This is a genomic window from Leptolyngbya sp. CCY15150 (genome assembly GCF_016888135.1).
Taxonomy (GTDB): Bacteria; Cyanobacteriota; Cyanobacteriia; order RECH01; family RECH01; genus RECH01.
This window is the reverse complement of the sequence record NZ_JACSWB010000289.1, coordinates 1-57,671: the sequence shown is the minus strand read 5'-3', so window position 1 is coordinate 57,671 and position 57,671 is coordinate 1. Positions and strand designations below refer to the sequence as shown.

Annotated in this window: 46 protein-coding genes; 14 read left to right on the top strand and 32 right to left on the bottom strand. The window is 55.2% G+C overall.

The features are described 5' to 3' along the window. Positions 1-95 precede the first annotated feature (95 nt). From JUJ53_RS22565 to JUJ53_RS22550, 5 genes are all read left to right on the top strand, one after another. Positions 96-1,097: an aspartate carbamoyltransferase catalytic subunit gene (locus JUJ53_RS22565; protein WP_204154307.1), complete on the top strand. Its 1,002-nt coding sequence runs from the start codon at positions 96-98 to the stop codon at positions 1,095-1,097. 3 nt (positions 1,098-1,100) lie between these two features. Next, on the top strand, positions 1,101-1,466 hold the full coding sequence (locus JUJ53_RS22560; protein ID WP_204154306.1) for a hypothetical protein: 366 nt from the start codon (positions 1,101-1,103) through the stop codon (positions 1,464-1,466). Positions 1,467-1,690: 224 nt separating this feature from the next. After that, positions 1,691-1,825, top strand: a complete 135-nt coding sequence (locus JUJ53_RS25270; RefSeq protein WP_275415831.1) for a hypothetical protein — start codon at positions 1,691-1,693, stop codon at positions 1,823-1,825. A 76-nt stretch (positions 1,826-1,901) separates the two neighbouring features. After that, positions 1,902-2,390 carry a molybdenum cofactor biosynthesis protein MoaE gene (locus tag JUJ53_RS22555; protein WP_204154305.1) on the top strand — a complete coding sequence of 163 codons (489 nt, stop codon included), beginning with the start codon at positions 1,902-1,904 and terminating at the stop codon, positions 2,388-2,390. Positions 2,391-2,568: 178 nt separating this feature from the next. Continuing rightward, entirely contained in the window at positions 2,569-2,910 is a 342-nt protein-coding gene (locus tag JUJ53_RS22550) for a hypothetical protein (RefSeq protein ID WP_204154304.1), read from the top strand. Positions 2,911-3,009: 99 nt separating this feature from the next. Here JUJ53_RS22550 and JUJ53_RS22545 read toward each other — a convergent pair whose 3' ends face one another. The 15 genes from JUJ53_RS22545 to JUJ53_RS22475 all read right to left on the bottom strand — a co-directional run bounded on the left by JUJ53_RS22545 (position 3,010) and on the right by JUJ53_RS22475 (position 21,085). Continuing rightward, the gene (locus tag JUJ53_RS22545) at positions 3,010-3,441 is read right to left on the bottom strand and encodes a hypothetical protein (protein WP_204154303.1); all 432 of its coding nucleotides are present in this window, start codon (positions 3,439-3,441) and stop codon (positions 3,010-3,012) included. A gap of 690 nt (positions 3,442-4,131) precedes the next feature. Continuing rightward, complete coding sequence (gene mscL, locus JUJ53_RS22540; RefSeq protein WP_204154302.1) at positions 4,132-4,575, bottom strand: large conductance mechanosensitive channel protein MscL; 444 nt, start codon at positions 4,573-4,575, stop codon at positions 4,132-4,134. Positions 4,576-4,778: 203 nt separating this feature from the next. Then, the gene (locus JUJ53_RS22535) at positions 4,779-6,140 is read right to left on the bottom strand and encodes a Ycf66 family protein (RefSeq protein WP_275415830.1); all 1,362 of its coding nucleotides are present in this window, start codon (positions 6,138-6,140) and stop codon (positions 4,779-4,781) included. Between the two features lie 529 nt (positions 6,141-6,669). After that, on the bottom strand, positions 6,670-7,902 hold the full coding sequence (locus JUJ53_RS22530; RefSeq protein ID WP_204154300.1) for a DUF445 family protein: 1,233 nt from the start codon (positions 7,900-7,902) through the stop codon (positions 6,670-6,672). A gap of 127 nt (positions 7,903-8,029) precedes the next feature. After that, the gene (gene ubiE, locus JUJ53_RS22525) at positions 8,030-8,734 is read right to left on the bottom strand and encodes a bifunctional demethylmenaquinone methyltransferase/2-methoxy-6-polyprenyl-1,4-benzoquinol methylase UbiE (RefSeq protein ID WP_204154299.1); all 705 of its coding nucleotides are present in this window, start codon (positions 8,732-8,734) and stop codon (positions 8,030-8,032) included. A 58-nt stretch (positions 8,735-8,792) separates the two neighbouring features. Further along, a complete protein-coding gene (locus JUJ53_RS22520) occupies positions 8,793-9,728 on the bottom strand; it encodes a response regulator (protein ID WP_204154298.1) in 936 nt (311 codons plus the stop codon). A 710-nt stretch (positions 9,729-10,438) separates the two neighbouring features. Beyond that, on the bottom strand, positions 10,439-11,164 hold the full coding sequence (gene folE / locus JUJ53_RS22515) for a GTP cyclohydrolase I FolE (protein ID WP_204154297.1): 726 nt from the start codon (positions 11,162-11,164) through the stop codon (positions 10,439-10,441). 131 nt (positions 11,165-11,295) lie between these two features. Then, positions 11,296-12,021, bottom strand: a complete 726-nt coding sequence (locus JUJ53_RS22510; RefSeq protein WP_204154296.1) for an SDR family oxidoreductase — start codon at positions 12,019-12,021, stop codon at positions 11,296-11,298. Between the two features lie 460 nt (positions 12,022-12,481). Then, positions 12,482-13,465 carry an acetyl-CoA carboxylase carboxyltransferase subunit alpha gene (locus tag JUJ53_RS22505; RefSeq protein ID WP_204154295.1) on the bottom strand — a complete coding sequence of 328 codons (984 nt, stop codon included), beginning with the start codon at positions 13,463-13,465 and terminating at the stop codon, positions 12,482-12,484. A gap of 97 nt (positions 13,466-13,562) precedes the next feature. Then, entirely contained in the window at positions 13,563-14,600 is a 1,038-nt protein-coding gene (locus tag JUJ53_RS22500; protein WP_204154294.1) for a long-chain acyl-[acyl-carrier-protein] reductase, read from the bottom strand. 386 nt (positions 14,601-14,986) lie between these two features. After that, complete coding sequence (locus JUJ53_RS22495) at positions 14,987-16,648, bottom strand: ABC transporter ATP-binding protein (protein ID WP_204154293.1); 1,662 nt, start codon at positions 16,646-16,648, stop codon at positions 14,987-14,989. A 105-nt stretch (positions 16,649-16,753) separates the two neighbouring features. After that, positions 16,754-18,082, bottom strand: a complete 1,329-nt coding sequence (locus tag JUJ53_RS22490) for a DUF58 domain-containing protein (RefSeq protein WP_204154292.1) — start codon at positions 18,080-18,082, stop codon at positions 16,754-16,756. Next, positions 18,079-19,029 carry a MoxR family ATPase gene (locus JUJ53_RS22485; RefSeq protein WP_343328020.1) on the bottom strand — a complete coding sequence of 317 codons (951 nt, stop codon included), beginning with the start codon at positions 19,027-19,029 and terminating at the stop codon, positions 18,079-18,081. The genes JUJ53_RS22490 and JUJ53_RS22485 overlap by 4 nt, the downstream gene beginning before the upstream one ends. Before the next feature lie 152 nt (positions 19,030-19,181). After that, entirely contained in the window at positions 19,182-20,432 is a 1,251-nt protein-coding gene (locus JUJ53_RS22480) for a DUF4350 domain-containing protein (RefSeq protein ID WP_204154290.1), read from the bottom strand. Then, complete coding sequence (locus JUJ53_RS22475) at positions 20,429-21,085, bottom strand: DUF4129 domain-containing protein (RefSeq protein WP_204154289.1); 657 nt, start codon at positions 21,083-21,085, stop codon at positions 20,429-20,431. The genes JUJ53_RS22480 and JUJ53_RS22475 overlap by 4 nt, the downstream gene beginning before the upstream one ends. Before the next feature lie 384 nt (positions 21,086-21,469). Here JUJ53_RS22475 and truB point away from each other — a divergent pair, with 384 nt between their 5' ends. Further along, positions 21,470-22,372 carry a tRNA pseudouridine(55) synthase TruB gene (gene truB / locus JUJ53_RS22470; protein WP_204154288.1) on the top strand — a complete coding sequence of 301 codons (903 nt, stop codon included), beginning with the start codon at positions 21,470-21,472 and terminating at the stop codon, positions 22,370-22,372. Between the two features lie 121 nt (positions 22,373-22,493). On the opposite strand, the gene JUJ53_RS22465 is transcribed toward truB, so the two are convergent. Then, positions 22,494-23,390: an MBL fold metallo-hydrolase gene (locus tag JUJ53_RS22465; protein WP_204154287.1), complete on the bottom strand. Its 897-nt coding sequence runs from the start codon at positions 23,388-23,390 to the stop codon at positions 22,494-22,496. A 312-nt stretch (positions 23,391-23,702) separates the two neighbouring features. Next, positions 23,703-24,548, bottom strand: coding sequence for a 5'/3'-nucleotidase SurE (gene surE, locus JUJ53_RS22460; RefSeq protein ID WP_204154286.1), 846 nt, complete (start codon positions 24,546-24,548; stop codon positions 23,703-23,705). Positions 24,549-24,877: 329 nt separating this feature from the next. Here surE and pheS point away from each other — a divergent pair, with 329 nt between their 5' ends. After that, the gene (gene pheS, locus JUJ53_RS22455) at positions 24,878-25,882 is read left to right on the top strand and encodes a phenylalanine--tRNA ligase subunit alpha (RefSeq protein ID WP_204154285.1); all 1,005 of its coding nucleotides are present in this window, start codon (positions 24,878-24,880) and stop codon (positions 25,880-25,882) included. A gap of 90 nt (positions 25,883-25,972) precedes the next feature. Here the strand turns inward: pheS and JUJ53_RS22450 are convergent, their stop codons facing one another. Together JUJ53_RS22450 and JUJ53_RS22445 are read right to left on the bottom strand one after the other, a co-directional pair. Beyond that, entirely contained in the window at positions 25,973-30,025 is a 4,053-nt protein-coding gene (locus tag JUJ53_RS22450) for an EAL domain-containing protein (RefSeq protein ID WP_204154284.1), read from the bottom strand. Between the two features lie 552 nt (positions 30,026-30,577). Then, a complete protein-coding gene (locus JUJ53_RS22445; protein WP_204154283.1) occupies positions 30,578-30,769 on the bottom strand; it encodes a hypothetical protein in 192 nt (63 codons plus the stop codon). A gap of 202 nt (positions 30,770-30,971) precedes the next feature. On the opposite strand from JUJ53_RS22445, the gene JUJ53_RS22440 reads away from it, so the two are divergent. Then, positions 30,972-32,444 carry a leucyl aminopeptidase gene (locus JUJ53_RS22440; protein WP_204154282.1) on the top strand — a complete coding sequence of 491 codons (1,473 nt, stop codon included), beginning with the start codon at positions 30,972-30,974 and terminating at the stop codon, positions 32,442-32,444. A gap of 41 nt (positions 32,445-32,485) precedes the next feature. On the opposite strand, the gene JUJ53_RS22435 is transcribed toward JUJ53_RS22440, so the two are convergent. Then, positions 32,486-32,971 carry a GNAT family N-acetyltransferase gene (locus tag JUJ53_RS22435; RefSeq protein WP_204154281.1) on the bottom strand — a complete coding sequence of 162 codons (486 nt, stop codon included), beginning with the start codon at positions 32,969-32,971 and terminating at the stop codon, positions 32,486-32,488. Positions 32,972-33,300: 329 nt separating this feature from the next. Here JUJ53_RS22435 and JUJ53_RS22430 point away from each other — a divergent pair, with 329 nt between their 5' ends. From JUJ53_RS22430 to JUJ53_RS22420, 3 genes are all read left to right on the top strand, one after another. Then, positions 33,301-33,885, top strand: coding sequence for a diheme cytochrome c (locus JUJ53_RS22430; protein WP_239125297.1), 585 nt, complete (start codon positions 33,301-33,303; stop codon positions 33,883-33,885). Between the two features lie 218 nt (positions 33,886-34,103). Further along, complete coding sequence (secA, locus tag JUJ53_RS22425; protein ID WP_204154280.1) at positions 34,104-37,016, top strand: preprotein translocase subunit SecA; 2,913 nt, start codon at positions 34,104-34,106, stop codon at positions 37,014-37,016. Between the two features lie 3 nt (positions 37,017-37,019). Continuing rightward, positions 37,020-37,715: a RibD family protein gene (locus tag JUJ53_RS22420; RefSeq protein ID WP_239125296.1), complete on the top strand. Its 696-nt coding sequence runs from the start codon at positions 37,020-37,022 to the stop codon at positions 37,713-37,715. An 8-nt stretch (positions 37,716-37,723) separates the two neighbouring features. Here the strand turns inward: JUJ53_RS22420 and JUJ53_RS22415 are convergent, their stop codons facing one another. The 10 genes from JUJ53_RS22415 to glnA all read right to left on the bottom strand — a co-directional run bounded on the left by JUJ53_RS22415 (position 37,724) and on the right by glnA (position 50,781). Then, positions 37,724-38,452 carry an HpsJ family protein gene (locus JUJ53_RS22415; protein ID WP_204154279.1) on the bottom strand — a complete coding sequence of 243 codons (729 nt, stop codon included), beginning with the start codon at positions 38,450-38,452 and terminating at the stop codon, positions 37,724-37,726. A gap of 69 nt (positions 38,453-38,521) precedes the next feature. Next, entirely contained in the window at positions 38,522-39,208 is a 687-nt protein-coding gene (locus JUJ53_RS22410) for a cyanoexosortase A system-associated protein (RefSeq protein WP_204154278.1), read from the bottom strand. Further along, positions 39,208-40,068: a cyanoexosortase A gene (gene crtA / locus JUJ53_RS22405; protein WP_204154277.1), complete on the bottom strand. Its 861-nt coding sequence runs from the start codon at positions 40,066-40,068 to the stop codon at positions 39,208-39,210. The genes JUJ53_RS22410 and crtA overlap by 1 nt, the downstream gene beginning before the upstream one ends. Before the next feature lie 59 nt (positions 40,069-40,127). Then, positions 40,128-41,210, bottom strand: a complete 1,083-nt coding sequence (locus tag JUJ53_RS22400) for a PEP-CTERM sorting domain-containing protein (protein ID WP_204154276.1) — start codon at positions 41,208-41,210, stop codon at positions 40,128-40,130. Between the two features lie 418 nt (positions 41,211-41,628). Continuing rightward, positions 41,629-41,922 (bottom strand): hypothetical protein, encoded by a 294-nt coding sequence (locus JUJ53_RS22395; protein WP_204154275.1) that lies wholly within the window; start codon positions 41,920-41,922, stop codon positions 41,629-41,631. A gap of 193 nt (positions 41,923-42,115) precedes the next feature. Beyond that, positions 42,116-43,741: a 2-isopropylmalate synthase gene (locus JUJ53_RS22390; RefSeq protein ID WP_204154274.1), complete on the bottom strand. Its 1,626-nt coding sequence runs from the start codon at positions 43,739-43,741 to the stop codon at positions 42,116-42,118. A gap of 356 nt (positions 43,742-44,097) precedes the next feature. After that, complete coding sequence (locus tag JUJ53_RS22385) at positions 44,098-44,616, bottom strand: NYN domain-containing protein (RefSeq protein ID WP_204154273.1); 519 nt, start codon at positions 44,614-44,616, stop codon at positions 44,098-44,100. 655 nt (positions 44,617-45,271) lie between these two features. Then, the gene (locus tag JUJ53_RS22380) at positions 45,272-46,276 is read right to left on the bottom strand and encodes a M20/M25/M40 family metallo-hydrolase (RefSeq protein ID WP_204154272.1); all 1,005 of its coding nucleotides are present in this window, start codon (positions 46,274-46,276) and stop codon (positions 45,272-45,274) included. Positions 46,277-46,284: 8 nt separating this feature from the next. Next, positions 46,285-48,990: a DUF3536 domain-containing protein gene (locus JUJ53_RS22375; protein WP_204154271.1), complete on the bottom strand. Its 2,706-nt coding sequence runs from the start codon at positions 48,988-48,990 to the stop codon at positions 46,285-46,287. Positions 48,991-49,359: 369 nt separating this feature from the next. Further along, positions 49,360-50,781, bottom strand: coding sequence for a type I glutamate--ammonia ligase (gene glnA / locus JUJ53_RS22370; protein ID WP_204154270.1), 1,422 nt, complete (start codon positions 50,779-50,781; stop codon positions 49,360-49,362). A 762-nt stretch (positions 50,782-51,543) separates the two neighbouring features. Here glnA and apcB point away from each other — a divergent pair. Together apcB and JUJ53_RS22360 are read left to right on the top strand one after the other, a co-directional pair. After that, a complete protein-coding gene (apcB, locus tag JUJ53_RS22365) occupies positions 51,544-52,053 on the top strand; it encodes an allophycocyanin subunit beta (RefSeq protein ID WP_204154269.1) in 510 nt (169 codons plus the stop codon). A 395-nt stretch (positions 52,054-52,448) separates the two neighbouring features. Further along, positions 52,449-53,945: a DEAD/DEAH box helicase family protein gene (locus JUJ53_RS22360; protein WP_204154268.1), complete on the top strand. Its 1,497-nt coding sequence runs from the start codon at positions 52,449-52,451 to the stop codon at positions 53,943-53,945. Between the two features lie 126 nt (positions 53,946-54,071). Here JUJ53_RS22360 and JUJ53_RS22355 read toward each other — a convergent pair whose 3' ends face one another. Beyond that, positions 54,072-54,536, bottom strand: coding sequence for an SRPBCC family protein (locus tag JUJ53_RS22355; protein WP_204154267.1), 465 nt, complete (start codon positions 54,534-54,536; stop codon positions 54,072-54,074). 458 nt (positions 54,537-54,994) lie between these two features. Here JUJ53_RS22355 and JUJ53_RS22350 point away from each other — a divergent pair, with 458 nt between their 5' ends. Continuing rightward, positions 54,995-56,572 carry a mechanosensitive ion channel gene (locus JUJ53_RS22350; protein WP_204154266.1) on the top strand — a complete coding sequence of 526 codons (1,578 nt, stop codon included), beginning with the start codon at positions 54,995-54,997 and terminating at the stop codon, positions 56,570-56,572. 143 nt (positions 56,573-56,715) lie between these two features. On the opposite strand, the gene JUJ53_RS22345 is transcribed toward JUJ53_RS22350, so the two are convergent. Next, positions 56,716-57,671, bottom strand: a 956-nt coding sequence (locus JUJ53_RS22345) for a M10 family metallopeptidase C-terminal domain-containing protein (protein ID WP_204154265.1), incomplete at its 5' end; no start/stop codon positions are given.

Genomic DNA, 57,671 nt, shown 5'->3' with positions numbered 1-57,671 from the left:
GGGTAGAGGGAGAGGGTGGAGCGATCGCACCTTGCGTGACATAATCTCTAGGGGATAAATCTTCCTCCTGCTGATGGCCCCATTGATTAAGATACATGCCTCCTTCACCAGATTGGACTCGTCGTCACATTCTTTCGCTAGCGGACTTCACCCCAGCGGAATACAACACCATCTTGCAAACGGCAGTCAGCTTCCGTGAGGTTTTGTCGCGCCGCACCAAAAAGGTACCCGCCCTGCAAGGCAAAGTGGTCGCCAATCTATTTTTTGAATCCTCCACCCGCACCCGCAGCAGCTTTGAGCTAGCCGCCAAACGCCTCTCCGCCGATAGTCTCAACTTTGCCCCCGGTACGTCATCTCTGACCAAGGGTGAAACCATCCTCGATACCGCCAAGACCTATCTAGCCATGGGCACCGATTTGATGGTGATTCGCCATCGGGATGCCGGTGTGCCAACGGCGATCGCCCAGGAGATGGAGCGCCTCGGCACCCAGGTGGGCGTTCTCAATGCCGGCGATGGCCAGCACGAGCATCCTTCCCAAGCGCTGCTGGATTTATTTACCATGTGCTGCTGCTTAGATGCCGATGAGCCTCGGCTAGAACAGTTGCAGGGCAAGAAAATTGCCATCATCGGCGATATTCTGCACTCGCGGGTGGCGCGATCGAACCTTTGGAGCCTGACCGCTAGCGGTGCCGAGGTTCACCTAGCTGCCCCACCCACCCTCCTACCCGCCTACTTTGCCGAAATGATCGCCGCTGCCACCGATCTGCCCCGCAGCATCACCCTGCACTGGGACTTAGAACCTGCCTTAGAGCAAGCCGACTTTGTGATGACCCTGCGGCTGCAAAAAGAGCGCATGACCCAGCACCTCTTGCCCAGCCTGCGAGAATATCACCAGCAGTTTGGCATCACCCGCGATCGCCTCCGATTATGCCAACCCAGCGTGCGCCTGCTCCATCCCGGCCCCGTCAACCGTGGTGTGGAAATTAGCTCCGACCTGATGGATGATCCTGTCCTAAGCTTAGTGTCTCAGCAGGTGACCAGCGGCGTTGCCATTCGCATGGCGCTACTCTACTTAATGGCAAGTGGACAGGACTGAACCATGCTAAGAAACTTATGGAACAGCGGCTTGGTAGGACTGGGGTATATGCTATCGCCCCTGTCATGGTGGAATGACTTGTTTTTTAATCTGCCGATCGCTTACGCCGTGGGCTATGCCGCCAGTTGGCTCAACCCCGCCTGGTTTCTCCCCGCCACTGCCCTTGGCTACTGGCTATCGAATGTCTTAGGCATTGTGATGATGCAATGGGGCGCAACCGGCTTCGTGGGGCAACCAGAAACCTCCAATCCTAAACGTGCTCTGTTGATCAGTTTGGGGCTTTCCACCGCCTACACCGTCCTCATTATCGGATTAGCCTACTTTCATATCCTCGATATTCCCGACGCGATCCTGGCTCAACATCCCTGACTAGGCTCCATACCCAACCTCCATATATTTACGGGGGTTGTGAGTCGTGTTTCATAACCGGGTATTGTAAGACTGAACAGTGGATAGCTACTCGACATGGGATCCGAGTTGGATCTGAAAACTACGTTCTTACCATCCAGGTATTTCGTAGGCGACAGATTTTCTCGCCGGATAGAGCGATGATGCTATCTGTTGGCAGGGATCAACTCTAGGGGAGACAAGGCATGAAAGACGGTGGCCTCATTGTGTTTGTGATTATAGTAGTTGTAATTGCTGGATTGGTGGTTCATGCGCAAGGGCGGATGGAAACCTGCAAACGCCAAGGGCAAAAAACGATCGCCTGTGTCCTAGGATTCTAGCCAGTACCTTGCGTGATCCATCGCCCAGGGTAAATAGCGCACAATAATAGTTGTATTGCGCTCTAGGCTATTGTCGATGGATGTATCTCGATCTCAACTCCTGCAAGCTCCTATCCTGGAAGCTGATCACGTCGCGATCACCTTCGCACCGCTGTCCCTAGACGAGGTCTATGGCTTAGCCGATGATGCAGCCAATGGAGCGATCGTGGTGATGAGCGGCATGGTGCGCAATCAAACTGAGGGGCGTCCGGTGGTGGCGCTGGAATATCAGGCCTACGAGCCGATGGCTATTCGCGTTTTTCAGCAAATCGCCGCCGATATTCGCCAGCGATGGCCGATTACCCATACCGTGATTCGCCATCGCACCGGACGCTTGGCGGTGGGCGATATTAGTGTCTTGGTAGCCGTCGGCAGTCCCCATCGTTCTGAGGCGTTCGCTGCCTGCCAATATGCGATCGATACGCTCAAACATAATGCTCCTATCTGGAAAAAGGAACATTGGGCTGATGGATCCAGTAGTTGGGTGAGTATTGGTGCCTGTGAGCAAGAGGATGGGGTCTGTTAATGAATTCCCTATCTTTGATCATATCCGGTATCCTAACCTAGCGTTTATCAAGTAGGAAAGCGATCGCTCTCCGCTAGCCCAGCCTGTAGAATATATATCGGGACGCAAACACTAAGCGCCTCACTTACCTTGCTTGAGGATCACCATGTTTATACGTTGTTAACTGCGAGACACCGCCATGAGATTTTTAATTCAACTGATAGGCTTTGCGCTGCTGTTGCTGGGAATTTACTTCTTGGGAAGAAATATCTTTTTCACCACGAACGTCTCGCCCTATTTTTGGAGAGGTATTGCAGCCGATTTATCTATCCTGCTTCTTGTCGTAGGCGTTCTGGCTCTGGTGATCTTACCTTTGGGTGCTAAAAGCATCGGCTGGATCTTTGTTGCGGCTGGTATTATTTGTGTCTTTGCTAGCAGCCGAGCCGTTCTGAACCCAACCAGTCTCTGGCAGTTTTTTGTGGCGCTAGTGGCGATGACTGGGGGCTATAAAATGCTGTCTTCAGGCAGAATGCCTTTCTAACCTGTGAGCTGCTCTCTTGGCGTACCGTTGCGATCGCCACCCCTTGCGCGCAGTGTGGCGATCCCTTCCAACCCAGCTCCGTTGAGCATGCATAGATTCTTAGGTAGGGTCAGCAGATCGTTTGTCCATCAGCAAGCCAACGCCCACCAGTGCTGGGATGATCATGACTATTCGCAAGCCTCTAAAAGCTATGAGCGCACTTGAGCCAAGAGCCATCGTCAGAGCAGAGTCTGCCAGCAAAGAATTTACGAATCCCTCAATCAGCACAAAGATGAAGCAGCCATAGGTGGCGATCGCTGCCCATCTTGACCAGGTTTTATCTAAGCTAATGCCAACGATCGCGGCAATTCCCACCACTGCCATGGCACCAGAACGAATGACTTCTACACCAGAGACGTCTGTGTCTTCATAGGTGCCCAAAACAGTTGTGATCACCAGCGTGCTCGATGTAAAAGCAATGAATGCCAGATAAGCTAGGTTGTACCATTTCGTCGTGCGAGTATAGAGCTTTGGCTGAGAAGAATTTGTCATAGATGAGCTTAGAATTAGATGAACTATCTTCGCAACATACCATGAGCGATCGCCCTCTAGATAGTCAAGTCAAGAGCTATCGCCTCCCTTATCAACCCAGTCCCGCTGAGCATTCACAGCTCCTCAGACCGGGGCAGCAGGTCGTTTCTTCATGAGTGAACCCATGCCTAGAAGCGTGACAGCGAGGATGAGAAGCATCATGATTCTAGAAGCTCTGAGCCCATCGTCGCCAACGGTACTGGCTAGACTAGGTTGTAGGAAGGAAGACACAAATCCTGCAATGAGGATGAAACTCAAGAAGCCATAGGCGGCGATCGCTGCCCACTTTGCCCAGGCTTTATCTAAGATGATTCCAACGATGGCTGCGACTCCCGTCACGGGTATGATGCTGCCTAAAACAACTCCTATGACAGAGGGACTTGGCGTGATGACCACCGTGCTCCATATGAGAGTAATTAATACTAGGTAAGCTAAGTTATACCATTTGGTTCTTCGAGTATAGAGTCTTGGTCGAGACGAATTCGTCATAATTGTTGATCCAGCAAGATAAGTAGAAGCTACGCTTTGTGGTGTCTGTTCTATGAATAGCTTACTATCATGATCCGAGGAGTAAATGCAACACTTCGCAACATGCCATGAGCGATCGCCCTCTAGATGTTGAATAAAGAGCGATCGCTTCTCGGTTCTAACCTACTGGGGCCGTTCCATGACGCTGGTTAATCGTTCAATTGCCTGGGTTAGACGTTCTTGGGCTACGATGGCAGGATCCGGTGGGGCTTCTGCTGCTTCAACCTCCTCCGCTCGCTTCACGCGATTTTTCATTGCCGTAAACGATCGCACCACCAAGAACATACAGAAGGCAATGACGATAAAGTTAATAATGGCTGCTAAGAACAAACCATACTGAATACCCGCTGCACTCAGGTCTGCTAGCTTATCTACGCCCGCTGCCTGCATGGCTGGATTGAGAATAGCAGGCGTCAGAATGTCTGCTACGAGGGAATTAATCACATTGCCGAACGCACCGCCAATGATCACCGCAACGGCGAGATCGATGACGTTGCCCCGCATGATAAAATCACGAAAATCTGAGAAAAAGCCAGTGGTGGCCTGTCGTCCGCGCCGAATGCTCATAAGAGTTGTATCTCCTTAGGTTGCCAGGGTTTGATATCGAGACAATAGTAGGCGAGATCAGAACAAATGTCAGGGAATTCTAGGGTTTGGATGCAGGAAGAGGCTGGAGACGATAAAAGTATGGTGGACTAGATGAAATCTGGGATGGCTGGGATAATCTATCTAACATCTGTTTCTTTCCAGATATCAGAGGGCGATCGCTCTCAAATACTGGACTCTTCCTCGTAGGGTGAAGGTAAGGAAGCTTCATCTTTCTGGGAAATCAGTTCAGCTTTTAAGACCTGAGGCGGGCGATCGCCTGTGGGCGTACGGGATGGATCACGGCGATCGCTGGTGGGTGAGGGCGGTGCTTCTTCATTCCAATCATCCCAACCTTCTTCCAGTTCTTCAATCTCCCCAACGGGGGTAGACGGTTTGGCAGATGGTTTTGCTGGTGCGGAACGCTGAAATAAGTTTCTCAGACGACCCATGGGGCCTGTCGCTTTTTTGGGCTGGGGTGCAGGTGTTTTGGGCTGAGGAGTTGCTTGAGGCGTTGGCTGAGGAGTTTTGACCGTCTTGGTAGGGGACGGGTCGGGTTGGGTGGTGGCGGCTTGAGGTGGTGCTGGCTGAGGTTGTCTGGCTGGACTAGGGGGACGAGAGGATGGAGGAGGTGAGCTGGATCGCTGAGGTGGGCGTTGGTTGGGCTGGGGCGATCGCGGCTGGGACGCTGCTGCTGGAGATGCCGTTGGTCGGGACTCGGTCTGAGCCGCCCTTGCAGGTTGTTCAGATCTGGGGGATGGCTGGTTGGATGTTTCTGGTCTGGGAGCCTGGATAGGTTTTGATGAAGTCGGTTCTGATGGGGTAGCGGCTGCTTGGATAGGGTTTGATGGAGTTGCTTCTGATGGGGTTGCTTCTGATGGAGTTGCTTCTAACGGAGAAGATGGGGTGGTTGCCGTTGGGGAAGATGGGCTAGCTGCTGATGGTGTGGGGCTGCTTGCTTCTGTTTGAGTTGGAGGTGGAGGAGCGATCGCTTCTGTGGCCGTGGGTACCGCAGCAGACTCGACGGCGGCGGGGGTAACCGAGTCAACCTGGGGAAATGCAGGGGCAGGAGTATCGGTGGCAGACGGGGCGGCAATCGGCGCGGCTGGACTGGCTGGGGCTGCTTGAGCCGGTGGTGCCGCCTTTGGAGTGGACTGCTTACTCGACTGTTTGCTGGATTGGTTACTTGACTGTTTGCTGGTCTGGCGAGTCGGCTGACCAGCAGATACCGCAGGTTGGCGCTCCAAGCCTGGAATCACGGTAGCGCCTTCTGGCAAGTCGGTTTGTTGCTCAAGGGGGGTGGTTTGTCGGCGCAGGATCAGCAGTTGCCATCCCAACCAGAGCAGCAGCACCACACTGGCCGTTTGTCCCACCAAGAGGCCACCCTGGAGGCGATCGCCATAAATCCACAGCGCCAAGGCATAGAACATGCCGACGCCGCTCCAAGCTATATCTTGACGGCGATGCACTTCTGGGATGAAAAATGCTGCCATGTAAAATGTCAGGCTTCCCAAACCCACCAGTATCGCTAAACCATACGCAAACATATCGGCATCCTCGATGCAGCAACGGACGACTCAAGCCCTAAGGGCAACGCCCCAGTCTATCTCTTATCAAAAGCCGACCAGTACACCAGCCATAATCTTTGACTAGGCTGGTGGTGTAGGACGCGTAGATTGAGGTGCATCCCTGAACCATGGGATCGTGAGAGAAGGAATAGCGCCGAAATCTACAACTGACTGATACCATTACTTTAGCGGTAAAGCGCAGAAACAATACGGATGGCTCATCCAGTAGGCGGCTCAGAGAACGGTTAAGACACTGACAACCTGTATAGAGCAAAGCCAAACACAACTCTTTAGATCCGTCCTGCTTGGGGGCACCAAGTGGACGTAAAACAAACAGCCTGTGGAGGCGTTCTGACCAGGGGGATCCAGGCTTGCTTGGGTATCTAGGCATGAGCCAGAGAAGCAGGAAGTTTTTGGAGTAATCCAAGAAATCTCCACTCCTATCGTCTAGCGATTGAGTAGAGAGGATGTCAATTTGCCTGGCCCTTGCACGAATCACGAGGATTAACTATCCGCGGAAATAGAGGATCACCGCTTGGAAGAGACCGATGGTGAAACCGAGGATGCCGCCTAGGTTGACGATCGCTTGCAGTTCATTGCGGACAATCCCTTGAATGGCCAGTTCCAAGTCTCGGGGAGATGTGGCCCGCACCCGGTCGATGATCACTTGGTCGATGTCGAGAATGGGAATAGCCTGGGCCACAATGTTTTCTAAATCGCGTTCTAGATATTGCTCTAGCACCAGCGCCAGTTCTTTACTGACGGGTTCTAGGGATGTATAGACGGCATCTGAGCTTTGCAGGCGATTGAGCAAGAGGTCGGCGGTGCTGTCCCAATCCACCGATTCGCCCAATCCTTCCAAAAGATCGGCACCTCGGTTGCTCACATAGTCGCGCACGGTCTCGCGCATGGTGCTGCGCAGTCGGCGGACGGTGGAAACCGGCAGGTTTTGCATGGAGAGGTTTTGCAGCCACTCGGTCAACCGCCCTTTGATGCCCAAGGCCTGAATGAGCTCGGTGATCCGGGTATTGGTGGCCTCTTTTTCATCAAGGCAGTAGGTGCGTAGGCGGGTGAGGGTGTTGCGTAGACCAAAGAGGTTGGCGACCACCCAGTAGGTGCCGCTGGTTTTTTCGCGAAAGCCTTCGTCGATCACCTGAATGTTGCGATCGGTGAGAAAGTCGATCAGGGTCACTCGCAAGACATCCGGGGGCAGCACCACGTTCAGCAACCAGTCGGACAGTTGCTCTGCCTGCACCTCGGAGAGCTGAAACTCTAGCAAGACTTGGTCAAAAATCTGGTTGAGCTGCGGGGCTAAAAAGTCTTCCTGCCTAGCCCAGACCCGCACCAAGCGCAGGAGCGATCGCCCCAATAAATCCCGCAGGATATTGGCGACAATTTTGCTAGTACCCCGATCATCTCGGGCCTGGAGTTGTTCTAGGGCCAGCCGCAGCAGCCAGAGAATGGCCGACTGCATCCGCTCGGTTTGCAATAAGCGCCGCGCTAGGTTTTGCAGCTCGGCGGGGGTCAGCAGCGACCCCATAATCGTGTCGGCGATTCGCTTGGCCAGCCGTTCCTGGTTGCTGGGAATCAAGCCTGGGGTAAAGGGCAATCGTCGTCCGGCGATGTAGAGGGGACGATAGGGACGAAATAGCATTTTGATGGCTAGATCATTGGTGAAATAGCCAATGATGCCGCCCACAATGGGAGGTGCAGCAATCAGCAGTAGGGTGGAAGCGTCCAAGGGCAAAAGAGGCGATCGGGATAAATGGGTGCCCTATGACCAGGGCTAATCTATGCTTACCCTATCATTTTTGAATAGATGCCTGTCTTCTACCTAAATAGCGATTTTTGCTCAGCTTCGGCGGGATTCACCGAGTCGCGACCAAAACGCCCATTAATCCGCCCGCGATCGCGTAATGGATTGCCTGACGAAAGCCAACCTGGTGAGCGATCGCCCGCTGTTCTGCGCCGATGGGAAAGCGATCGATACTGGGGGCTAAGTAAGCATACTCATCTTCCATACCTAAATCTTTGGCCATGGGGACGACCACGGTGGCCAAGTACCAGCGCTGGAACTGCCGCACTAGGTCACTGCTAGGACGATGAAAATCAAGGATGGCCACCGTTGCGCCGGGCTTCAGAACACGGTGCAGTTCCCGCAAGCTATCGGGAATAGAAGCGACGTTGCGCAACCCGTAGCTCATGGTGGCTGCATCAAAGGTGCTGTCGTCAAAGGGGAGATGGAGCGCATCGCCTTCCACCCAGGTAATCGGTAAGGGCGATCGCCGCTGATCGTTGCGCTGTTGAGCGATCGCTAATTGAGAGGCCGCAAAATCAACCCCAACTACCCGACCGTTGGGGCCCACCTGCTGGGCCAAAAGTTGGGTAACATCGCCACTGCCGCAGCAGACATCAAGACAGGTTGCGCCTGGCATCGCCCCGCTCCACTGCACAGTCATCAGCTTCCAGACCCGATGCAGGCCTAGACTGAGACCGTCATTTAACTGATCGTAGACGGGCGCAATTCGGTTAAATAATGCCTGGACGCCGTCGGGAGCCACCGGAGACCTCATAGACCAACCCTGGTATATATCTCTGCCATCCTACCGCGTCGATGGAACCATCCTAGATCTAGCGGCAGGTGCAGGAAATTGCTAGACCAATTTGCTGAGCTGAGAGGTATAGCAACTGCAGTTCTTCAGGACGGAGCGGGCAAAGATTGACCCACTGCAGCGAAATCACCGCCATCACCGCTTCTTGGAAAATAATGGGAATCACCACATGGGACTGAATCCCTTCCTGAGCATAGGAATCAAGCTGGGATAGATCTGGATCTTGGCTGACTTGAATGACGCCACGAATCACCTGCTGAGCGATCGCTTGTTGAGCTAGGGGATCCTGCTGCAGCCAATCGGCGGCTCCCGGTTGATTGCTGCTATACACCTCCGTCAAAGCAGCATCGCACACCATCTGTAAGATGCAGCGATCGGCAGAAAAACTGCTGCACAGCGCCTCCACAATGGTATCCAGACGCGCTTGATGATCCACCGATCGCTGGGTCACCCGCACAATGGCGCTGAGGAGATGGGTTTGGGCCTGGGCGCGCTTCAGGTCGTCCGATCGCTGCTTTTGCAATTCGTAGCTTTCCACCGCCCGCTGCACCACCGTTTTCAGCTCCGATGGATCCCAGGGCTTGGTGATATATTTGTAGACCTGCCCAGAGTTAATCGCCTCCACCAAATCCTCCACATCCGTAAACCCGGTGAGGATAATCCGCATGGTGTTGGGAAACTGCACCACGGTTTTGCTGAGGAACTCCGTCCCTTTCATTTCCGGCATCCGCTGGTCAGAAATAATCACCGCCACCTCGCCCTCTTGGGCCAAAATATCTAGGGCAGCGCCGCCACTTTCCGCCTTGAGCACATTGAAATGACGGCGAAAGGTGCGGTAGAGCAAGTCTAAGTTGTCCGGCTCATCATCCACCACCAGCATTTTTGGCTTTTTGGCTTGTTCAACCTGTTGCAGTTGTTGGCTAATGTCGTCAATTCCAGGGATCACAATGTCCATCCAGTGGTCTCCTTCAGCAAGTTGGGTGGGGCGAACACATCGGTCTGTACCCACGTCTGTGCTCACATAAGCTCTGTGCTTGACATGATATATCCATAGGAATTCAAGCCAAGCTATGATGCAACCGGATTGATTCGTATACGATCCTGAACAATCATTTCAATGGACTCAATGGACTCAACGGACTGAATAGTTCAGGTGCCCCTGCCGCCTTATAGTATCAAGTTTGGGTGAGCTACTCCTATAATCTGGAGCGATCGCTGTTGGCGGCTCGTTGCTCCAAAGGCGATCGCCCTCGATCCTGGTCTAATCCCTGATCTAGGCTATTCCGGTTGGGGGAAATCGTTTTTCAGTGTAGCAGCGCCCATCGCTCCTGCCATCTCTCTCGGGTAGTGCTCATGCTCTGTTTAGGATCCAGCGCCGTCTTAATGTCTCTCACCCCTCACCCTGGCTGGGAAAGGGATTGGGGGTGCGGGTCTTGGTTCAGGCAAGGGATCTATAGACCTTGGGGTGGGGGAGCGATCGCCAGCAAAAAGCCCCCAGTCTTTGCAGAACAGGGGCGGCACGTGAGCAAGAGGAACAGCATGCCTAGGACATGCTAGTGCTTATTCCTTAAGCTAACGGTTCAACATTAAGAACGGTTTTTGCCTAGGCTAAACCTCAGGGATCTCCTCAGGGGCGATCGCTCCTGGCATAATCCTAAGGGTCATCTAGAAAAAGGCAGGCTGGTGGCGAATGAGGCTGAGGAACTCCTCGCGAGTTTTGTGATCCTCTTGAAACACACCCACCATGGCGCTGGTCACCGTCCAAGAGCCCGGCTTTTGCACACCGCGCATCACCATACACATGTGGCTCGCTTCCATGACCACAGCCACCCCACGCGGATCGAGAATGGTCTGCACCGCTTCTGCCACCTGACGGGTGAGCCGCTCTTGCACCTGCAGGCGACGGGAATACATTTCCACAATCCGCGCTAACTTACTTAGCCCAACCACCTTTTCGTTAGGAATGTAAGCGACATGCACCTTACCCATAAAGGGCAGCATATGGTGTTCGCAGAGGCTAAATACATTGATGTCGCGGACGAGCACCATTTCATTGTGGCCCTCATCAAAAATGGCTCCATTCACCAGCTCCTCTAGGGATTGCTGATAGCCACTGGTGAGAAAGTGCATAGCCTCGGCAACCCGCTTAGGGGTCTTGAGGAGACCTTCCCGTTCTGGGTCTTCTCCAACGCCCAGAAGAATAGTCCGCACCGCATCCATCATCTGCTCTTTAGCTTCTTCGGTTGTGGGGTGGGGAGTGGAAGCTTGACCGTTGATGGTATTGCGATCGGGGCGGGTTTCAGGCGCTGGCTTGGCTTCGCTGGGGGTCAGGGAATTGGCAAGCCCTTTGCTATTGAGGCCGTTCGAGTTATTGGAAGAGGCGATAGTCATGAGCAAATGTGCAATAAAGAACCTGTTAAGCGGGAAACGATGGGGGCGTTACTCCACAGCGGTTGCCCTAGAGACGATGTCCTAGGTTGAGGCAGCAACGCCTACGCAATATTTCAGAGTGGACTGAAATGCTAAAGTGCGCCGGCACTGGGCATCACCACGAGTTCATCGATGACGGCCTGAGCGGGCAGCAGGGCAGCCTGAACAATCGTCTGGGCTACAATCTCGGGGGTTAGCATACTGGTACGGTTAAAGTCAGCTTGCACCGTATCGGTATCCCAAATGGGCGTATTCACGGCTCCGGGGGTAATCAGCGTGACTCGAATGCCATGACTGCGCTCTTCGGCGGCCAGGGTCTTCGATAGGGCAATCAGCCCAGCTTTACTGACGTTGTAGGCACCCCAGCCGGGAAAGGCCTGATGGCCAGCAATAGAGCCGACGTTGATGATGGTGCCCTGTTGGCGATCGCGCATGGACGGTAGAATGCCCTGAATACACTGGAAAACGCTGGTGAGGTTAAGGGTTAAAACGGCCTGCCAGTCCTTCAATGACGTATCCACTAGCGTGCCGGTGTAGCCCATGCCGGCATTGTTCACCAAGATGGTAATCGGCTCACCCTGTTGGGCGATCGCCGCAATGGCGGGCTGAATCTGCTCTAGGTTGGTTAGGTCAAGAGGATGGATCTGTACATCAACTTGATGCGATCGCGCCTCATCGGCAACCTTGAGCAGGTTATCTTTAGAACGGCTTAGTAAGACTAGATCCACACCGGCTTGGGCAAAGGCAAGAGCCGTGGCTTTGCCAATGCCACTACTAGCTCCAGTAATTAGAGCCCGGTGGCGCTGTTGAATATCCATGAACAAGTCCGAATGAACATCAGTGGTGTCATAGAGAAAGTTGCTCTCAACGGTGAAGAGACTCGGTCTAAATAAGGTGTAAACCGCTAACCCTTGAGTGCAGACGTCACCACGATTGACTCAGATAATTGTGAGCCGGGGTTAATTGCGAGGGTTCGCTCATGTGGGATGTAATCTTGAATCACGAGGACGGGAACGATTTGCTTCTCCGTAACGATGGCGCTCTAGAAAACCATGGAAGACGCTCTGCGTCTGCGGCTAGCATCGTTATCTTGTCCCTGTCTATATCCTAGGGAGAGCGTGAACTAGGATGCAGACAACTCAATTGTAAACAATTATTGCTAACCACCTTTGGGATTATAACACTGGCATCGAACCCTGCGGCCGGTCACTCCTGGTCTACTGATTGAGATTCATCAATGATGAGTATAGCGATCGCCCCCGCTGGCTGAACGAGCATCTAGGCGGCCGGCACCTGAAAAACGCCAATCTGCCGGAATTTTTGGTAGCGTCGCTCGCGCCGCTCGGCGTTGCTCATGCGGTTTAGTTCTGCCAGATGTCGAAGCAGAGCTGCCTTGAGGCTGCTCGTGGCGGCCACTGGATCGGAATGGGCTCCCCCAATGGGTTCTGGCACAATCTCATCCAAAATACTCAGATTTTTGAGATCCTTGGCGGTAATCCGCAGGGCTTCGGCGGCCTGGGGAGATTTGCCCGCATCTTTCCAAAGAATGGCGGCACAGGCTTCTGGGCTGGCTACGGTGTAGACCGAATGCTCGAACATCAACAGGCGATCGCCTACGCCCACGCCCAGGGCACCGCCGGAGCCACCTTCCCCAATCACGGTGCAGAGGATGGGTACGTCGAGGCGAAACATTTCCCGGAGGTTATAGGCGATCGCTTCCCCCTGCCCCAACCGTTCTCCTTCCACGCCTGGATAGGCTCCGGGGGTGTCGATAAAGGTGAGGATGGGCATACCAAAGCGGTTAGCATGGTTCATCAACCGCATGGCTTTACGGTAGCCACCGGGGGAGGCCATGCCAAAGTTGCGGGCGACGTTATCCTTGGTATCGCGTCCTTTTTGGTGTCCTAGCATCATAATCGGCCGACCATCAAGCCGACCAATGCCGCCCACCAAGGCCTTGTCATCCACGCCCGTGCAGCGATCGCCATGCAGCTCAATCCATTCATCGGTCATGGACTGAATGTAGTCGAGGGTGCTTGGACGCCGCGGATGCCGTGCCACCTGCAGCCGCTGGGAGGGCGTCAGACTGCTGAAGATTTCCTGGCGGAGCTGGCTGGCCCGCGTCTCTAGCTGCCGGAGCTGCTCCGAAACATCGACATCGTTCTCTTCGGCAAGGCTGCGGATTTGATCGATGCGAGACTCTAACTCAACGAGGGGCTTCTCGAAGTCAAGAAGAATGGGCTTGCGTTCAGGAGTAACCATGGTGGGTGGGGGAAAAACCTGGGAAACAAATAACCATGAGACAAGGTTGCGGGATGGGGGAAGCGATCGCCGGAGCAGCCGTTTCCCCTCTGCAGGCCTAAGCTGTACCGCTAGGCTGGGCTAGCAAGGGACGGAACCCATGCTTGATGGAGGCTTGGCCAATCAAATCCATCTTGTCGAGGGTGATTTGATTGCGTCCCCAGGAAAAGTTGGTGTACAGCTTTTCAAATTCCAGCAGCATCGACTCGGCAAAACAGGCAAATAGCTGCCGCGATGGCACGTCCATATTGACGATTTGCATGATCTTCCAGTCAATATCCAAGGAATGTTCCACAATGCCGCCATTGAGCACGTGGATCTCGGGATGCTGAAGCTGGGTAGCCAAGTTTTTGGGATAGCCTCCGTCAATCAGCAAGCAGGGATGCTTGAGGGTTTCAGGATTAATCTCCACCCCCTTGGGCATACTCGCCACCCAAACCACCACATCCGCCTGGGGTAGCGCCTCTTCTAGGCTCAAAATTTTGCCGCGACCCAGCTCATCCTGTAGCGCTTGAAGTCGCTCCGTATTCCGGGCCACCAGCAGCAATTCTTTGACATCGGTGCGGGCATCCAACCAGCGACAAACCGCGCTGCCAATATCGCCCGTCGCGCCGCAGACCGCTACGGTAGCTTGGGATAAATCAATGCCCAGCTTGGGAGCAGACTGCTCCACCTGCCGGCAGATAATGTAGGCGGTGTGGGTGTTGCCGGTGGTAAACCGCTCAAACTCTAGCTTGACGTTGCGCACCTGCTTAATCTGCTGGAGATTAAAATTCTCGAAGATGATCGATGAGAAGCCGCCCAAGGCCGTAATGTCAATGTTGTGCTTTTGGGCGTGGGCCATGGCATTGATAATCTTGCGGGTGGCCGCCTTAATGCGCCGAGCGGCTAGCATTTCTGGCAAAAAGCAAGATTCAACGTAGTACCCTTCGATCTGTTGACCGGTGAGACTTGTAACTTTGATGGTGTCTACGATTTGTGGCGGAGCGCTACACCAGAAATCTAAGTCCTGGTCGGCGTATTCGGGATAGCCCAAATCATGAGCGACAGATTGAGCGTGTTGAAGACTGGTAAGGTGACCGATGAGACCAAACATGAAGGATCCTGTGCAGACCTATAACTAGGTTGGATGGCGAATGACGTCGTGAATCAGAGGCGATGGAGCCGGATTTCTCAATCGATCAATCCCACACACCATCGTAGACAGACCGAGCCAATGTAGATCGGTACTGAGTGATCAGTATAACGGGCGAAGCAGGGGAACTGGCGGGGCACCGGCAGACTTTGGAGATGGAGCGATAACCGCAGCCCACATGAGAGCTGAGTGACAGCCTGGGGTTGCTGGACTCACCGAGTCCAAAGGTTTTTTGATCATACCAGTCTGGTGCTCCATGGGGGCGATCGCTCTTGGAGAATCCCGCAATTCTCAGAGGAACGGATCGCGGGATGACTAGGGTGACTCGATCCCAAAAGCTAGGGATGCTACCCGTCACCGCGAGCCAGCAGGGGTGCGGCACTCAGGAGAGTTTGGGTGTAGGGATGTTGGGGATGGGCAAAGAGGTCGGCCGTTGCCCCTAGTTCTACGATCTTGCCAGCATTCATCACGGCAATGCGATCGCAGAGGAAACGAGCCACCCAAAGATCATGGGTGATAAATAGGTAGGTGAGGTCAAAGTCGCGCTTCAGGTCAAGCATCAGATCCAGCACCTGGGCCTGGACACTGGCATCCAGCATACTCACCGGCTCGTCGCAGATCAGCAGCTTGGGCTGGGTGATCAGGGCGCGGGCGATCGCCACCCGCTGCTGCTGTCCGCCGGAGAGATCGCTGGGATAGCGCGGGTAATATTCCTTGGGATCTAAACCCACCCGCTCCAGCATGGCATAGACCCGGCGCTTGGCTTCCGTCGCGTCGGCCAACCGATGTACCAGCAGCGGATCGGTAATGCTCTGCCCAATGGTCATCATGGGATTGAGGCAGGCATGGGGGTCTTGGAAGATCATCTGCATCTGGCGACGCTGCTGGCGCAGATGCTGCCGATCCATCTGGGTGAGGTCCTGCCCGAGGAATTCGACGGTGCCGCTGGTGGGACGCAGCAGGTGCAGGATGGTGCGGGAGAGGGTGCTTTTGCCGCAGCCCGACTCACCCACCAGCCCCAGGATTTCTCCTGGATACAGATCTAGATCCACTCCATCTACGGCCTTAATGGTGCGGCGGGGCGATCGCGTCAGCAGGCGAGCAATGGGATTATCTTCTAGGGTGAAGTGCTGCTTGAGATGGCGTAACTTGAGAATCGGTTCCTTCGCTGGCTCCTGGGAAGCGATCGCCCCTTCGCTGGCCTGGAGCAACCGAGCGGCCTGGAGCAGCGATCGCGTATAGGGATGCTGAGGACTCGTCAACACCGTGTCTACCTCGCCCATCTCCACCAGCTTGCCCTCATACATCACCGCCAAGCGATCGCAATATTCTCCCACCAGAGCCAAGTCATGGGAAATCAGCAGCAGCCCCATCTGGCGTTGGTCGCAAAGGCGGGTCAGTTCGGTGAGAATTTGGGCAGAAACGGTAACGTCCAGACTCGTGGTGGGTTCATCGGCCACAATCATTTTCGGTTCGAGCAGCAGGGCCAAGGCAATGGCTACCCGCTGCCGCATACCGCCGCTAAACTCATGGGGATACTGCATCCAGCGGTTGGCGGGAATATTGACCGTTTCCAGCGCTTCCACCGTTTTTTCCCGCAGTTGCCGTGGGCTGAGGTGGGGGTGATGGGCGCGCAGGGTTTCCATACAGTGCCACCCCACGGTCATCAGCGGATTCAGCCGGGTCATGGGGTCTTGGAAAATCAGGGCGATCGCTTCTCCCCGAAACTTGCGCAGGGCCGGGGGCGATAGGTCAAACACCGATTGCCCCTGAAACAGCACCTGGCCATCCACTTGGCTCCGGGGGGGCAGCAGTTGCAGCACCGCCCGCCCCAGGGTAGATTTTCCGCAGCCGGATTCTCCCACCAGCCCCAGCCGTTGTCCAGCCGCGATGGACAACGATACGTCATTGACGGCCCAGTCCTCGGTCGAGGCCTGGCGGTGCTGGGCGCGGGAGGAAGGCGGATAGGCAACCCGCAGGTTTTGAATCTGGAGAAAATCCTGGCTCATACAAGACAATGGCGGAACTAACCGGGATGAACCCAGGGGCGATCGCCCACTGGTTTGAACGCAGCTAGACGCAACTAGCTTGGACTTATTATGTCGGAAAGTCGGTCAAAGTTGGCTACGGGCTTTGAGTTGCAGGTAGCGATCCACGAGTTGATCGGTGATCTGATGGGCGGGGGCATCCAGAATCAGTGCGCCGCGCCGCTGTAGGAGGGCCAGGGCCAGGTGGCGCTGCTGCAGTAAATCGAGGGCCACGGCGCGGGCATAGCCTGCCTCTACCGTTGGACTGGGCGCTTGGGCCTGGCGATCAATGTAGGGATCGCGCAGGGCGACGCAAAAGGGCAGGTAGCGCGGCGTCAACCGCCCCATGGCCGACAGCACGTCACTGGACGCCGTTTGGTCAATAATGTCGGTGAGCAGCACCACCAAGGCGCGCCGGGTTTGTTGACGGGTCACCTGGCTCACGGCATCGAGGTAGTCGGGCTCCAGTAAGACCGGTTGAATGGGCGTCAGGCAACGGAGCAGTTTGGGCAACTGCTGGGAGCCGCGATCGGGGGGAATCCACCTATGCATCTGCCGATCAAACACGCCTACCCCGACGCGATCGCCCCGTTGCAGTGCCGCAAGGGACAGGGAAAGAGTGGCATTGAGAGCCCAGTCAAATCGCTTCAATCCCTCCACTTGAGCGGTCATCAAGCGACCCCGATCCAGCAAAATCATCAGGGTTTGTTCCTGTTCGGGTTCAAGCACACGAATCAGGGGACGGTTGCGGCGGGCGGTGGCCTTCCAGTCAATCAACCTTGGATCATCACCAGTGCCGTAGTCTCGCAGTTCGGCAAATTCAGTCCCCATCCCCTGGCGGCGGGCTCGACGGATGCTGCCGCTGGTTTGCAAGGTGAGGCGAATGGACAGCGATCGCAGCCCAATCAGATCAGGAAAAACCGCCACGCTCCGGGCTTGATCCACCGTCCAGCTATCCCAGCCCAGCCCCCAAGCCCCCCGCTGCCGCAGATAGATCTTGCCCCAGGCATAGTCTCCCCGCGCGGTGGGGAAAATCGTGTAGGTCAAGGTTTCTTGATGATGGGCGGGCAGAGTTAGGAAAAACTGTGGCGGGGTAGCGGTAAAAACGGCGGGGTACGTGTCACGAAGTTGCACCACAGCAGGGCGATCGCCTGTGGTCACCGTCACCTGCACCAAATTCTCACGCCCAATGGAGAGGCGATCGTCCAAGCTGCGCTCAACCGTGACCCGGTGGGGACGAACTCGCCAGCTATCCAAGATCATGGCAACCACGATGCCGATATCCACCCCCAAAAGCAGCAAGGCAATGGGCTGCACGGTCGCGGTCGGCATGGCGGACTGGGTGAGGGTAGCCAAGCCAACCCCCAAGGCCGTAACCAGCAGCAAAATCAGGTAGGTCTGGCGGGAGGGAATCATCGCGGTACGGGCACTTGGCTGAGGATGGCAGCAATGATCGGCTCGGCTTGCAGCCCATCTAGCTGAGCTTCTGGGCGCAGAATCAGTCGGTGGCGCAACAGGGGAGGGGCGATCGCTTTTAGGTCATCGGGGGTGACAAAACTGCGTCCTTCCAGCCAAGCATGGGCCTTGCTGGCCTGGAGCCAAGCAACCGCAGACCGGGGGGAAGCTCCTAAGGACAGGTCAGGATGCTGGCGAGTGCGCTGCACTAAGGTCATCAGGTAATCGAGCAGGGGATCTGCCACCTCCACCTGCTGCACCAGTCGGCGAGCGGTGAGAATGTGCTCCACGGTAGCGATGGGCTTCAGTTGCTCTAGATTCACCCGCTTGGTTTGCAGTCCCGATTGGGCATTGGCCAGCATCTGGCGTTCGGCACTAGGGCTGGGATAGTCCACCACGAGTTTGAACAAGAAGCGATCGAGCTGCGCCTCTGGCAAGGGATAGGTACCTTCAAACTCCAGGGAATTTTGGGTGGCAATCACCCAGAATAAATCTGGCAACAGCAAGCGATCGCCATCCAGGGTGACCTGCTGCTCCTCCATGGCTTCTAGCAGTGCCGATTGGGTTTTGGGCGGCGTGCGGTTAATTTCGTCGGCCAGCAGGATCTCGGTAAACACCGGCCCGCGCTTTAGGCTAAAGCTGCGGGTATTCAGGTCAAAAATGTTAGTCCCGAGAATATCCGAGGGCAAGACATCGGGGGTGAGCTGAATGCGGCGAAAATCGGCTTTGATCAACTGGGACAAGGCTTTCACCGTTAGGGTTTTACCTGTCCCCGGCACGCCTTCTAGAATCACATGTCCCCCCGACAGCAGCGCCACCATGAGGTGGTGGACAACGGTGGTTTGTCCCACCACAATGCGGCTGATGGTGGTGTTGAGGCGTTCGAAGAGCGAGGAAGGATGGTTCACAGGGGAAGAACTCATGGGGCAGAGAGGGGCAGCAAATGAGAGGGGCAGCCGTCAGAGACGGGGTAGAGCTCTGGATTAATGAGGAGTCGATAGGAATCAGAAATCGATAGAAGTCAACAGAAATCGATAGGAACTAGGGGCAGAGAGATGGGTTAGTTGGTAGCCTGGCGAACGCGCTGAATCGTTCTCAACCAGAGTAGCAAGTCTTGCTGGCTCATGGACTGCCTAGGGGTGAGGAGCGCCAACACATCGCCGGGGGGCTGACGGGTTTGCTGGCTCCAAGCTTGGGCGATCGCCTCTGGGGAGAGATCTTGACCGTGGAGCCCCAGGAATTGCTGCAGTCGCCGTCGCTCTGCTTGGAGGATGAGGTTCACCATAAACGGCTGACAGCCAGCTTTGATCAGCACCCCAGCCAAGGCGTTGATATAGGCCTGACTGTTGTCTACGGTGACTGAGGGAATCCTCTGGGGTGGGCCAAACCGCCGATTTTGATCCCATATCAGCAGCAGCAGTATGGCGATCGCTTGGGTTGCCACAATCACTAGGGGCGTCTTGGCTAGGTAGCCCCAGAGGGTGGGCGGCGGCGGCAGGGGCGGCAGCTCTTCCGCCGAAAAACCCTGGAGCTCGGGGCGGGGTGGACAGGCTGCCTCTGGCTCAGCGATCGCCTCCTGCTCAACATCCCCAGAATAGCCGTGCAGAAATTCATCCACCAGAATCGGTAGGCCCGGTTCGGTGACCAACTGAGTGAGATAGTCGAAGTTCTGGAGGGTCGTTTGGTAGGCATTGGCGGCGAGAAACGGCGGCACCACATAGATCACCCGTCCTGCTCCCACAGCCTCCTGCCAGACTAAGGTGCCATACTCATCGGCGATCGCCGCGTCATCGGCTGCGGTCGGCAAGGTCATCGACACCTGTTCAACAGTGCCCAAGTCCTCCTGGGGTTCATCTAGATCATCTAGATTGGCCCGGCGGCGAGTCTCAACCTGCACCGGACCCACCGATGTGTCTACCTGGCTGCGAAAGGGAGCACGGGTGGCAGGCGATCGCACCCCCACATGGATGATCACATTACCCCGACTCACCCAATCTTCGGGAGTTCTGCTCTGTAAGACCCATGGCTGCATAAACTCACCGTAGAACCGCAGGAGCGTGATGGCTTGGGGTGGCGGTTCCTGTTCCTCACGATAAAAACCTGGCAAGTCGTCGAGCGATCGCTGCCAGCGGCGAATATCAAGACTGCAATCTTGGCGCATTTGGGCATACCAGGCCCCATAGCCAAAGGGCGTACGGCTGTAGGTAGACCCCTGCAAGTTAGAGCCGCCCGGAGCTAGCCCGAGGGTCAGCAGCAGCAGAGCAGCGATCGCCAGCGCCCCGAGTATCCATGGTCGTTTGCGATGGCTCATGGGGACGGCAGCTCCTGATAGGCGGCCCAACAGCGCTCCCATTCTGCAGCAGAAATCCCTTGACTGCTAAAGCAAAGCTGTTCATGGATCGCCAGCAGCAGGTAGTAGGGGGCCGGATCCGCCACCGTCAAAAGCAGGGCTCGATATTCGCCATCGGTGCGGCTGGCCTCCAGCCGAATAACCTCTTGATCGCTGAGCTGGCTGAGCATGGCCATATACAGGCAGCGGCAGGCCTCACGATAGTTACCAGCTTGCTGAGCTTGGCGCGCTTGCTGTACCCAGATCTCGGGGGCGCGATGGGGTGGGGTGCTGGGTTGGCTAGGACGGCGATCGCCGATACCCCGCCCTAGCCACGCTTGGATCTGGGGCGCAAATTCTCGATAAAACTGCCAGCCTAACCAGCCCAGCAATCCGCCGATGATGATGATGAATAGAGTCCGCAGCAGCCAGTCTGGCGGTGTCACCTGGGGCATGGGTACATCGGGCTGCACCGTGCTCCATTGTGCTTCGAGCCACTCACTGACCTGCTGGGTAGCTTGCTGCACCTGCCAGCCTACACTAGTGTCTTGATAGTCACGAGGGGAAAAGATCTCGTCCATGGCTAGAACATCATAGGGTTCAGGGGGCGATCGCCTGTAACAACGGCTCTTCAAGGTGAGTTCAAGACCGTTATAGCAGCAGCCCCTACTCGTTGGGCGATGACCGATACCGTTCAGCCTGAGTCTGGTTCAGCCTTGGTTAACTGGCGAAAGTGTATGGCCCTTGGGAGAGGGGCTGGAGGTGAGGGCTTTCGAGCGTCTGGTTAACACGTTTCGTTCATCAACCAGAGTTTAGCCTGAGTCTGTCGAACTCTATCTGTCATCTTCATCTAGCTCAGAATGAACGACGAGGCTGAGGATCGGTAGCGAACTTGGGCCTAACGTACCCCGCAACGGTAGCATAGACGAGGCAGATTTGCTCGGGGCAGGCTTGCACCCCAGCGCTTAGCGGACAAGATCTAAGGATGGCGATCGATTAATACTGTGACTCCTCAAGCTGTGACTTCTCAAGGCTTTCTAAACCTGTATAAACTAGCGGGCTGGACGTCCCACGATTGCGTGGCCAAGGTGCGCCGGATTCTATCCCAGAAGCGGGTTGGCCATGGCGGCACCCTAGATCCCGCTGCTGTAGGGGTCTTGCCGATCGCTGTGGGACGGGCAACGCGCCTGATTAACTACCTCAGCTCGGATAAGGCCTACCGCGCCACCATCCGCTTTGGCGTGACCACCACCACCGATGACCTAGACGGTGAGGTGATCGCTGAAGCTCCAGTACCCCATCTCACCCTGGATGACGTGACGGCCATCCTCCCCAGCTTTGAGGGACAAATTGACCAAATTCCACCGCAGTACAGCGCGATTTCGGTGGATGGAAAACGCGCCTACGACTTGGCTCGGGCTGGGCAGGTGGTAGACATTCCCATCCGCACCGTGACGGTCTACAGCATCGAGGTGCTGGCCTGGCGATCGCTGCCCTATCCCGAACTGGAGGTGGCGATCGCCTGTAGTGCCGGCACCTATATTCGAGCGATCGCCCGCGATCTTGGTGCCCAGCTCCAGACCGGAGCAGCCCTGGCCCACCTGATCCGCACGCGCAGTAGCGGCTTTGTCCTAGAAGAGAGCATCACCCTAGATGACCTCCTGTCAAGCTGGACGGCTGGCAAAAACCTGTTGATTCCCCCTGAGCAAGCTCTCCAGCACCTGCCGCCCCTAGTCCTTGATGGGGAAACTGCCCGGCGCTGGCAGCAAGGACAAAAGGTGGCGATCGCTCCCGCGACCACCCACCTACACTATCGAGTGCATGGAGAGGATCATTGTTTCCTGGGTATCGGTGAATGGATTGACCCCAGTGAAGCCGATGAGCCTCCCCGCTTGCGCCCCCGAGTTGTCTATGATCCTTAGCCGCCCAAACCCTAGTTAGAGGCTAAGGCCGCAGTGATCGCTGACTGGACACAGACTTCCAGCACCAATGAGCTCCCGCTCTAACAAGATAGGGCGGCTCCTGAGCTTTTGGGGGACAGGCTTAAGTCGGTAGCGCTTCCTGGGTCGATCCGCCAGCAGCTTGGCGATCATGAACCACATCAATGGTCAAGCCTTCCCAGGCCACCACGCTGTTTGCAAATTGCTTAGACGTAACGTCTTTGATGCCATCCATGAACTGATCACAGTGCAGGGGGTCATGGTGGAAAATGACTAACTTTTTGACATTGGCAGCCTTTGCCACCTTCACCGCCTCTTGCCAGGTGGAATGCCCCCAGCCAACCTTGCTCGACTTTTCTGAATAATATTCGTCATCCGTGTAGGTCGAGTCGTAGATCATCACATCGGCATCACGGGCCAGCCACATGACGTTTTCATCGAGGCGATCGGTGTAATGCTCTGTATCAGTGATGTAGGCGGCAGCATAGCCATTCCAGTTCACCCGGTAGCCCACGGCTTCACCCGGATGATTGAGCAGAGCATTCTCCACCAGCACATCGCCAATTTGCACCGGTTCCCCTACCTCTAAATCACAAAACGCCATTTGTGATCCCATAATCTGTAGCGGCACGGGGAAGTTGGGGTGGAGCATTTGGTCATTCAAACGCTGCTCAATGGTTGAACCATTGGGAGCCACTGCGCCATAAATATTAAAGTGATTCCCTTTCACAAAAGCTGGAGTGAAAAACGGAAAGCCTTGAATGTGATCCCAGTGAGAGTGAGTGAAAAAGAGGTGTCCTTCCACCGGAATTTGGGACATCAGCTCTTGCCCTAGAACGCGCAACCCTGTTCCACCATCAAACACGATGCGATGTCCTGCGACCTGCATCTCAACACAGGAGGTGTTTCCACCGTAGCGCACAGTCTCGGGTCCTGGACATGCAATACTGCCCCTCACTCCCCAGAAACGAACAATGAATTGATCTTGTGCGTTAGACATGAATATCCCTTGCCAAGGTTCTATCGAATCATAGACAGTGAGCCGAGATAGGTGGCTAAAACCATTTCGAATATAGCCAGTTTTACCCCAGAACTCTAGCGGATGCGGAAACCAAGTAGAAATTTTTACAATACATGGCTTAGAACCCTTGTCCCTAAGCTTGCTCTGTAAATGTGCAGCCTAGCTCCTAGACTACACTGAGTATGATGGATGGATTGGTTTCGGCGCTACCCTGAAAATATTGAATGATCACCCTACAACGTAAACTTTGGTAGATACAGGGTGGTTAACCTCTACCCGCCCTAGTTTAACTTAGCAGGTCAGCCAGTCTGTATGCCAACCTTGCAAGGTCTGCAACCCTGAAGGACTCGTCAGGTTAAATTGAAGGGGGGTCACTGTAATGTAGCGATGTTGAATAGCTCGAACATCCGTCTCTACAATCTCCAATGGCACCTCTAAGCCCTCAGGATGCTTACCCTCTAGTTTAACAGTAGGATTAAAGGACGGATCATCAACCTCTTCCAACACTTCTCCTGCCAACCAATAATAAATCTTGCCGCGCGGATCGATGCGTTGTTCAAACAAATCTGTATAGCGGCGAATGCCTTGCTGGGTAATCTTCACCCCGGCAATATCGGCGGCGCGCACCGCTGGAATGTTGACGTTTAAGAGCATGAGATGGGGCAAAGGATGCTGGCTGAGGTGATGCAGTAGGGTTTTGGCAAAGTTGGCGGCGGGCTGAAAGTCTTGGGAGGAAAAGCTGGCGAGGCTGAAGGCTACGCTGGGAATCCCTTCCATCACGCCTTCCATGGCAGCGGAGACGGTGCCCGAGTAGAGAATATCGGTACCTAGATTGGAGCCATGGTTGATGCCTGAACATACGATATCGGGCGGCTGATCCAGGAGGGTGCCCAGGGCCAGCTTCACGCAGTCGGATGGCGTGCCCGAACAGGCCCAGGCCTGAATGGGGTCATGGAACACAGACTCGACACGCTCCACGCGGATGGGTTTGTGTAGAGTGAGACCATGGCCGGTGGCCGATCGCTCGCGGTCGGGGCAGACCACCGTCACGGTATGACCAGCCGCCACGAGGGTGTTGGCTAAGGTGCGAATGCCTTGGGCAAAAATACCGTCGTCGTTGCTAATCAGAATATTCATGGGGAAAGGTCGATGGGCAGGGAGTGGAACGGGGCACAGGCCTTATTGTAGGGGTATTGTTGAGATTGAAACGGCGGCGGATGGGGATGGGGCGATCGCCATTGCTCAGTCCTGCTGTTAGAGTTGAGTAGGGGCAATTTTCTAAGGGCGTTCAATCCCTGACGTGGCGGGCATCTTAGCATGTAAGATCAGCATGTCAGATGACAGGGTTTCGATCCAGAGCCATGGCCAGAACGATGGACAGAACCATGGGATGATTCTCTAGGCAACTGCCTTCAGGGTTCCCTTAGAACCTAGCTCTACACCACCGGTCTTAGCAGTTTTAATCCATGACTAGCACAACCACCCGCGATCTAGAATCTCAGTTGAATACATTGCAACAGGAGGCCCAGCAGGCGATCGCCCAGTCCGAGAATCTGGAGCAGTTGGAGCCGCTGCGCATTCAGTATTTGGGCAAAAAGGGGCAGCTCTCCAAGGTATTGGGAGGGATGGGGAAGCTTGATCCTAGCGATCGCCCTCAGATTGGAGCCCTGGCTAATGAGGTGAAACAGGTCGTGCAAACGGCGCTGGATGAAAAGCGCGGGGCGCTGGCTGCCGCTGCCATTGAGGCGCGTTTAGCCGCCGAGACTCTAGATGTAACCATGCCGGGGGTCTATCGTCCCCAAGGGCACAGCCATCCCTTGTCGAGCACCATTGAGCGATCGCTGGATGTGTTGGTGGGGCTAGGCTATACCGTGGCCCAAGGGCCCGAAATGGAAACCGACTACTATAACTTCGAGGCGCTCAATACCCCAGCGGATCACCCTGCCCGCGATATGCAGGACACCTTCTACCTGCCCGATGGCAACCTACTGCGCACCCACACCTCATCGGTGCAGATCCGCTATATGGAGGAGCATGATCCTCCGATTCGGGTGGCGGCTCCGGGGCGCGTATATCGTCGAGACACCGTTGATGCAACCCACGCAGCGGTGTTCCATCAAATTGAGCTTTTGGCCATTGATGAAGGCCTAACGTTCACCGATCTGAAGGGCACCATCAAGGTATTTTTGGAAGCCATGTTTGGCGATCTGCCCATTCGCTTCCGTCCCAGCTTCTTCCCCTTCACCGAACCATCGGCGGAGGTGGATGTGCAATGGAAAGGGCAATGGCTTGAAGTCTTGGGCTGCGGCATGGTGGATCCCAATGTGCTTAAATCGGTGGGCTATGACCCAGAGGTCTACACGGGATTTGCGGCGGGCTTTGGCGTCGAGCGGTTTGCCATGGTGCAGCATCGGATTGACGATATTCGCCGTCTTTACACGAGCGATCTGCGCTTCCTGCGGCAGTTTTAGCAAGACGGTGTGTCACACGATGCGTTACAAGACGGTGCGTTACGGCTGCGCCTAACTGCACCCTACTGGTACAGCAGGCGATCGCCCGTTTCAACCCTGATTGCTCGATGATGGTTCATTTGATGACGGGGATTGCTGCGCGAGCAGGTTGGTGGTCTCGTCGGCCGAGAGGGGTGGGCTAAACCAATAGCCTTGCATGATGTCACAGTGAAGCGATCGCAGCTTTTCCATTTGATCGCTGGTTTCCACACCTTCCGCTACCACCGTCAAGTTCAGACCCTTACCCAGGGTGACAATGGCGGCAATGATCGCCTCATCGCTGGAATTGGTGGCAATATCCTTCACAAAGGCGCGATCGATTTTGAGGCTTTGCAGAGGGAAATGTCGCAGATAGTTGAGGGACGAGTGACCGCTGCCAAAGTCATCTAGGGCAATGCGTACCCCCATCCGCCGCAGGTGGTGCAGGGTTTGCGACGTGTAGTCTAGATTGTCCATCACGGCCGTTTCCGTGATTTCTAGCTCCAGCAAATCGGGGTCTACGCCCGTTTCATGGAGAATGGTGGCGATCGCTTGCGGTAGCCCTGGGGCCTGAAACTGTCGGGCCGATAGGTTGACGGCGATCGGGATGGGCGGCAGCCCTTGCTCAGACCAGCGCTGGCTTTGTTGGCAAGCGGTGCGCAGCACCCATTCCCCAATTGGCACAATCAGTCCATTGTCTTCTGCCAAGCTAATGAAGGTTTGAGGAGCAATTAACCCCAAGGACGAATGCTGCCAGCGCAACAGTGCTTCCACTTGGGTAATTCGCCCCGTGTGGGCTTCCACTTGGGGTTGATAATGCACCACAAATTCCTGGCGCTCTAGGGCATGGTAGAGGTGATTATTGAGAATCAGCCGCTCGGAGGCCTGGGAGTGGATGGTGGCGGTGTAAAACTGGTAGTGATCCCGTCCTTGGTCTTTGACTCGATAGAGGGCAGCGTCAGCATTTTTCAGCAGGGTTTCTAGATCCTGACCATCCTGGGGATACATGGCAATGCCAATGCTGATGCTGATGTGTAATTCCTGACCGTTAATGTAAAACGCGGGTCTGAGGCCCGCCGTAATCCGTCCAGCCGTATCGGCAGCAGTCTGGGCAGATTGCAGATGGGGCAAGAGCAGGGTAAACTCGTCGCCCCCCCAGCGAGCCATCACCTGATCATCACTGAGGCAGGTCTGCATGCGCTGGGTCACCTGCTGTAAAAGCTGGTCGCCGGTGGCATGGCCGAGGGTATCGTTGATGATTTTGAAGCGATCGAGGTCAAGAAAGGCTACTGCCACCATGGTGTTGCTCTCCTGAGCGGCGGCGATCGCCTCTGGTAAACATTGCTCAAAGCGGTTTCGGTTAGGCAAACCGGTGAGGGCGTCGTGGAACGCCTGGTAGCGCATTTGCGCTTCGGTCTGCTGGCGCTTGAACGCTCCGCTGAGGCTGGCGGCAATGGTAGACAGGATCGAGGCTTCGCTGGGTGTCCATTGGCGATCGCGGTGGCAATCATCAAAGCCGATATAGCCCCAGAGGTGATCGTCGATCACAATCGGGAACATAATCAAGGCCCGAATGCGATCGCGATTGAGTAAGGCCTGTTCTGATTCGGGAAAGTCTGTGACGGCACCATGAATGGGCTGCCCTTGGCAAAAGGTGGTGTACCAGCGCTCTAGCCCGAAGTTGTTGTAGCGCTGATTTTGCCAATGATCTTGATGAATACTGGGTTTGGCCCCAGGGCTGACCCATTCAAACCGCATACTCATACAGAGTTCTCCGGTTTCGGGATGGGGATGATTTTCGTAAATATAGGTGCGATCGGCTTCCACGGCCTGTCCCAAAATTTTCAGCACGATTTGCAGGGTGCTGTTGAAATCAGAGCTGGTGAGCAGGTGGTGGCTGGCGGTGGCGACGCCCTCCATGAGGCGATCGTGCTTGAGGAGTTCTGCTTCTTGCAGCTTGCGCTGGGTGATGTCTTCCACCGTGCCTTCATAACGGATGACGGTTCCGGCTTCGTCGTAGATTGCCCGAGCGCATTCCGAGATCCAAATAATGCTGCCATCTTTGCGGTATACCTGGGACTCGAAGCCCCACACCGTACCCTCCACCTGCATCAAGTGCTCAAACTCATCCCGGCGCACCATGTTGACGTAGAGCTGCTGGCGAATATTGGTGAGTTCTGCCATTAATTCCTCCGGCGACTCATAGCCATAGATGCGAGCCAGCATGGGGTTGACGGTCACATAATGCCCATCGGCGGTGGTTTGGAAAATGCCTTCCACAGCGTTTTCAAAAATACTGCGATACTTGGTTTCCGTTTGTCGTAGCCGTTCGTCCATCTGCTTGCGGACAATGGCAATCCCAGCCAGCTGACTAGCGGTATCAATGCGATGCCAGTCCTCATCCTGGGGCGATCGCATCTCGTGGGCATAGAGGGCAAAGGTTCCCAACACCTGGCCTTGGGACGACAAAATTGGACTCGACCAACAGGATCGCAGCCGATACTGCCGGGCCAGGTCGCGGAAGTTTTGCCACAGAGGATCAGTATAGGTATCCTGCACCACCACCCGCTGGCGACGATAGGCCGCAGTGCCACAGCCGCCCATGTTGGGAGCGATCGCTAGGCCATCAATGCGATCGCAGTAGGCCGCTGGCAAGTTGGGAGCTGCCCCCGTATAGAGCGCCTGCTGTTCAAGATCCGCGAGCAAAATGGAGCCCACCATACCCTTCGACTGTTGCTCAATGGCATGAACCAACACCGTGAGGGTTTCCGTGAGGGGGCGATCGGTGGCAATCATCTCTAGCACCTGCTTTTGGTGATCGAGCCAAATCGCGGCCCGCTGCCGTTCGGTGACATCGCGGGAGATGGCGATAATTTCCTGCACCATGCCGGAGGTGCGATCGCGAATCACCTCACTGGTGGTTTCAAACCAGCAATAGCTGCCATCTTGGCGACGCATGCGATAGGTGAGGCGTTCATGCTGGCAGGTGGTATCGGTGAGCAAACGCTGATGCAGTTGGGTGAACGTGGGTTGATCCATCGGATGCACCAAGTGATGCACCTGCCTGCCCAGCAGTTCATGGGGATGGTAGCCCAAGAGCCGCTGGGCTGCTGGGGATGCGTAGAGATACACACCGTTGAGGGTGTGGCGGGAAATCAGGTCGGTGGAATGTTCGGCGAGTAATCGATAGCGCCGTTCACTCTCCCGCAGCAGTTCATCGGCCTGGATGCGATCGGTGATGTCTTCAAAAGTACCGAGGATGCCCACCACGTTACCGGCCTCATCGTGCATGGGGATGCGGCTGACGTCTTTCCAGCGATCTTGGCCGTTGGGCAGGCATTCTTTGTGGACGAGGTGGAGCTGGGCGCGATCGCGCTCCATGACCACGCGATCGCGCTGACGATGATCCGCTGCCGTATCTGCATCCCAAAAATCTGCATCGGTTTTGCCCACCACCGCATCTGGACTCGCCAACCCTAGATGATCTGCCCAGGCTTGGTTCACCCCTTGATAGACCGACTGTCGATCTTTCCAGAAAATATACTGGGGCACATGATCCAAAATCAGCTTCAGCAACTGAGATTGATCCCGCAGCGCTTGTTCCGCCTGCTTCTGGACGCTGATATCGGTGATAAACCCTTCTAGCCCTAGCACGTTCCCCTGATCGTCATAGAGCCCATAGCCCTGCTCCCACAGCCACTTGGTTTCCCCCGATCGGGTGCGCACGCGATAGTCCATCACATAGGGTTGGTGCTGATCGATCGCTTGGTTGATGGTCTCAAATACATGGGGGCGATCGGCCTCATAGGTGATGTCGGTGTAGGACAGGAGGCGATCGCTGCCGATCAGTTCATGGCTGTGATAGCCCAACAGCCCATGGCAACCATCACTCAGGTAGGTAATCGACCACTCTGGATCGGGATTGGCGGTGAAGATCATGCCCGGTAACGAGTTGATCAGCCGCATGAGCTGAGACTGATGGTGAATAATTGTGGCGTAAAGCTCTGAGTCGATGGCCCCACCTGCAGGGTCAATCTGTCCATCTGCAAACTGGGTGCGCAGTTGATCCATTAATCCTGCCGACAAGGGCAACACCTGCACCAGGCCCTGGGTATCACGGTTCATGTCATTAATCATTCAGAATGCATCAGGAGTGAGTGGTCTAAACCGTAGGCTGGCCCTATGCACCTAAGCCAAGAAAAGGGCGATCGCAGTCGATCGTCCTTCCATCAACAAGTGGGGCGGGGTTGACGTACGTCTCCCTTGGATACCTATTCGATACCTACAGCCAATTAGGAGTTGATTAGGGAAACGTTGTAGATGCAGCAAAACCTAGATGCTTGGCCAGGATAACGATGGTCTATGTCGAAAGGGTCTATACCCAAGACGACCATCAACTTACAGATGAACAGCGCTGTGGACGACTTTGACAGGATGGATGGGCTCGGTCATGGGGCTGCGGTCAAGCCCGCTTGTCGTTGGGTGCAACTAGACGCCACCGCTGCGATCAGCTTGCCCCCACCATGCCTAAGTTAGATCATTTTTATCTATAGACCTAGAAACGCTGTAGATTCCTGGCATGATGTTAGACGTTGGCTGATTCCTGATGGTTCGTTGTTGGGTCGAAGTAGGTGGGCTAGATCGGGCGATCGCTGCCCCACGCTATTCAGAACCATCTCAAACTCTAGGCAATGGAAATGTAATATTCGTCACCTCTTGGGTATTGCGTTGACCGAAGCTGGGGCAGCGATCGCCTCCAGGGATAGGATGAGACGCCTTTAGGCTTGACGTGCGCCACGACCGAGCTTCAGCAAGAATTCGGATAGCTGCCCCCAATTTCTCGGTAAAACTAGGCAATACTGAAGACACGGATTCCTGTGGGGATGGTTCTCAACGGGGATGAATGTGGAGTGGGGTCAGTCGGCATTCACGCCGTCTCTTCGTTGTACGACCTTACTCTTCACCTACGAGAACTCTACCAGAGTCGTGAAGCGCTTCTAGCCTTTATGGTGGCGAAAGAAGAGGGCTGTAACCTCGGCCCAATCAGTTGTGTTGTAATGTGCAAAGAGTTATGGATTTTCAAGGTATAGAGACATCAAGAGTAGACTGGGCGGGCGATTGCCTAGCCATTGGCCTCGCTGAAGAAGCGATCGCCCTCAATGACGACCTGATTGCTCTCGATCATGTGCTGGAAGGCGCATTGGCGGAGCTGATTGAGGAAAGCGAGTTCAAGGGCAAGCTGGGCAGCAGTGCCGTGACCCGGGTGGGTGGACAGAGCGCCATCCGGAAGGTAGCGGTGATTGGTTTAGGCAAAACAGACGCCCTCTCGCTGGATCACCTACGACGGGGCGCGGCCAGTGCTCTGCGGGTGGCGAAGCGCGAAAAATGTCAAACCCTAGGGCTGAGTTTTCCGGTATGGCAAGGTGATTCGGCAGCATCGGCCCAAGCGATCACCGAAGGTATGGAGCTAGCGGCCAACCAGGATATCCGCTTCAAGTCGTCCTCCGATGGCGCAGACTTAAAACTAAAGCGGGTTGATTTACTCGGCCTGGCAGGACAAGAGGCCGCGATCGCCCGTGCCAAAACCATTTGCCAAGGGGTGATCCTAGCCCGTGAACTGGTGTCGGCTCCCGCCAATGTGGTCACGCCCATTACCCTGGCAGAGACGGCCCAAGCGATCGCCCAAGACCATGGCCTAGACCTGAAGATCCTAGAAAAAGAGGATTGTGAAAAGCTGGGCATGGGAGCATTTCTAGGCGTGGCCCAAGCGTCTGATCTGCCGCCCAAATTTATTCACCTCACCTATCGCCCCAAGGGCACCCCTCGGCGCAAAGTGGCGATTATTGGCAAAGGGCTCACCTTCGATTCCGGTGGACTGAATATCAAGCCCTCGGGCAGCGGCATTGAGATGATGAAAACCGATATGGGCGGTGCCGCCGCCACCCTGGGAGCAGCCAAGGCGATCGCTCTCCTGAAGCCCGACGTGGAGGTTCACTTCATCAGCGCTGCTACGGAAAATATGATCAGCGGTCGGGCCATGCACCCCGGTGATATTTTGACCGCATCCAACGGCAAAACCATTGAAGTCAACAACACCGACGCAGAAGGCCGCCTCACCCTCGCCGATGCCCTGGTCTATACTGACAAGCTCGGCGTAGACGCCATGGTCGATCTAGCCACCCTCACCGGAGCCTGCATCGTCGCCCTCGGGGATGACGTGGCGGGGCTGTGGAGTGACCAGGAGGCGATCGCCCAGGAGTTGACCCAGGCTGCCCAGCAAGCCGGGGAAAAAGTCTGGCGGCTGCCCATGGAGGAAAAATACTTTGATGGGCTCAAGTCGGTTGTGGCCGACATGAAAAACACCGGCCCCCGAGCTGGTGGGGCGATCACGGCAGCCCTGTTCCTCAAACAGTTTGTCACCACAACACCCTGGGCCCACCTCGATGTGGCCGGCCCCGTGTGGACAGAGAAGGAAGATGGCTACAACAACCCCGGCGGCACCGGCTTTGCGGTGCGCACCTTGGTGAACTGGGTGCTGAATTAAGGCTGAATGCCGTCTCCCGCCTTGGAGCTGAGTCTTGGAACCTAGAGACTCTCTAAGCTCCAAGCGGTGAGGGCATCCGCTTCAATCCTCTGGTTGTGCAGCACCATGGTGGTGGTTTGGTTTTCTGCAAAGCCGATGCGCTCGTAAAACTGCTGCTGGTGAGTCGTCATTAGGTACACCCGCTCCACGCGGTTTACGTGGGGATGGGTGAGCACGGTTTCCACCAGCTTGCGCCCCAGTCCAGCTCCTTGATAATCGTCATGCACCACCACGTCCCAAATAGTGGCGCGGTAGATGCCGTCGGAGGTGGCTCGGGCAAAGCCAATCAAGCGATCGCTGTCCCATAGCGTGGCAATGGGGCGGCTGTTGGCTAAGGCGATCGCCCATTCGTCTACGCTGCGATCCTGTGCCCAAAACGCCGTGTGGCGAAACAGGGTTTGCACCTGCTGAAGATCAAGATCCTGCACCAAGGCATGACCCTGACCTCGGTCATCGTACACCCGAGCCTGAATATGACGACAATCCATAGATGATTTAACGAGGTTAATACTACGAGAGGGTACTCATCGTCCCACCGGATAGATTCTAACGGGTGCAGAGGGGCGATCGCCCCTAGGGAAACTACGGCTCCTCATCTGCGTCTAGTCCTGCATCTAGGTACACCCAGCCTGGGCCCTAGACCGTCCCGACAGTAACCCGTCCCCTGCGAAAGAGTGCCTATGCCCCCAATGGGCGGATGGGAGTCTTGCCTGATATGCTGTGGTGGGAGTGGGAGACTTGTCAACCCTAGGTCAACAAGTCCTGAATCTTGCGACCCATGGGGTGCTCCTCTGTTGATTCCTAGTGTCTGTTATCTATGGCCCGTTTTGATTTCGCTTCGCCATCTCGGGGGCGATCGCCCCGCCTGATTGTGGTCATGCTTGTGGGTTTGTTGAGCGTCCTGCTGAGTCTAGGTCTGACGCAAACTCGTCCTGCCCTGGCTTCTAGCCCGCAAGCGATCGCTCAGTCCGATACCCAGACCGCTCCCCTTGCGTTACCCGAACGTCCCAGTATTGGCACCGTCGATCCGGTGCCGGAAGACTACCACCTAGGGCAACGGCGCTATCTGGAAACCTGTGCTGGTTGCCACCTACCCCTGCCCCCCGCCGTCATGCCCGATGAAACCTGGCGGCAGCTTCTGCAGGATCCGCAGCACTATGGCGTGATTCTACCCCAGCAGTTGCCCACCCAAACCGTCCAGATCTGGGACTATCTGCGCGACTTCTCTCGCCCCCTGCGCGATGGAGAAACCGTTCCCTATAGACTGAATACATCCCGCTACTTTGCTGCCCTTCACCCTCAGGTGGAGTTCTCCGCCCCCATCACCGCCAACAGTTGTACCGCCTGCCACATTGGTGCTGAAGACTATAACTATCGCCAGCTCACCGCCGAATGGCAATGATCGCGAGGCGGGGTTAACCGCACTGCCGCCGTCTAAGGCAAGTGATAGTATGAAGATACTTCGGTTTTCAGCCGAGGCACTACGTTGATGGATATTTTTGAGCCCAGCGATCGCCCCTCTGTTGTAGGTCAGGTCACCATGGCCGCGATCGCCCCAGCCATCCAGTTATTAAAAACTGCTATCCTCCTGCCGACCGTCTTTATATACTCATCCCCACCATGCTCAAGAAACTGCTAGGCGACCCCAACGCACGCAAGCTGAAAAAATACCAGCCTGATGTCGTTGACATCAATTTGCTAGAAGAAGAGATCCAAGTTCTGTCGGATGACGATCTCAAGGCCAAAACTGGCGAGTTTCGGCAGCGGATTGAAAAGGGCGAGACCCTTGATGCGTTATTGCCAGAAGCCTTTGCCGTTGTGCGGGAAGCGGGGCGGCGCGTGTTGGGTATGCGCCACTTCGACGTGCAGCTCATTGGTGGGATGGTGCTGCATGACGGGCAAATTGCTGAGATGAAGACCGGGGAAGGCAAAACCCTCGTATCCACCCTGCCGGCCTATCTGAATGCCCTGGAGGGTAAAGGCGTTCACGTGATCACGGTGAACGACTACCTAGCTCGGCGGGACGCGGAGTGGATGGGGCAGGTACACCGATTTCTAGGTCTCTCCGTGGGGCTGATTCAGCAGGGCATGAGCCCAACGGAGCGGAAGCAGAACTACGCCTGCGATATCACCTACGGCACCAACAGTGAACTGGGGTTTGACTATCTACGAGACAACATGGCCACCGCCATGGCCGACGTGGTGCAGCGGCCGTTTAACTATTGCATCATTGATGAAGTAGATTCGGTGCTGATTGACGAAGCCCGCACGCCGCTGATTATTTCTGGGCAGGTGGAACGCCCCAGCGAAAAATACATCAAGGCTGCCGAGGTGGCCAGTCATTTTTGGCGCTCTAAGCAGGCTGCTCTCCGGGAAACAGAACAGAAGAAGGCCCAAGCAGAGCAGTTGCAAAGTGAGGGCGATCGCGATCAGGCTGCCCAATATTTCCGCGAGTCTCAAAGTGCCCAAGAACGCACCGAATGGTACTACGAGGTTGATGAGAAGGCGCGCAACGTCCTTCTGTCAGACGAGGGCTTTATTGAAGCGGAAAATATGCTGGAGGTGAAGGATCTCTTTGATCCAGACAACCCTTGGGCCCACTATATTTTCAATGCCATTAAGGCCAATGAACTGTTCACCAAAGATGTGAACTACATCGTCCGCGATGGCGAAATCGTGATCGTGGATGAGTTTACCGGACGGGTGATGCCGGGACGGCGCTGGAGCGATGGTCTACACCAAGCCATCGAAGCCAAGGAAGGGGTAGAAATTCAGCCAGAAACCCAAACCCTAGCCACCATTACCTACCAAAATTTCTTCCTGCTCTATCCCAAGCTGGCGGGCATGACCGGCACAGCGAAGACGGAAGAGGCTGAATTTGAAAAAATCTACAACCTAGAAGTGACGATTATTCCCACCAATCGTCCCACGCGCCGCCAAGATCTGTCGGATGTGGTCTACAAAACCGAAGAGGCTAAGTGGCAGGCGATCGCCCTGGAATGTGCGGAGATGCACGAGCAAGGACGGCCGGTGTTGGTGGGAACCACCAGCGTGGAAAAATCGGAGGTTCTATCCAAGCTGCTGTCTGAGCAAAGCGTTCCCCATAGTCTGCTGAATGCGAAGCCGGAGAACGTCGAGCGGGAATCAGAAATTGTGGCCCAGGCTGGACGTAAGGGCACCGTCACCATCGCCACCAACATGGCGGGGCGCGGAACAGACATCATCCTGGGTGGGAACGCGGACTACATGTCTCGTCTGAAGGTGCGGGAATATTTCATGCCCCGGATTGTTCAGCCTGAGAATGAAGACTCGGTTTCGGTGACCAAGGTGATGGCCGGCGGTCGGGGCAAGGGTCAGGGCTTTACGCCAGGCAAGAAGGCCAAGACCTGGAAGGCGTCGCCCCAAATTTTCCCCACGGATCTTTCCCAGGAAGCAGAAGCGACCCTGCGAGAGGCTGTGGATTTTGCCGTGGCCACCTACGGCGAGCGATCGCTCTCTGAACTCAAGGCGGAAGACATCATCGCCACGGCGGCCGAAAAAGCGCCCACAGACGATGCGGTGCTGCTGAAGATGCGGGACGCCTGCAATCTCGTGCGCCTAGAGTATGAGCGCTTCACCCATGCAGAACATGATGAGGTGATCAACCTCGGCGGTCTGCACGTGATTGGCACCGAGCGCCACGAGTCGCGCCGGATTGATAACCAGTTGCGCGGTCGGGCTGGACGGCAGGGTGACCCTGGTTCCACCAAGTTTTTCCTCAGTTTGCAAGATAACCTGCTGCGGATTTTCGGGGGCGATCGCGTTGCCGTGTTGATGAATGCCTTCCGGGTTGAAGAAGATATGCCCATTGAGTCGGGGATGTTGACGCGATCGCTGGAAGGAGCCCAGAAAAAGGTTGAGACCTACTACTACGACATCCGGAAGCAGGTCTTTGAATATGACGAAGTGATGAACAACCAGCGGCGGGCCATCTACGCCGAGCGGCGACGGGTGCTAGAAGGGCAAGACCTGAAGGAACAGGTGATTAAATACGCCGAGCGCACCATGGATGACATTGTCGATGCCTACATCAACCCGGATTTGCCGCCGGAAGAGTGGGATCTGCAAAGCTTGGTGAACAAGTCCAAAGAGTTTGTCTATCTGTTGGCGGATTTGGAGCCGGAGCAGATTGACGATCTATCCATGGGTGAGATGAAAACCTTCCTGCATGAACAGGTGCGCATCGCCTACGACATGAAGGAAGCCCAGGTGGATCAAATTCAGCCGGGTCTGATGCGCCAAGCGGAGCGCTTTTTCATCCTGCAGCAAATTGATACCCTCTGGCGGGAGCATTTGCAGCAAATGGATGCCCTGCGAGAGTCGGTGGGTCTACGCGGCTACGGGCAAAAAGATCCGTTGATTGAATATAAGAGCGAGGGCTACGAGCTGTTCCTAGAGATGATGACCTCCATTCGTCGGAATGTGGTCTACTCCCTCTTCCAGTTCCAGCCGCAGGCTCAGCCCGCTCCGAAGAAGTCCTCCGAGGTGGTCTAGGAATTGTCTAGGCTGCAAGTCACCGTCGTCCTAGCCATGAGTGCCGACGGAAAAATTGCCGATGACCAGCGATCGCCTGCCCGCTTTGGCTCGGAGCGCGATCGCCTTCATTTGGAAACCCGCTGGGCTGAGGCTGATGCCGTTCTGATCGGTGCAGGCACCCTGCGTTCCTACGGCACCACCTTGCTCGTCAAACAGCCCCATCTGTTGGCCCAGCGGCAGGAGCGGGGGCAGCCGTCTCAACCGGTGCAGATTGTCTGTTCGGCATCGGGACAGTTGAACCCTAGCGATCGCTTCTTCTCCCAGTCGGTAAAGCGCTGGCTGTTGACTAGCGAGCCAGCAGCGGATCAGTGGCGCGATCGCCCTGAGTTTGAGCAGCTCTTCGTCGCCAGTCCTGATCCGGCCACCCCCTTGGATCTTCGGCAAGCGATCGCCTTAATCAGCGCCCAGGGTATTCAGAAACTTGTGGTAGGTGGCGGCGGACAGCTCGTCTCATCTCTCCTCGCCGCCGACCTTGTCGATGATCTTTGGTTAACCGTTTGTCCCCTCTTGCTGGGCGGCCGTTGTGCCCCCACACCCTTAGACGGCAGCGGCTATGCCCAAGCGATCGCTCCTAGGTTGGCCCTGTTATCCGTTGAAGCGATCGCTGACGAGGTATTTCTCCACTACCAGATTAAGCGTGCGTTAGACCAAGGGTAAGGCTCATGCTAGCTACCCTCATGCTTACCTCGGGCCCAAGCTGTCGATCGCCAGATATAAACGAGTAAGACTCCTGAAAGTAAGGCTCCCAGGTTCCACTGCACAGAATTTTTAAAGAGAGATAGCCTTTGGTTAGCCCGCAATTCGTTATAGTCTTCCGTTAGGCTAGCGCGTCCAGCATTAATCTCATCCCGCAGAAGGTCTTTCACCTGATCTGGATTATCTAGATTAACTTCTGCCCCTTGGGATTCCAGAAATGCCAAAATATCTGCGGTGCTAGCCCGGTCTAACTCTGCCTCAAGATTAGCTGCTTCCTCAAGCTGGCGATTGTATTCCGTTGTCGCCGTGACAGCATTTTGCTGATTGATGCGAAATGTGTTCACAATACCCAGGGGCATCATCAGGAAAAATAGCAGACCCAAGACCAGGCATAGCCAGGACAAGGTATGGATGATCGGACGTTCCCAGGGTTTACGAAAACTCATCTCGCCAAAGAAGATCAGCAAGAAGGCTAGCAACAGAACGGGAACTCGCTCCACCAATCCCCCGATCGCCTGAAATTCCCAGGTTGGGTTCATCAAGTTTAGGGGTGTGAGAAATGCAACCCAGCTCAGAAACGCTAGGACTAGCAGACCATAGCCCACCCAGCGAAACGGCGCAATGGACTTGGAGATACTCAGGTTAAACTGCCGCATTCCCTCAATAATTTGAGGTAAATCATCACTAGAATTTGCCATAGATCGTTGAATTGTTGAAGGGAAAAAGATAAACGATTAAGTATAAGCCCATCCTAGACAAGCTCTAGGCTACCGCACTGGATAGTGGACAGCCCACCACCTGTGCCATGACTGCCAGGCTGCTTGAAGCATAGCCTGATCCTGGGGTTGGGTGGTTGGCGATGTTGGGATGGACAACAAAGTCCACAGACAGCGATAGTCTTCGATGCGTCGTTGTCCCATCAACCATTCTAGGATTTGCACAGCAGACAGGCGACTGAGGCGGCGTGTGTCTTGAAACTGCTCAGCCGTGACGGTACTGTCGCCATTGACGGCAATACAGGCCGTGAGGTACAGCCTATCTTGGGAAGGATCCTGGGCGATCGCATATACATTGTCCCCATCCTGATAGGGCTGCAGCGTGAGATCGGCAAGCTGGGGCGAATGGGCGGCTAGGAGCGTGGCCACATCCCCATCCGTTGAGGTTAAATACCAAGCGTCTGCCTTGAGAGAGCGATCGCCCTGGCGATAGTCATACTGGGCAGCAGCCATTAAGAAATCTACATCCGGCAGAGTTGCGCTAGAGGCTGTGGCCTGCCAATGTCCATCAGATCCTGATCCATCAGATCCAGGAACTACATCTGGAAACTCATAGGACGTAGCCGGCACATACTGAGACGCTGGAGCCAGCATCACCCGCCCAAGAACCACCACGGCACTACCGCACAACAGCACGAGTCCAACGGTTCTTAGTGATCGCAGCACCCGCATAGACATCAAAACTGTGTGGGAAGAGATGTATCTGGACGTTCACGACGCAGCAGCAGTAAACAGAATGCGCCAAATAGGATTACAGACGCGATCGCAAAGATCAGCGAGCCGGTGCCTTCATGCCAATAGTCAAAGGCTGGTTTGTTGTTGGCGGCGGCCAAAACGGCCATCAGCGCCACCCGAATCGCGTTGACGACAAAACCCAGGGCGATTGCTACGATGGGCGTCAAAATTTTCTTCGGTCGAGATAGTGGAAACATCATCATAAACACTACCGCCAAGCCCAACAGATAGGTCATCGCTTCTAAGCCAGAACAACCTTCGTAAACTTGAACGGCACCTCCCGGCAAGCGCACAAATACGGTATCACGAGTGACGTCAAAGCCGGTATACCAGAGCAGGAATGCCGAAAACTTAGCGGTCAGGGGAGAAATATCGACGGCTGAAGCGATGAGAACTCTCGGAATGCCCAGAAAGAAGAGGATGGTTAACTCTCGCCAAAACTGCCGTAGACCAGAAAATCCAGCCGCCAGCAACGCTAACCCGACTCCAGCGATAAAGGGCGCAACACGCACAAAATGATTGAACTGCTCAGGCATGGAAAGGCTGTAGGCCAACATCCAGCCTACAAGCCCACCCCCCAACAAGGTAGCGCCTAGGTTGGACTTCAGGCAGAGTTGCCCACAGCGATCTTGGATGAGAGAAGCGATCGCCATGTAAAACAACAGCATCATGCCGACATGATCGGATTCATCCACTCGCCATGTCAGCGTGAGCAAAATAGCCGCAAGGCAGCCTGATAAGCCCATGAGCCAAAACTCAGGCTGCTGGATAGATTTTTGAGATATCCCAGAAAAATGATGCATGGTGCCCCTTGGTGTCAGGGTTTGGATCGTCTCTGTCCAAACCCTACCTTCAACCGAATCTAGGCGTTACGTTGGCGACGCTTGAACCATGCTCCGAAGCCAATCGCTAGCCCCGTACCCAAAAGGGTCATGGGTTCAGGCACTTCTTCAATAGGAGGTTGGCTGACCACGGGGTCTTCAACCACGGGCGGCTCTTCAACGACGGGTTCTTCAACGACGGGTGGTTCTTCGACTACGGGTTCTTCAACGACCGGCGGTTCTTCGACCACGGGTTCTTCAACAACCGGCGGCTCTTCGACTACGGGCTCCTCGATGACCGGCGGTTCTTCGACCACGGGTTCTTCAACGACCGGCGGCTCTTCAACCACGGGTGGTTCTTCAACGATGGGTGGTTCTTCGACGACTGGCGGTTCTTCGACGACTGGCGGCTCTTCGACGACGGGTGGCTCTTCAACCACGGGTGGCTCTTCGACAACTGGCGGTTCTTCAACCACGGGTGGCTCTTCGACAACTGGTGGTTCTTCGACGACTGGCGATGAACCACTCACAAACGAATCACTGCCATCAGGAAAGCCTTGCACATCTAAACCAATTCTCAGAGTGTTGGACTCAAGGGCGACCAACACTGCTGCCAAATCTCCCGTAAAACGAATGCCTAGGGTCTCTCCGCCACTTAATCGGTTAACTGTGTTGCTGGTGTTGACGCCTGCGCTGAAGAAGGTGTTTTCAGCCAGGAAACCAACGCCTGGATCGTCACCCTGAGACAAGTTGCCGGAGGTTGCTTGGAAATTGACAACTCCAACGTTGTTGACGCCAATCACAGGGTCAGAAAGGAGGGGCGATGTGGCGTCTGGGTTGAAGTAGTTGAAGTAAATCTGGCTGACAAAGTAGTTTGCGCTGCTGGGTGGAGCGACTAAGAACCGGAAGAGCACAGTGCCTTCCGAGGATGATGTGACTCGAAAGCGAAATGCATCTGCAAAGGAATCACCGGAGAGATTGCTATCTCCTGTTGGCAGCGTATTTTCAAACTGATAGATATCGGTTGAGCCGGTCACTAGGGTGGCAGCCGTGGCGGGTAGAGCTGTGGCGATCGCTACACTACTCGCAGCCAACAAAGATGGTAGAAATGCTGTGAACTTCATGGTGTCTCCTGAATGCAGTCGGTATCTCAGTGTTTTTTCGCTTAGAGCGTAATGCTTAGCTTGAATATATAGAAGGCTCTTCTTGATCGGATTGCCAGCTATCCTGTCATGCCCTCGGCTACATAGCCTGGGAGTTAAAGCATGACCTCATGGCAATCATGTCTCTTGGTCTATCAACAGCCTGTTAAATTTTTATATTCAGCTCGTTAATGAAGATGGATGGTGAGTTCAGAGCGTCTTCTGCACGACATCTTAGTTGAGCTGTTCAACCTATCATTCTGCGCAAGGATGGGGGCGACGCAGAAATCGTGCCTGACTTCTTCACCATATCAACTTCAATTCTCTGGGTTAAGTCTTTTTTTTAACCTTTAGTGAATTTGGGTGAGAACTTCACTTATGCTTCATAAAACCGAGCCTATCAGCGGCGAATTGAAGCACCACGTAAAATATCTGGAATGTCAACCTCATCATCAAATTCCAGCATGGTTTCCGACAGCGGCAAATACCCAGACTCGCTAAAGCTGATCAGCAGGCGACTTAGGGCTATCCAGACCTCTGCCTCAAACTCCCAATCGCGATCGCGGGGTGCAGTGCCGGCAATGGAGCGGAGCGCCCAAAAGAAAGTATTGCGGACGGTTGATCCCCCTTTTTTGAACTGTGGGACATCATCCTTATGTATTAATAGGAGGCGATCGCTCAGTATTACCCGCATAAATTCAAGTGCTGAATACTACGTACTCTCAAAAGCTTCAGTATTTTTTCTGATTAAAGAATAAGCGCTAAGCACAGCCGGGGACAGAACGGTTTTCTGCCGTGATCAAGCTACCTTCATCAGGATAGAAAACAGCGCAAGCAGACCCCGGGTGGGGTCAGGATCTGCTTGCGTACTCAGCTTAGAGCAATCCCTAGGCTTGGGCAACCGCTGCGGTCACGGGATGCTGGGGATGGAGCGATCGCCCCTGTTCCAGCACAAAAGACAGGCGGTTCAGGGCATTTACGTAGGCATGGGCGGAGGCCACCACAATATCGGTGTTGGCGGAGTGCCCGGAGAAAATCCGATCCTCATGGCGCACTCGCACCGTCACTTCCCCAATGGCATCAATGCCTGCGGTCACCGACTGCACGGAGAACTCAATCAGCTCATTGGGCAGGTCAATGACCCGGTTGATGGCGCGATAGACCGCATCCACGGGCCCTGTACCAATCGCCGCATCGGTGAGTTCTTGACCATCGGGGGTCAATAGGGTGACCGTTGCCGTGGGTTTAGAATGATCGCCGCAGGACACCTGCAGGTGCTCAAGCTGGTAGCGCGCCGGGGTATGTTGAATTTCATCGTTGACGATCGCTTCCAGATCCCAATCGGTGATCTCTTTCTTCTTGTCCGCCAACTCTTTAAAGCGGAGAAAGGCGCGATTGAGTTCCTGATCGCCCAACTCAAAGCCTAGCTCCTTGAGGCGGGTGCGGAAGGCATTGCGTCCGGAATGCTTGCCCAAGACAATTTGGTTATCGGTGAGCCCAATGGACTGGGCATCCATGATTTCGTAGGTGAGCTTATGCTTGAGGACGCCATCTTGGTGAATACCAGACTCATGGGCAAAGGCATTGGCACCCACGATCGCTTTGTTGGGCTGCACAAACATGCCCGTCAAGTTGGAGACCATGCGGGAGGTCTTGTAGATCTGCCGGGTGTCGATGTTGGTGAGGGGTGCTTCCGATTCGGCGGGGCGACCCAAGAAAGGATTGAAGTACTGACGACGCACGTGCAGCGCCATCACCAATTCTTCCAGTGCCGCATTGCCGGCCCGTTCGCCAATGCCGTTGATGGTGCATTCAAGCTGGCGAGCGCCATTCTTCACGGCTTCCAGGAAGTTGGCTACCGCTAAGCCCAAGTCATTGTGACCATGGACGGAAATAATCGCTTGGTCAATGTTGGGCACATGTTCGGTGATGCCGCGAATGATCGCCCCAAATTCGCTAGGCGTTGTATAGCCGACGGTGTCGGGGATATTAATGGTGGTGGCTCCAGCGGCGATCGCCCGTTCCAACACTTGATACAAAAATTCGGGATCAGAGCGACCGGCATCTTCCGGCGAAAATTCCACATCGTCTACAAAGGACTTGGCGAAGCCCACCATCTCTTCAGCGATCGCCAACACCTCGGCGCGGGTCTTGCGCAGCTTATATTCCAAGTGAATATCCGACGTGGCGATGAAAGTGTGAATCCGGGGCTTGGCTGCCGGACTGACGGCATCGGCCGCCGCCTGGATATCTTGCCGGGTGGCGCGGGCTAGTCCGCAGATCGTCGGGCCATCCTCCGTGCCCACCTGCTGGGCAATTTTCTGCACCGCTTCAAAGTCGCCAGGGCTAGCAAAGGGAAATCCGGCTTCAATCACGTCTACACCCAGTCGTGCCAGTTGCCGAGCGATCGCTAGCTTTTCTTCGACGTTCAGCGTTGCACCGGGTGATTGTTCACCATCGCGAAGCGTCGTATCGAAAATGATAATGCGGTCGGGCTGAGACTGGGTGTTCATGGGTGATTCACTAAGTATTCAAAACTTGGACAATAGCAGTCATGGACATTATGTTGCGAACGATCAAGGCTCTTCTCCGCTGATCATAGGTGGTCGTTAGACCTTTCACGGTAGACGGACATGCCTTGATTAACATGGTCTACCGCAAGTTGATAGACCAACTACAACCTATTCTAAGCCTTCAGTTTCCGATCGAGGTATTCCAAGGTCGAGAGCCTAAGAGGCTAGGCCCCTCACCTGTCTCACCTCCATGCTTCTGCCCACAAGGTAGAGGGATGGAGATAGGGCTCCCCTTCTCCCATGCTAGGCGTCAGGGGTTGGAGATGAGGGGCTGTTGATAGGATGCCAGCGATGGGTTAACCGTCTACCTTCTCAATTTGGGGGCGGATGTCATTGAGGTCAATATAGCGATCGGTGGCGTTGCGCAGTTCCCGAGCAATCATGCCTTCTGTAGACACCACCGTGATGTGGGTATTCTTGGAGCGCAGCAGTTCAATCGCCCGCTCAAAATCGCCATCACCGCTAAACAAAATGACGCAATCGTACTGATCCACCGTGTTGAACATATCCACGACGATCTCAATATCAAGATTGGCCTTTTGGGAATAGCGCCCCGAGGTATCGTCATAATATTCTTTCAGGATCTTGGTGCGCACCGTATAGCCTAGGCTAATCAACGCATCCCGAAAGCCCCGCTGGTCTTGGGCATCCTTGAGCCCGGTATACCAAAAGGCATTGATCAGGCGCACATCGGAAGGATTAGTAAAATACTCTAGAACCCGTTTGGGGTCAAAGAACCAGCCATTTTTTTGCTGGGCATAGAACATATTGTTCCCGTCTACAAAGATAGAAAGACGGTTTGTAAGACTAGCCATAAAGGTCAAACGTAATAAGTGGACTTAATCTGATGTCATGGACTCAGGCGTTGAACAGGGGATAGCAAACGGGGCAAATCCTTGAGCAAGCCTGGCTTCTGGGCGATCGCGCCCGTTGATCATCACCGATGTCCCATGCTCCATGGACTGCTGTCATAGGGAGACCTACGTCAACCCTACGTCAATCCCTAACGTGGCTTGGTCGTGCGATTGGTTTTCGCCGATCACGAGCGATCGCCGCCAGCATCTTAGACGAAGGCCGTCTGTGAAACCTAAGCGTGCCGTGGGTTCAAACAACCACCGATGCTTTGAATAAACGCTAGAGCTAAGTCAATCTCAATAGAATGGCTTTAGATGGGGTTTGTGTTCAACAGGTGACGTTGATAGAGCCAAGCTGACTCAGGATGTGAAGCAGCCTAGGAGCATCAACGGTTTAGTCAATGATCCCAACCGAGCTACCATAACAGCATTTGCATAACGATTTGATTGACGGTGTGCCTCTCCATGAACCTAACGGATCATGTTGGAGACACGACGCTAGTTTAATTATAGGAAATCCACCTTCAGGCCAGATCCCAGACTTGCAGGTTTTTGTCCCATAGTCCATGGCGATCGCTGACAATTGCCACTGTTCCCACGATCGCTCTAGGGTTACCTACAGGGGTTCATCTGTCGTACTTGTCGCCGTCATCAAGGTGGCGATCGCGTCCCAAACTCGCTGGGCCGATGCGGTGAAAAAGTCGCGATCTAGGGTTTCGGGGCGATCGCTAACCTGGTGATAGTGGGGATTGCGAAAGTTGGCGGTGTCGGTCACCAAAACTGCGCCGATGCCCTGTTCCCAAAAAGCGGCATGGTCACTGCGGGCTACGTCGGGCAGCAGGGTACTCTCCGCTGGCACCAGCAGGCTGAGAATAGGCGGGGTGCGATCGCTGTCTGCGGGGGCAAAGGCCTGCACTAGGTCTGGATGGGGGCGATCGCCAATCACCGCGAGAAAGTCGCCGCGATCGCTCACCGGGTTCAGGGGTAATTGACCAGGATAGGTTTGGCAGCCGGGACGATGGCAAGCATAGCCGACCATATCCAAGATGATCGCGCCTTGGAGTTTTTGGAGCTGGTCTGTATCCGCAGCCAAGGCGCGGCTGCCCAGCAATCCCGTTTCTTCTTGATCAAAAATAGCCAGGGTCAGCGATCGCTCGGTCTGAATGTTTCCCGTACTCAGCAAGCGAGCCACTTCTAGGACAACGGCTAACGCACTGGCATTGTCATCTGCGCCGGGAGACTGGGCAACCGTGTCGTAGTGGGCCCCCAAGAGCAAGCGATCGCTCCCTGGTGAGGATGAACCGAGATGGGCCACTAGGTTGACACCCTCGGCAAAGGGCAACCGCTGGGTCTGCCATCCTGATTCCGTGAGCGACTGCTCTAGATAATCGAGGGCTTGCAGGCGATCGCCCTCTTCTACCCGAGGAAAGGACAGGGCAGCAACATCCGCCATGAGCCGCTCAGGATCAACATGCCTTAGCGCTAGGCTTGGGACTGCGCTCACGTGCTCCGCCATAGAATCCTGGGCTATCAGCCGATCATCCAAAAGCCGATGGCCACCCAAGATACCAAGGACGACGCCCAGCACCAGCAGCAGGGCCAACCAACGTTTCTGACGCATTATGTCTCCTAACCCACCTCAGGATCCACTATCCGTCCTTGGGATAGCTGTTCTACCTCCACATGATCCTGAAAGGCGATGCTCTCCAGTTGGTCAATATGCTCTAGCCAAAAGGGGACGTCAATGGCCAGGGTTCTCCCCAGCTCCAACAGGCGGCCAATGTGGGCCAATGACCAAGCTGGCAGGGGATGGGGCGGCTCTAGACCGGCCTGTCGCCATTGCTTGAGTTGGGGCAAGAGTTGGGTGTTAAAGCTCTTCAGGTATAGCTCCTGGGCCCGATCTAGGGATAGGCCTAGATGGAGGCGATCGCCCACTTGAATCAGGTGCTCTAGCCAAGGAATCATCTCGTCTGCCACATCCGCCTCGGCGCTATGGAACAGATGCCAAAGGGTGCGGATCACCAGTTGTTCAATCACCTGCTTGGCCTGGGGAAGGCGTAGATCGCAGCGGAAGGAGTTGGCCTCGGTGGCGATCGCGTCCAAATCTGCTACGTAGCCGAGGCATTGCTGCAGGTTGAGATGGGAGAAGTCGCCCGTATCTCGCTCTAGCGATCGCACCGCGCCCATAGCCCGATGGGTGATGGCAATTTCCGCCGCCACTTTTAGCTCTTGGGGTGGATCCAGCTCATCTCGCTGGAAGGCCATCAGGACGCCATAGTTATCGCGGTAGACCTGGGTATAGAGCTGATCCAATCGGGTCAGGGTTTCCTGGGTCAGCAGCCGCATGATCCGATGGCGTTCTTCTGCGAAGAGGGTTTGTAAGCTGTAGGACTGATCGCCAAAGGCCCGGCTCATGGCTAGAATCACATGGGCGGCGCTGGCCTGCTGCAGGGAGTCGAAAATATCCTGCTTCATCTGGCTATAGAGCCGTCGTCCGGGAAAGGTTTGGATGCAGCAATGGAAGTCCCAACCGCCCAAATGCAGCACCGCCAGCATCAGGTCAGCGCGTTCCTGGGTGATATCTGAGGTCAGCACCACTTGCCCCACCGCTAAGGTCAGCGCGCCAATCCGCTGCAGTTGGTAATCCACCTGATGGGCGGTATAGCAATAGATGCGCTGTTGCTTGGCATAGGCGGTGAACAGGGAGCTAATGGCATAGTGGGCTGCCACCTGGTTGTGGGTAATCTGGGACGACACCACCAACTGATGGTACAGGTCTGCTCCATCCTGGTAAGTCTCCACATTGCTGGGAGCCGCCGACAAACGCCGCAAAAATTCTGGCTCAAGCTGAATGCCGGTGACATCCGCCGCTAGCTCAATGGCGCGGGCGGCATAGCGAAGAATCTGGACGCCCTCAGGGCGGGAAATTTCTTCAAAAAACCAGCCGCAACTGGTGTACATCAATAGGGAATGGCGCTGCATTTCCAGCAAGCGCAGGGCGTCTACCCGTTCGGCTTCGGTGAGGGGATGGTCTTGGTGTGCGGCAAAAAATTCGGCGATGTTTTCGGGGGTGCGATCGCGAATTACCTGAATGTAGTTATCCCGAGCGCTCCAGGGATCGCCAAAAAGCTGAGCACCCACTTCTTCGTAGATGGTCACGAGGCGATCGCGCAACCAATCGAGGGAATCCCGCAGCGGTCGCCGCCATTTTTGGTGCCACAGGCCACCACCACCACAGCCGCAGTCATCCTGCCAGCGATCGATCCCATGGGAACAGCTCCAGGCCGTCACCGGCTTGAGTTCTACTTCCCAGGTGGGCGGACAAATGCTCAGGTAATGGGCATAGTTGGTCACCGTCCAGCCTCGACGGGGAAACTCCACCGCCACGGCATAGGCCACGGCTTTTTCGCGTCCAGCTTTATGGTGCCCGAAGGTTTCACCATCGGTGGCGGCGGAAATGAGCTGGGAGGCGCGATCGCCCCGGACGGCCTGACCAATCCGACCGGCAAAATGCTGGGAACTGCTCAAGACTTCGTTAAAGCCCATATCGCGGGAGATGGGGCCGTCGTAGAAAAAGATATCGAGGTAATCCCGTTGGCGATCGCCCCCTGGCACAAAGCAGCGATAGGGCTGGGTGGGATCGATCTGACTGCCGCCCACTTCTCGCCAGTCGGCATGGGCCGCTTCGTTGTCATGGGGAATCAGCCGACAGCGCTGGGCCTGGGAGGGAGCTAGGACAATGAAGCGAATGCCCTCCGCCACCAACGCCTTCACCGTATCAGCATCCACGGCCGTTTCCGCCAGCCACATGCCCTCCGGGTCACGCCCAAAGCGAGAGTAGAAATCTGCCTTGCCCCAGCGAATTTGCGTATGTTTATCCCGCTCGTTGGCCAGGGGCAAAATGATGTGGTTATACACCTGGGCAATGGCGTTACCGTGACCCTGGAGGCGATCGCAGCTTTGGCGATCGGCAGCCAGAATGCGCTGGTAGGTTTCCACATCATGGCGCTCTAGCCAGCTCATCAGCGTGGGGCCAATGTTGAAGCTGATGTATTCAAAATTGTTCACCAGCCCCACCAGTTCGCCCTGGTCGTTCAAAATCCGCGCAAAGGCGTTGGGGCGGTAGCATTCATGATGGATGCGCTCATTCCAGTCGTGGAAGGGTGCGGCGCTGGGCTGGCGCTCAATTGCATCTAGGTAGGGATTTTCCCGAGGCGGCTGATAAAAGTGACCATGAACCGTCACATACACACCCATCGCCACGCGCAGCGGATCGGGATGGGTATCAGCGTTCACCTCAGCCGAGGCGGAAGAATGGGGGAAATGAGTCACCATAAAAGCATATCCAAGGCAAACGTCTTTATAACTCTCTGGGCAGCGGCACGATGCGAATGTTGCGCGCAACTGAACGATGAGCCTTGCCTAAGCGTCGTTCTAGCAACAGGGTCGAGACTCGTCAGGGCAACGGGTCGTAAACTTGAGCGTTCAATCGCTGGGCACATCCCACCCAGGGGACGGCACCACACCTATAGGCTATCCTAGGGGGCGATCGCCCAGATGTGACCCGAACCTCAGACAATTTACAGGATTGCCCCCAGCACCCAGACACCTGCATCAAAAAATCGGGGATGGCTCAGACCGTCCTGAACCCTCCCCGATGTCAATGCTAACCCGTGAATTTTCCTAGACGTTAACGAGTCTGGTCTATACGTCGTAGTAGAGCGCGAACTCGTAGGGGTGGGGACGGAGACGCATCGGGTTCACGTCGTTGTCGAGCTTGTATTCAATCCAGTTGGTGATGAAGTCTTCGGTGAAGACGCCACCCACGGTGAGGAATTCGTGATCCGCTTCCAGAGCCTTGAGGGCATCGAGCAGCGAGCCAGGGGTGGAAGGAATCTTAGCTAGCTCTTCAGGGCTGAGGTCGTAGATGTCCACATCCAACGGATCGCCAGGATCAATTTGGTTCTTGATGCCGTCAATCCCTGCACAGAGCATGGCAGCAAAGGCCAGGTAGGGGTTGGAGGTGGCATCGGGACAGCGGAACTCTAGACGCTTAGCCTTGGGGCTATCACCCGCCAGGGGAATCCGCACGGACGCCGAGCGGTTGCCTTGGGAGTAGGCCAGGTTCACTGGCGCTTCAAAACCAGGCACCAAGCGCTTGTAGGAGTTGGTGGTGGGGTTGGTGAAGGCTAGCAGCGCTGGAGCGTGCTTGAGAATACCGCCGATGTAGTACAGGGCCATTTGGCTCAGCCCGGCGTATTGGTCACCGGCAAACAGCGGCTGCCCATCATTCCAGATCGACTGGTGGGTGTGCATCCCGGAACCGTTGTCGTTAAACAAGGGCTTGGGCATGAAGGTGACCGTCTTGCCATACTTACGACCCACATTCTTGATGCAGTACTTGTAGGTCATCAAGTAGTCGGCGGCTTGGATCAACTCAGCAAAGCGGAACCCTAGTTCACACTGACCACCGGTTGCCACTTCGTGGTGGTGCTTTTCAATGGGGACACCGCAGTCTGCCATGGTCAGCAGCATTTCGGTACGAATGTCCTGCAGGGTGTCGGTGGGAGCTACGGGGAAGTAGCCTTCTTTGTAGCGAGGCTTGTAGCCCAGGTTGCCGCCGGGCTCTTCCTTGCCGGAGTTCCAACGTCCTTCCACGCTGTCTACGTAGTAGTAGCTGGAGTTTTCGGTTTGGTCGAAGCGCACATCTTCAAACACGAAGAACTCAGCTTCAGGGCCAAAGTAGGCGGTGTCGCCTAGCCCAGTAGATTTTAGGTAATCAACCGCCTTGTAGGCGATCGCTCTGGGGCAGCGCTCGTAGAGTTCGCCGGTGCGGGGCTCTTTGATGGTGCAGATCAAGCTTAGGGTAGGCTCTGCCATGAAGGGATCTACCCAGGCAGAATCTGGGTCGGGCACCATCATCATGTCCGACTCGTTGATTGCCTTCCAGCCCCGGATACTCGACCCATCAAATGGCACACCATCTACAAAGCTGCTTTCATCAATCTGGTCATAGTACAGCGTGAGATGTTGCCAGATCCCTGGCATGTCAATGAACTTCAGATCGACCATCTTGATCTTGTCAGGGCCGAGCATGTTCAAGACATCTTGTGCAGTTTTGGTCATGAATTACTCCTTAGTTTCCAGGCTGCGGTTGCAGAACAAACAACGTGTGAGGGACAACAAACTAGCGGATTGGGAACTCGGTCACGGAGGGCTAGACCACCACCCAGTTGAAGATTCGCCTAGACTTGGCGATCGCCCAGTGAACCAAATTAACAGATGCCGTTGAGGAGCGATCGCCCCTCTGACCGTCCCTTCAAAGAGGCTTTCTCAAGCACGTTCATTGAGAGAGCTATGGGGATTAGGCCAGGGAAGATGCTTTTATACCTGAATCATCCTAGAAATTGGGTTGACCACGTTTTGTATCAAGTACTACAAAACCTCGATGTCGGCTGATAATTTGGGGTGGAATTCTGTGGAATTCTTAAGGTTCACCCTAAAGATTCATGGCCTCGTGATCGCCCCTCGGTCTCAGAATCGTGCCGACTCCTGTCTGGGCTCAATCGGCGTCAACTGCCCCGATAGCAGCAACTCGCTGGACAATCGGCTGCCGCTATTGACCCAGTCCATACAAAACTTAACAATCCTCAAGGGCTGAAGGCTAGGCTGAATCCCGATTACAGCCAACCTCGCATGATACACTTATGTCTGAAATTCATTCCTTATTGTGAGCGAGACGGCAGCCTTAGGGGAGCGATCGCTATGTCATGAGGGGCTAGGCTGTCTAGATTGGCTCCATTGCCCCCTTAGAGGTGTTCCTCAGTTTTGTGAGAGCGCCGCGACCTATAGTAAACATTTGTTAGGAATTGTTGGGAGACAAACTTCATGCGGGACGCAGTCACGAGCCTAATTCAAAACTACGACGTCACTGGCCGATACTTTGACCGCGATGCTCTCGATACCCTAAAGTCCTACTTTGAGTCTGGGGTGTCCCGAGTTCAGGCAGCAGCCATTATTAACGCCAATTCATCCAACGTGGTCAAGCGCGCTGGGTCTACTCTCTTTGAGCAGGTTCCTGAGCTGATCCGCCCAGGCGGCAATGCTTATACCACCCGTCGCTATGCCGCTTGCCTGCGGGATATGGACTACTACCTGCGCTATGCCACCTATGCTTTAGTGGCTGGCAACACGGATGTATTAGATGAGCGGGTCTTGCAAGGGCTGCGCGAAACCTACAACTCGCTGAGCGTGCCCATCGGCCCTACCGTCATGGGTATTCAAATCATGAAAGCCATGGTGAAAGAGATGTTGGCTGATGCGGGGATTGAAAATACGGCGTTCGTAGACCAACCCTTCGACCACATGACCCGTGAACTTAGCGAAGTCAATATCTAAGCGATCGCCTCTTCTGATAAAGATCAATCAGTTATAGATCACTCAGGTCACTCAGGACAGGCACGATTGGACGCAGCGGTGATTCCTATGGGCATCTCCTAGCCTCCTTATGTAGAAAAGCATCAGAGTCACAATCTGCCTGGCCTAGCGGTTTACCTGAACAACCTCAATCCCCTTGATGTCTAAAGCTAGGTCATCGAGGGGATTCTCATAGGGCGATCGCCATCGACAGGCTCAGTCCCAGTGGGATGCGTTGGGCGTAGACGTAATGCGTCAAACCCTCATGAGACGATGCGTTACAGGAGAATGCCCACTTACAGGACGATAGCTCTAACTAACCGACGCAGGCCAGAGCGCGCTAGAGTTCCAATAGTTCAAGGTTTCTGTTAGGCACCATGGCGCGCACCCCCACCCTCACCTTCGATCGCGGTACGCTCATTCTTCACCCGCCGCCCCGAGGCAAAGCCTGGGTCGATCACGCCGTTTGGGATGATCGCATCGAGCGGTTTCGCATTCCAGCGCTGCACTATCGTCCCCTCATCGAAACCCTGCAGGCCGATGGAGCCACCATTGACGATCGCGCCCGTGGATTCGATCGCCTTGATCTCACGCCTGCCGTCAGCCTTACGCCCTATCCCCATCAGCAGGAAGCGCTCCAAGCCTGGATGAGCCAGGGACGGCGGGGAGTTGTCGTTCTACCCACCGCCGCCGGCAAAACCTACCTGGCCCAACTGGCCATGCAGGCCACGCCGCGCAGCACCTTGATCACCGTACCCACCCTAGATTTGATGCATCAGTGGTATGCCCACCTGACGGCAGCCTTTCCCGATGTGGAGGTGGGTCTACTCGGCGGTGGTTCCCGCGATCGCTCTCCTATTTTGGTGTCCACCTACGACAGCGCCGCGATCCATGCAGAACGGTTGGGCAATCAATACGGTCTGTTGATCTGCGATGAATGCCATCATCTGCCCAGCGACTTTAACCGAGTGATCGCCGAATATGCGATCGCTCCCTATCGATTAGGCCTGACGGCTACCCCCGATCGCAGCGATGGCCGCCATACGGATTTAGACGATCTGCTCGGGCCCGTCGTCTACCTGCGTACCCCCGATGATCTGGCCGGGCACTCCCTATCCCACCATGAGGTGGTGCAGATTAAAGTAGCCCTGTCTGCCCAGGAACGCGATCGCTATGATCAGTTGATTCAGCGCCGCAATAAATTTTTACAACAGGAAAATATTTGGCTTGGCAGCCTCCAGGGCTGGCAGCGGTTTGTTCAAGCTAGCGCTCGTTCCAAAGCTGGCCGACGAGCTATGCTGGCCCATCGAGAATCGAAAGCGATCGCCCTAGGCACGGAAGGGAAATTGCGGGTGCTCAACGATTTGCTAGCGCAGCACTATCCAGCTCAGACCCTGATTTTCACCAATGACAACGCCACCGTCTATCGCATTTCCCAAGACTTCTTGATCCCCGCCCTCACCCATCAAACCCCAGTCAAAGAACGCCACGATAGTTTGCAGCGCTTTCGAGAGGGGCAGTACCGCATCTTGGTCGCGTCCCATGTGCTCAACGAAGGCGTGGATGTGCCGGAGGCTAGCATCGCCATCCTGCTCTCGGGCACGGGTTCGAGTCGAGAATATATTCAGCGGCTCGGGCGGATTTTGCGCCGCAGTGATGGACAGAAACACGCTATTCTCTACGAGGTGATTGCGGAAGAAACAGCGGAGGAAGGGGTTTCCAAGCGACGACATATGCAGTCGAAGGCCCGGCCGGCCCAGCTTGAGCTTGTCCCCGATCCCTATGCCACAGATACTGCCATCGATGCCCCGAGCCGTCGCGCGGCAGAGGCTGGAGCTGAATGGCAGATGCCGGACGAGGAACCGCCTTTTTAGTCAGGATTGAGGGTTGAGCAGCGTTTGTCCTAGATCGTTCATCCCAGAGAATACTGGTCTGGTTAATAGACAAACTTTATGACCCTCACCCCCAACCCCTCCCCCGAGGGCGAAGGGAGTTGATCCCTAGCGTGCCGTCTGTTGGTAAACCTCCTCCGCCACCCGCTTCAACCGCCGCAATTGGGCTTTCATGTCCGCTTTCGTCCAATCCGCCGCGAAGGTGTTGAATCCATAGCGGACTAAACCATTGGGGATCACAAACTCAAACCGATTCAGCAAACGGGTGCCCACCTCACTGGGACAGCATTCCCAGCGATCGCGTCCCTTGAAAAATCCCTCAAACTGCCACACCACAAGCCCTGGCTCCCGCTCCACCACCACGCTCTGTAGAGCAGGCATCAGCAAGGGAACTTGAATGACAAAACGGCTGCGACTGCCGACCTCTGTTCGCCAATCGCCCACCGGCTCGCAGCGCAGGGCAGGGTTGAGCCAGCGGTGCATGAGCCCTAGGTCTGTAAAGCATTGCTCCACGGACGTAGCGCTCGCCTGGATATCGATACTCTGTTCAAAAATTTGATACTGCTCTGCCATGTCCAACGACATTATGCCTAATTACCCTTGAGATGCTGGTCATCCTCACCCAAGTCAGGAATCTACCGATGTAGGGTAGATAATTCCCCGAAGACAGGGTATAAATTACCCGTGAAGATTTAGTGTCTTTGCCTAGATCTATCCTAAAAGCTAGCACCAAGAGTTTCGACCTTTTTCAAGATGGCAATCACATCATTGGTGCGATCGCCAAGAGCTGGCATGACGTTGAGCCATCGCGTCTACTAGCCAACTAGGATCCTGAGTTCCTCGCCCGTTCCCAGACTAGATGTCTGGTCTAGCTTGCCGTTCATAAAGTTGCTAGACCGGCTAGGCCTAAATCTTCAGCGATTCGTTATTATTCGCTCACTCGCCTTCTGTACTTCATGTCGGTTGTATGGGTTGGTCAGGGTGAGAGCCAGTATTTTAGAAGTGCGTTGGAGAGTCTTTAGTTAAGCATTATGAATGGATTCCTTGAAACCCTTGGATCGCAGCTTGGGGGCTTCCTACCTAGCCTCATGGGTGCGATCGCTATTTTGGTGGTGGGGTGGATTATTGCCACTGCCATTGCCGCTGCTACTCGCGGCATCCTAGGCCGTACCGATATCGATAACCGCATTGCGGGCTGGGTCATGGGCGATCGCCCCGATGGCACCAAGCTACCCACAGAAAAGTGGATCTCAACCGCGATCTACTGGATTGTGATGGCCTTCGTCATCGTGGCCTTTTTGCAGGCGCTGAGACTAGATGTCGTGTCTCAGCCGCTGAATAATTTCCTAGATCAGATCTTCAGCTATCTGCCTAAGATTGGCGGCGCTGCCATTCTACTAGGAGTTGCATGGCTGTTGGCAACGATCGTCCGCTTGTTTGTCCTCCGCGGCCTGCAGCGATTTCGTCTCGATGATCAGCTTGCCGAACAAACGGGAACAGAAGTCAGTGAATCACCGATTGTGCTCAACGAAACGTTGGCCAATGCGCTGTACTGGTTTGTTTTCCTATTTTTCCTACCCCTCGTTCTAGATGTTTTGGATCTGCAAGGGCCCCTCGCCCCAGTCCAAAATCTTCTGGATCAAATCCTGTCTGCCCTGCCCAAGATTTTGACCGCTGTCATTATTGGGGCTGTGGGTTGGCTGATTGCCCGCATCGTGCGCGGCATTGTCACCAATCTTCTCAGCGCCACGGGGATCGATCGCCTGGGTACCCGTATGGGCTTGACGGAAGCAGCCGGAACGCTGTCTCTCTCTAGCTTGGTCGGCACCGTCACCTATGTTTTAGTGTTGATCCCTACGGCAGTTGCCGCCTTGCGGGCCTTAGAAATCAGCGCTATTTCTGACCCAGCCGTGGCCATGCTGGATCAAATCTTGGCGGCCATGCCGAAGATTTTCACTGCCGCCATCATTATGGTGGTGTTTTATGTGATCGGTCGATTTGTCGCCGATCTCGCCTCCAGTCTTTTGGCAGGGGTTGGGTTCAACAATGTCTTAACCTGGCTGGGCCTACCCAGATCCCTCTCTACTCCGCCATCGGATGTCCCCGGTGCAGCTCCTGCGCCTGGAGAAACACCAACAATGCTCCAAGAAGAAACCATTCCATACCGCACGCCCTCTGAAATTGTGGGTCTGCTGGTGTTGATTGGCATTCTGCTCATTGGTGCTGTGGCTGCTACGGAGGTGCTCCAGTTCCAACAACTGACTGTGTTGGTGCAGGGTATCCTCACCGTCTCCGGGCAAGTCTTAGTGGGCATTGCGGTGTTCGGCGTTGGTCTATACCTTGCGAACATTGCCTTCAGTTTGATCGTCAGCTCTGGTGGCCGTCAATCTCGGATTGTGGGTCAAACGGCACGAATTTCCATCATTGTGCTGGTGTCGGCTATGGCACTTCAGCAGATGGGCATTGCCACCAATATCGTCAACTTAGCCTTCGGTTTACTCCTAGGCGCGATCGCTGTGGCTATTGCCATCGCCTTTGGTCTAGGTGGCCGCGATATTGCTGCCGAGCAAATGCGTCAATGGCTATCGTCCTTCCGGGATAATGGCTAAACCTAGGGCGATCGCTTCCTAGGTGTGCGACTAGACTGACTGACATTTAAAAACGAGCACGGGTATATCACCCATGCTCGTTTTTTATGGCTCAAAGGGGCAGACCGCCGGAGCGCTCGACCGTTCTACTGGAAGCCGTGCCGTCAAAGGAGGAAATCGCGACGAGCAGATATCTCGCTACGGTCAATGCCTCTCAACACGGCCAGGTTATTTCCGTTGACACTAATCACCGTCGAGCGATTTAACCCCAGGCCAATCGAAGGGCCAATGGTCAGGTCGCGGTAGCGGATGCCTAGCCTGCGCAGATCAATCCGATCGTGACCGGGCTTGAAGTCCTGAATGACATCTACCCCATGAAGAACATCTTCAAAGATAAAGGTGTTTTTGCCTGTACCGCCGATGAGGGTATCGTTGCCCGGCCCGCCAATCAAGACATCGTTGCCGCCACCACCGTCTAAGATATCGTCGCCTGAGCCGCCGATTAAGCGATCGTTACAGGCACCGCCCACGAGGCGATCGTCGCCGCCACGGCCAATGAGCGTATCGCGAGCAGCCCCCCCGCGCAACACGTTGTCTTGATCGTCTCCCACGAGGCGATCGCCCAGGGGGCAACGGGGGCCAACCGGCGGCCGTGGATCATCGTTTACAATCACCAACCGCGTCCAGCGCTGTGGCCCACCTCGCCCACCTTGATTGAAGTTAGATAGGGTTAGACGCGCTACTTCATGGGGTTCAAAGGTGCGATCGCCCAAGATCGCGATCGGCACCCGTTTGATTTCTTCTCCTGGTCTAAAGCGCACTCGAATCGGCCCTGCCAAGAGATCCTGCCCCGGCGTGGCGGGATTGCGAGTCACACCTCGGATGTTCACCGAAACGGCTGAACCAATGTCAAGGTTGCCCGTACGCCGGATTTCCACCTCACTGATGCGCCGGCGGCTATCGCCTTCCCGAATTCGGTAGCGCTGAGCCGTGAAGTTGTAGATAGGCACTCCGCCCGGCGGCGGTTCAACCGATGAGTTGTCGAGGATGACCAAATTGGCCGTACCGCGATCGCCCGCGATGCCATTACGGTCGAAATTGGTGAAGGAGAGCCGCACCT

Bases quoted from the DNA above. Each gene is read 5' to 3' on its own strand.
- JUJ53_RS22565 (WP_204154307.1), top strand. From the start codon at position 96: ATGCCTCCTTCACCAGATTGGACTCGTCGTCACATTCTTTCGCTAGCG.
- JUJ53_RS22560 (WP_204154306.1), top strand. From the start codon at position 1,101: ATGCTAAGAAACTTATGGAACAGCGGCTTGGTAGGACTGGGGTATATG.
- JUJ53_RS25270 (WP_275415831.1), top strand. From the start codon at position 1,691: ATGAAAGACGGTGGCCTCATTGTGTTTGTGATTATAGTAGTTGTAATT.
- JUJ53_RS22555 (WP_204154305.1), top strand. From the start codon at position 1,902: ATGGATGTATCTCGATCTCAACTCCTGCAAGCTCCTATCCTGGAAGCT.
- JUJ53_RS22550 (WP_204154304.1), top strand. From the start codon at position 2,569: ATGAGATTTTTAATTCAACTGATAGGCTTTGCGCTGCTGTTGCTGGGA.
- JUJ53_RS22545 (WP_204154303.1), bottom strand. From the start codon at position 3,441: ATGACAAATTCTTCTCAGCCAAAGCTCTATACTCGCACGACGAAATGG.
- mscL (WP_204154302.1), bottom strand. From the start codon at position 4,575: ATGAGCATTCGGCGCGGACGACAGGCCACCACTGGCTTTTTCTCAGAT.
- JUJ53_RS22535 (WP_275415830.1), bottom strand. From the start codon at position 6,140: ATGTTTGCGTATGGTTTAGCGATACTGGTGGGTTTGGGAAGCCTGACA.
- ubiE (WP_204154299.1), bottom strand. From the start codon at position 8,734: ATGAGGTCTCCGGTGGCTCCCGACGGCGTCCAGGCATTATTTAACCGA.
- JUJ53_RS22520 (WP_204154298.1), bottom strand. From the start codon at position 9,728: ATGGACATTGTGATCCCTGGAATTGACGACATTAGCCAACAACTGCAA.
- folE (WP_204154297.1), bottom strand. From the start codon at position 11,164: ATGACTATCGCCTCTTCCAATAACTCGAACGGCCTCAATAGCAAAGGG.
- JUJ53_RS22510 (WP_204154296.1), bottom strand. From the start codon at position 12,021: ATGGATATTCAACAGCGCCACCGGGCTCTAATTACTGGAGCTAGTAGT.
- JUJ53_RS22505 (WP_204154295.1), bottom strand. From the start codon at position 13,465: ATGGTTACTCCTGAACGCAAGCCCATTCTTCTTGACTTCGAGAAGCCC.
- JUJ53_RS22500 (WP_204154294.1), bottom strand. From the start codon at position 14,600: ATGTTTGGTCTCATCGGTCACCTTACCAGTCTTCAACACGCTCAATCT.
- JUJ53_RS22495 (WP_204154293.1), bottom strand. From the start codon at position 16,648: ATGAGCCAGGATTTTCTCCAGATTCAAAACCTGCGGGTTGCCTATCCG.
- JUJ53_RS22490 (WP_204154292.1), bottom strand. From the start codon at position 18,082: ATGATTCCCTCCCGCCAGACCTACCTGATTTTGCTGCTGGTTACGGCC.
- JUJ53_RS22480 (WP_204154290.1), bottom strand. From the start codon at position 20,432: ATGAGCCATCGCAAACGACCATGGATACTCGGGGCGCTGGCGATCGCT.
- JUJ53_RS22465 (WP_204154287.1), bottom strand. From the start codon at position 23,390: ATGTCTAACGCACAAGATCAATTCATTGTTCGTTTCTGGGGAGTGAGG.
- surE (WP_204154286.1), bottom strand. From the start codon at position 24,548: ATGAATATTCTGATTAGCAACGACGACGGTATTTTTGCCCAAGGCATT.
- pheS (WP_204154285.1), top strand. From the start codon at position 24,878: ATGACTAGCACAACCACCCGCGATCTAGAATCTCAGTTGAATACATTG.
- JUJ53_RS22450 (WP_204154284.1), bottom strand. From the start codon at position 30,025: ATGAACCGTGATACCCAGGGCCTGGTGCAGGTGTTGCCCTTGTCGGCA.
- JUJ53_RS22440 (WP_204154282.1), top strand. From the start codon at position 30,972: ATGGATTTTCAAGGTATAGAGACATCAAGAGTAGACTGGGCGGGCGAT.
- JUJ53_RS22435 (WP_204154281.1), bottom strand. From the start codon at position 32,971: ATGGATTGTCGTCATATTCAGGCTCGGGTGTACGATGACCGAGGTCAG.
- JUJ53_RS22430 (WP_239125297.1), top strand. From the start codon at position 33,301: ATGGCCCGTTTTGATTTCGCTTCGCCATCTCGGGGGCGATCGCCCCGC.
- secA (WP_204154280.1), top strand. From the start codon at position 34,104: ATGCTCAAGAAACTGCTAGGCGACCCCAACGCACGCAAGCTGAAAAAA.
- JUJ53_RS22415 (WP_204154279.1), bottom strand. From the start codon at position 38,452: ATGGCAAATTCTAGTGATGATTTACCTCAAATTATTGAGGGAATGCGG.
- JUJ53_RS22410 (WP_204154278.1), bottom strand. From the start codon at position 39,208: ATGTCTATGCGGGTGCTGCGATCACTAAGAACCGTTGGACTCGTGCTG.
- crtA (WP_204154277.1), bottom strand. From the start codon at position 40,068: ATGCATCATTTTTCTGGGATATCTCAAAAATCTATCCAGCAGCCTGAG.
- JUJ53_RS22400 (WP_204154276.1), bottom strand. From the start codon at position 41,210: ATGAAGTTCACAGCATTTCTACCATCTTTGTTGGCTGCGAGTAGTGTA.
- JUJ53_RS22395 (WP_204154275.1), bottom strand. From the start codon at position 41,922: ATGCGGGTAATACTGAGCGATCGCCTCCTATTAATACATAAGGATGAT.
- JUJ53_RS22390 (WP_204154274.1), bottom strand. From the start codon at position 43,741: ATGAACACCCAGTCTCAGCCCGACCGCATTATCATTTTCGATACGACG.
- JUJ53_RS22385 (WP_204154273.1), bottom strand. From the start codon at position 44,616: ATGGCTAGTCTTACAAACCGTCTTTCTATCTTTGTAGACGGGAACAAT.
- JUJ53_RS22380 (WP_204154272.1), bottom strand. From the start codon at position 46,276: ATGCGTCAGAAACGTTGGTTGGCCCTGCTGCTGGTGCTGGGCGTCGTC.
- JUJ53_RS22375 (WP_204154271.1), bottom strand. From the start codon at position 48,990: ATGGTGACTCATTTCCCCCATTCTTCCGCCTCGGCTGAGGTGAACGCT.
- glnA (WP_204154270.1), bottom strand. From the start codon at position 50,781: ATGACCAAAACTGCACAAGATGTCTTGAACATGCTCGGCCCTGACAAG.
- apcB (WP_204154269.1), top strand. From the start codon at position 51,544: ATGCGGGACGCAGTCACGAGCCTAATTCAAAACTACGACGTCACTGGC.
- JUJ53_RS22360 (WP_204154268.1), top strand. From the start codon at position 52,449: ATGGCGCGCACCCCCACCCTCACCTTCGATCGCGGTACGCTCATTCTT.
- JUJ53_RS22355 (WP_204154267.1), bottom strand. From the start codon at position 54,536: ATGGCAGAGCAGTATCAAATTTTTGAACAGAGTATCGATATCCAGGCG.
- JUJ53_RS22350 (WP_204154266.1), top strand. From the start codon at position 54,995: ATGAATGGATTCCTTGAAACCCTTGGATCGCAGCTTGGGGGCTTCCTA.